Raw genomic sequence first — 57,671 nt, 5'->3', positions numbered from 1 at the left:
GGGGGAAGGGCGGGTCAATGCCACGTCTTGAGAACTCTGTCTTCGTTGATGCACCGGTGGGCAGGGTCTTCAGCATCACGAACGACATATCGCGCTGGCCGACATACTTTGATGAGTACAAGCACGCAACTGTACTCAGGATCACCTGCTCGGGGTCATTCACTGAATTGGTTTTCGAACTCAACAATGGCGTGACTACGTGGCGGTCGTGGAGGCTGCTGAACAACAGCTCCCATGTCGTCATTGCAGAACGTCTAGACCCTTTGTTCCCCTTTGTCTTCATGCACCTGCGCTGGAACTACGTCGAGGAGGCCGGTGGGACGCGGATGACCTGGATTCAGGATTTTGAGCTTGACAAGGCCTTCGGCATGCCTCTGGAGAAGGTGTTGGAGAACATGCAGAACCATACTCGACGGAACCAGATTAATATCAAAAAATTCATCGAGCAGCTTCCCGGTTAGATGAAGCTTATTCACGGCTCGGCAGAAAGAAGATCCGACAAGGGGAAACGTTCCTGTTGACGACTTCTGTGAATAAGCCCCGATGTATGGTTTCGTTTCCTCGTTGTGATGACAGCGACTCGGTCCGGACCCGGCTCGTGGAGGACTTTGCGGCGCACATGTTCACGGTGGGCCTGCCCGGGAGGGTTGTCCGTCATGTTCGCAGGAAGCTGAGGAGGATGCTGCGAAAGAGGGTGGATGATAGCGATGGGATTGAGTGATGTTGGTTGATTTGAGTCTCCCCGTTGGGCCTGGCACTGCTGGGGTGTCATACCGTCGATGGACGCATGAACGTGGACACAGGATTATTTCACGCCGTGCTAGGAGACTCCCGGGCGATGGTTTTTTCAAAATTCTTCGCAACTATGTCCTGTGGTTGGGCGGGATGCGGGTCGTCAGGCCGGAGGATCTTCCGGACCGTTGTTTTCTGTCGAATGAGTTCTTCTCGTTGTCTGTGCACACTGGGACGCACATCGACGCCCCGTTCCATTATGGTCCGATGAGTGAAGGCACGAAGGCGAAGAAAGTTCTCGAAGTGCCGCTTGAACTGCTTCATGCCCCGGGGGTCATCATCGACGGGACCCGGGCCGGAAGGATCGTTACGCGTGGATACGTCAGAAAACGCCTCGATGAGTTGCGCATCGATTCGCTTGAGGGAGTCATACCCCTGCTCCGAACAGATCTTGATCTGGTAGCCGGGACCTCCTCTTACCATCTGGATTCGGTGGCTCTTGCGCCATCGGCGATAGATGAACTCCTCGATAGGGGAGCGAAAGTCGTTGGAACAGATTCATGGAGCCTGGATGCGCCTGCCAGAGACATGCTCGAGCGATACTTCAAGACCGGTGACGGCAGTTGTCTTTGGCCGACGCACATGCATGGCAGACAACGCGAGTTCATCGCGATCGAGTGTCTCGCGAATCTTCGTTCCCTGCCTTCCTCCGGGTTCGTTTTCTCTGCCTTCCCGGTCGCGCTGCGCGAGGCAGGAGGGTCGTGGACCCGGGCGGTCGCCGAACTTCCCGACCAGTAGGAACGACAGCGCTCGACTGCTCATCCGGTCTCTGTCCTCGAAGCTCTGTTCCTGCAGTCCCGACTTTTCCGGAGAAGCGGGTCGACAGGGCTGGTGAGGAAGGGCGCGATCCGGTCTCAGGACCGTCTTGGGTACGTCTCGCGACTCAGGGAGGAGCGCTGGGCATGTTGGCGTTATTCTGCATAATCTATGCGGAATTTCATCTCTGTGGCTCCTGGCCATGTTCTCCAGCCAGTGTCATCTGGGCTTGCTCAAGCATCTTTTTCTTCACTGGGTGCAGACTCAGACCGAGAGTGTCGTGATCCCTCGGGCTGGCAGACTACGGCCTTGGTGACTAGGGGAACGAGGCTCGATGTGAAGACCTCACAGGTGCACTCTGCGCAGCAGCCATCGAGCCACGGGACATGGAAGAGGTTCAACCGAAGACTGCTCGGGTCCTTCGCAGGGACTCCTGGCGATTCGCGCTGAACGACCTGAAGGTTCCGCTGCTGCGTGCTGATCATCGGGAGCATGGCTGTCATGAAACGAATTCGTTTTCGGTTTCGCGGGGTGGGAGGTGGTCGAGGGCACGGCCGGTGGCGTGGGAGGCGAACGCGCCGAAGGTTTCTTCGGGGATCTCGCGCTGAATGTTCGCGATGTTGTTCTTGGCCGCGTTCCAGACGTGCTCGACTGGGTTTTGGTCGGGCGCGTACGACGGCAGGAAAACAGGGGTGATGCGCTCTAGCAGTTGACCCGGCTCGTAGAGGGTGGTCAACTCTTTCGCGTGGTGGAAGCGGGTGTTGTCCAAGACGACCGCTATCTTCTCTGCCTCGGTTTCTCGTTGGAGTCGTTCCAGCGCGAGGATCGTCTGCTCGGTGTTCTGGTTCACCTCGATCGGGTACAATTTGACTTTTTTGCTGGTCGGCGAGAGGGCGCCGAAGAAGGACTGGGACGTCTTCTGCCGGTCCACGGACAGTTTGGTGCGTTGTCCTTTCGGGGGCTGCATGCGGCGGGTCTCGGCCTCGTGCTCCAAGCGGACCTCGTCTGCCGTGTAGACCTCCCAGCCTTGGTCCAACAAGCTTTTGACTTGGGTCTTCACCTCGATCATGCGTCTGGTGATGGCTTTCTCGTTGCGGTGCTCGTCGAACGGGTCGGGCAGTTTGAAGCTCAGCCCGCAGAAGCGCAGGAGCAGCTGGTACGAAGAATCCGCCTGGTATTCCACGTCGAACATGATCTTCACGACCTCACGCATCGCCGGGACGTCCCAGAACTCGGCGCGAACACCGGACCGGGAGGGCGGCTGGGCCAGGATGGCCTTGAGTTCTTCCTTCTGGGTGCGGGTGAGTTTCGCCGCGTTCTGGTTCCCCGCATGGCCGGTCAGGACCGAGCACATCCTGGTGGCCCGCCACTCGGCCAGCCATTCCTGCACGGTCCTCTCCGTCCGCTCGACCATTTCAGCGATGATGCCCACGTCGACGCCACGGGAGGCGTACAGAATCGCTTCTGCCTTCATCCGCACCAGCACATGATTGTCGGAACGCTTCTTCCACCTGATCAGGACGGCGGTTTCTTCCAAGGTGACCTCAACCTGCATGTCCCAATCATATCCGAAACAGCACAGGAAATCCACGAAAAATACGGTTTCGTTTCATGTCAGCCATAGTGTGTTTCTTGACAGTCGTAATGTCATGGGGACGGCGCTATGAGCCGGGCTGGCGACGCATGAATTCTTCCAGCGCCTGATGTTCAAGTCAGATGCGTTGTACGGTCAACGACATCTGGATCAAAACTCTCTGGGACATGCCTCGGCTCCTCCATGACCTCGAACTGAACCTGTGACAATCCGAACGAGGGCAGTAGTTGCAATCAGTGCCCTGACCATGCGATCTGGTTCAAATCTTGACGGCATCTTCGTCGGGTCCTCGGAGCCCCGGTTCTCGCGCTACCTGCCGACAGGTGCTGTCCATGGACACCGCTCAGTCTGACTTGTTGGCGAGCAGTCAGGGTTTGAGGGTCGAGGCGATGTGACACTGCTCCTGGCGGACGACAGTATCAGTTGTGTTCCTGGTGACTGGTTGCCAGGATAGGGTTCGAGGAGTATGATGAATGATCATTCATTCAAGGAGGAGAGATGACTGATCACACGATGGCTGGTCAAGAACGGACGGCAGCGCATGTCGTGAGTAGCTGGGGAAGGGTGACATGGGTCGTGGTGCTCGTGTCGGTCGCACTGTCCCTGCTGATCCTCACCTTCGCGTGGCCGAGTTCACGGGCCGAGATGTCGGGCCAGACGATAGCGGTGACCGGGGACGGCGACCTGGTCGACCAGTTCATGTCCGGTGCCGGTGGGAACCTGGGCGGGGTCGCCGACCTGGAGAGGGTCGATGACCGCGACGCTGCCGTCAGAGGCGTGCGGGAGCGTAACTTCATCGGAGCCGTGGTGCTCGTCAACGGGGCGCCCGAGGTGCTGACGGCCTCGGCCAATGGTCAGGTGCCTGCCGCCGTCATGACCGAGGTGGCCTCGCGGGTGCAGACCATGCTCGACACGCAGATCTACGCGGGGATCCGCGACGGGATCGGTTCTGCCGCCGGTCACGGAGTCGATCCGGCGGTTGTGGCGGGACAGCTGCCAGAGGCGCTTCCTCAGGTGACGGTGACCGATCTGGTGCCCTACTCCGAGGATGATGCGAGCGGGGCCGGCGCCACCGCTGCCGGTATTCCGCTCACTGTCGGCGCTCTGCTCGCCGGACTCACGATCGCTTATCTGGTCAAGGGCGTGTGGCGCAAGGCCGCCGCAGTGCTCGGGCTCGGGGTCGGCGGGGGTCTGCTGCTCACCCTGATCCTGGACACCTGGCTCACGGTGTACCCGGGATCGTTCGGCATCCTCTGGCTGGCCCTGGGCCTGTCCCTTATGGCGACGAGTGGTCTGTTCGCTGGCCTGCACTCCGCCTTCGGAGGAGTGGGCATAGGAATCGCGGCCGGGATCACATTGTTCGCCGCGATGCCCTGGGCCGCGTTCGCCATCCCTTACAAGTTCCTGCCCGCAGGTCTGGGATACATCGGACAGTGCCTCATCCCCGGCTCGACGACGACATTGGTCCGCGTCCTCAGCTACTTCCCCGATGCCAGCACGGCGGGCCAGTGGTGCGTGCTGTGCGCATGGGTCCTCGTGGACGCCACGCTGCTGATCTTCGGGCGCCGCTCAAGCGTGCGGGCGCGCGAGGACGTCTGAGTCCGAAGGCGGGGCCGACGGTTCGGCCGGGTCGGGGCGAGCGGTGCTCCTCGCCCCGACCCGGGGCCGGTGGAGTCGGCAGTTCTCTCGATGGGTGATGCCGGGGAGTCGAGAGTCACGACGGGAGCGCGTCAAAGGGGCCCGGCTGGTCGAGAGCCATCCCGTCTTTGCCGGTACGTCATCGGGGGAGCTGTTCGGTGGATCGTCCCGAGGCACAGGGTACGGCATGCGCCGCCGCCCCGCTCTGGTACTTTGAAACAAGGCTTGTTCACAGGAGGCCCAACAAGAGACGAAACCCCTAGCCATAGCCTTGTTCATTGAGGTTGTGAACAAGCCTCAATGGTTCGTCTCCTTGGAGTGAGGATTGTCGTGGTGAGGGTCAGCAGTGAGTACATGCAGGCGCGGCGCGACCGGATCGCCCGGGCCGCCATCGACCAATTCTCCTTCCGCGGAATTCACCTGACCTCCATGTCCAACATCATCGAGGCCTCGGGGCTCTCCGCCGGCACGATCTACAACCACTTCAAGGGCAAGAACGAGATCATCGCGTACGTCGCCCGGACGACCTTCAGCGAGCTGTTCGCCGAGGTCGAGGCGGCGGCCTCGACGGAGCCGCCGCCCCGGCCGAGCGAGCTCATCGGTCTCATCGCGGCGCGCATCGCATCAGCCGACATCCCCACCGGGCTCCTCGTCCAGGTGTGGGGCGAGGCGGTGTCGAACCGGGAGGTGAGGGATGCAGCGAACGACGTGTACGAGCAGGCGCGTGACGCCCTGGGTGAGTACTGCGCGGCCTGGCTGGCCGCGCAGGGCGCGGACCGGCGCGCCGCCGAGCGGAGGGCGCCCGCACGGGCCCACGTGATGGTCAGCCTCATCTACGCGCAGATCCTCCAGATGTCGCTCATCGACGACCACGACCCCGCCGCCCTCGCCGCGGAACTCGGGGAGCTGCTCGACCGGGCATGACGACCGGCGACCGGCGCCCAGCCGTCCGTGCGGGCTCACAGCCAGTCGCGCCGCTTGAAGACGATGTAGAGCACCACGGCCGAGACGACCATGAGGCCGAGGGCCATCGGATAGCCGTAGCGCCAGTGCAGCTCGGGCATCGCCTCGAAGTTCATCCCGTAGATCGACCCGATGAGCGTCGGGAACAGGAGAATGGCGCCCCACGAGGAGACGGTCTTCATGTTGTCGTTGCGCCGCTGGTCCGTGAGCGTGGCGTTGACCGTGAGGATCTGCGTGAGCAGCTCGCGGACCTGGTCGATCTGGAGCCCCACCCGCCGGGTGTGGTCGGCGACGTCGCCGAGGTGGGCGCGCAGCTCGTGGGCCACCTCGTGCCTGTCGAAACCGGCGCGCAGGGCCTCGACGATGTCGGACATCGGGGCGACGGCCTGCTGCAGGTCCATCGTCTCGCGGCCCAGCCGGTAGATGCGCTCGGGCGCCGCGGTGTCGCCGCTGAACACCTGGCGCTCGATCTGGCCCAGATCTGTCTGGACGCCGCGCACGACGGGGAAGGCCGTGTCGACGACGCTGTCGAGGATGCCGTAGAGCAGCGCCTCGGTGCCGAGCGACAGGAACTGGGGACGGTAGTCCAGGGTGGGGCCGGCCCAGACCATGCCGTGCGGGGTGGGGCGGACGAGCATGACGATCATGTTCTCGCGCTTGAGCACGTGCACCTCGGCGACGTCGACGTCCTCGATGTCGTCCAGGTAGAAGGTCGGCTCGACGACCATGAACAGGGTGTCCTCGTAGCGCTCCAGCTTGGGGCGCTGATGGCCCTTGAGGAGGTCCTCGACGAGCAGCGGGTGCAGTCCGAGCGCCGCGCCGAGCTCGCGGATCTGACGCTGGCCGGGGTCCGTGTACGCGACGAGCGCCATGTGCTCGGGGTGCTGATCGAGATAGGGCAGGACGCCGTTCAGTCCGCTGACGCCCTCGGGGTGCACCTGCTCGCCCGCGTCGTACAGCCGCACCGAGACCGCTCCGTCGGTCGTGGGGAGCCCGACCGGTTCCGGCTGTCCCCGGCGGCGCTGGCCGTCCCTGGCGCGCTGGTCATTCATCACGGGCTGCTCCCTCATCGGGAGCCGGCGTCGGCGCACCGGCTCGGACGGTCTGCGGATCCGCACCACACTACTGCCGGTCCGCCCCCCGGGCCCCGTCGCGCCGGGCTGGGCGCCGGCCGGCCCGTTCACTCCTCGACGTCGCCCTCGATGACGACCTCGGTCGGGTCCTGCGCCGCCGGGGGGCCGGTGCGCCAGCGGCGCAGCCGCAGCGCCAGCGCGATGAGTCCGGCGCCGAACAGAACCATGACGACGCCGATGAGGACGCCCATGGCGGCGGCGCCGAAGTGCGGGTGCACGAGGAAGACGAGACCGATGACGGCGCCGACGAGGCCGCCGATCTGGAGCCAGCGGGTGCTGCCCAGCCAGCCGCGCAGGACGGTGCCGAGCCAGGCCGCCGTGAGGCCGGCCACGAGGATCGCGCCGCCCACGGCGACGATGATGAGCTCGCCGGTCAGGCCCGGGTGCCAGGCCATGAATGCGGCGACCAGCCCCAGGAGGACCCCGGACAGGATCATCGTGCCCGAGCCGGCGAGGCCGCGCGAGCGGTGGCCGGTGACGATCGAGCCGATGGCCTGGACGAGCAGGGCGAGAGCGATGAGACGCACGAGCGCATCGATCGAGTGGCCGGGCCAGATCATGCAGGCGAGACCGGCCGCCGCAGCGGTGACGCCGGTGCCCAGGCAGATGCGCCAGCCACGCTCGGCGGGCCGGGGGTACGGAGGACGGCCCTCGCTCCGTCCCGGGACGCGCATTCCGGTGGTGCTCATGGGAACTCCTGAGTGAGAAGCGATGACTCAATATTGAGCCCATCTGACTCAACTATCAAGTGTCGAGGTGTCGAGCCGGGCTCCGGGCCGCCGTCCGGCGGGCGGACCGGTGCATCGCGGCAGCGCGGAACCAGGGGCGTGACGGAGACGGCCCGGCGCCGGAGCGTTCGAGGCTGGATCACGGGCTCGCGGGCGCCGTCGCTCGTGCCCGTGCGCCGGACCCGAGTAGCCTGAAGCGGACCGCCGTGACCGGCCGCGCTGAGGGGAGCGACATGAGCAGGAGCAACTTCGTCCATCTGCACGTGCACACCGAGTACTCGATGCTCGACGGCGCCGCGAGCAATGCGAAGCTGTTCGCCGAGGTCGCCCGTCAGGGCATGCCCGCCGTGGCCATGACTGACCACGGCAACATGTTCGGCGCCTACGAGTTCTTCCAGACCGCCAAGAAGTACGACGGGACCCAGAACCCGGCCGTCAAGCCCATCATCGGCATCGAGGCCTATGTGGCCCCGAGCACCCGCTTCTCGCGCAAGCAGGAGTTCTGGGGCGCCGGACGGGACTCGGGCGACCCGGTGGTCGAGGGTGGCAAGGACGTCTCGGGCGGCGGGCGCTACACGCACATGACCCTGTGGGCGCGCGATCCCACCGGCCTGCACAATCTGTTCAAGCTCAGCTCCCTGGCCAGCTACGAGGGCTACTACATGAAGCCCCGCATGGACCGCGAGCTCATCGCCGAGCACGCCGAGGGCGTCATCGGCGCCACCGGCTGCCCCTCCGGCGAGGTGCAGACGAGGCTGCGGCTGGGCCAGTTCGAGCAGGCCTGCGAGGCCGCGGCCGCCTACCGGGAGATCTTCGGCAAGGGGAACTACTACTGCGAGCTCATGGACCACGGCGTCCCCATCGAGCACGAGGTGCGCGACGACCTGCTGCGCCTGGCCAAGCGGCTCGGCCTGCCACTGCTGGCCACCAACGACTCCCACTACGTCACCGAGGACCAGGCCGACGCGCACGACAACCTGCTGTGCGTCGGAGTGGGCCGCAACAAGGACGACCCCAACCGCTTCCGCTTCAACGGCTCGGGCTACTTCATCAAGACGAACGAGCAGATGCGGGCGCTGTTCCCGGCCGAGGCCGCCGACAACACCCTGGGCCTCACCGAGATGATCGAGTCCTACGACGAGGTCTTCGCCCACGTCGACCGCATGCCCCAGTTCGACGTGCCCGACGGCGAGACGCAGGAGAGCTGGCTGCGCAAGAAGATCCGGGCCGGTCTCAAGAAGCACTACGGCGACCACCCCCGCCAGGAGGTCCTCGACCGCGTGCGGACCGAGCTCGCCACCATCGAGCCGCTCGGCTTCAGCTCGTACTTCCTCGTCGTCTCCGACATCTGCGACGCCGCCCGCAGGATGGGCGTGCCCGTGGGCCCGGGCCGGGGCTCGGCGGCCGGCTCGATGATCGCCTACCTCACCGACATCATCGCCATCGACCCCCTCGAGCACGACCTGCTGTTCGAGCGCTTCCTCAACCCCGAGCGCGTCAACCCGCCCGACATCGACCTCGACTTCGACGACCGCCAGCGCGACAAGGTCATCGAGTACGTCACCGAGAAGTACGGCGCCGAGTACACCAGCCAGGTGAACACCTTCAGCACGATCAAGGCCAAGGCCGCCGTCAAGGACGCCAACCGAATCCTCGGCTACCCCTTCAGCCTCGGCGACAGGATCACCAAGGCCATGCCGCCGGACATCATGGGCAAGGGCGTCCCGCTCAACGAACTGTTCGACCCCGACCACCCGCGCTACGCCGAGGGCGCCGAGTTCCGCGAGCTCTACGAGGCCGACCCCGACGTCCACCGCGTCGTCGACACCGGCAAGGGCCTCGAGGGCCTCATCCGCGGTACCGGCGTGCACGCCTGCGCCTTCATCCTGTCCAGCGAGAAGCTGCTCGACCTCGTTCCCATGCACAAGCGGGACAAGGACGGCATGATCATCGCCGGCTTCGCCTACCCTCAGCTCGAGGAGATGGGCCTCATGAAGATGGACTTCCTGGGGCTGCGCAACCTCGGCATCATGGACCACTGCCTGAAGATCATCAGGCAGAACCGGGGCGAGGACGTCGACCTGACGACCCTGCCCCTCGACGACAAGGCGACCTACGAGCTGCTGGCCCGTGGCGACACCCTCGGGGTCTTCCAGCTCGACGGTACGGCCATGAGGGCCCTGCTGCGCCAGATGGGCCCCACAGTCTTCGACGACATCATCGCCGTCCTGGCCCTCTACCGGCCCGGGCCGATGGGCGCCAACGCCCACATCGAGTACGCCGACCGCAAGAACGGCCGCCGGCCGATCATCCCGATCCACCCCGAGCTCAAGGAGGACCTCGACGAGATCCTCGCTCCCACCTACCACCTCATCGTCTACCAGGAGCAGATCATGGCGATCGCCCGCAAGCTCGCGGGCTACACCCTCGGGAGCGCCGACCTGCTGCGCAGGGCGATGGGCAAGAAGAAGAAGTACATCCTCGACCAGAACTTCACGCCCTTCCAGGAGGGCATGCGCGCCAACGGCTACTCGGACGAGTCGATCAAGGCGCTGTGGGACGTCATGGTGCCGTTCGCCGGCTACGCCTTCAACAAGTCGCACGCCACAGGCTACGCGCTCGTGAGCTACTGGACGGCCTACCTCAAGGCGAACTATCCGGCCGAGTACGGCGCCGCGCTGCTGACCAGCGTCGGCGACGACAAGGACAAGATGGCCCTCTACCTGGCCGACATGCGCGCTCAGCACATCAGGGTGCTGCCGCCGGACGTCAACGCCTCGCAGAACGAGTTCACGGCCGTCGGCGAGGACGTCCGCTTCGGGCTGGGCGCCATTCGCAACGTCGGCGAGTCCGTCGTCGCCGGCATCGTCGGGGCCCGCACCGAGCACGGCCCCGCCGAGGACTTCTACGAGTTCCTCGACCAGGTGCCGCTGAGCGTCTGCAACAAGCGCTGCATCGAGTCGCTCATCAAGGCGGGTGCCTTCGACTCGATGTGCCGCTCCCGGCGCGCCCTCATGGAGGTCTTCGAGGGCGCCGTCGACGGCGTCATCGACCTCAAGCGCAACCAGGCCAACGGCCAGGACGACCTCTTCGGCGACCTGCTGGGCGGCGACGAGGACGCCGACACCGCGCTGTCGCGCACGGTCCCCGAGGTCCCCGACTGGGACAAGCGTACGAAACTGGCCTTCGAGCGCGAGATGCTCGGCTTGTACGTCTCGGACCATCCGCTGCACGGCCTCGAGCACGTGCTCGGCGCCGAGAGCTCCGTCGGCATCGGCGCCCTCGTCGAGTCCGGCGCCGACCTTGACGGACACGTCGAGACGATCTGCGGCATGATCACCCAGGTCCAGCGCCGACAGTCGAAGTCGGGCGCCTTCTGGGCGACCGTCACCATCGAGGACCTCGACGCCAGCGTCCAGGTGCTCATCTTCCCGAAGGTCTACCAGACCTGCCTCACCCAGCTCGTGCCGGACACCGTCGTGCGCATCCGCGGCCGCATCACGAACAAGGACGAGTCCATCGAGATGCAGGCCAACGAGCTCACCGTGCCCGAGGTGCGCATGAGCGCCGACGGCCCGGTGACGATCCAGATGCCCGTCGTGCGATGCATCCCGCCGGTGATCCAGGATCTGCGCCAGGTGCTCACCGCCCACCCGGGCGGCACCGAGGTGCGCGTCAAACTGCTCGGCCCCGACAAGAGCATGCTCATGCGGCTCTCCGACTCGCTGCGGGTGAGCAACGAGCAGCCGCTCATCGCAGACCTCAAGGCGCTGCTCGGCCCGCGCTGCATCGCGGTCTGACCGGCCGGGGCCGATACCCTGGGGACCGTCCACCGAGCAGTGAGGAGGGGGCGCGTCGTGACCGAGCAGCAGCCCGCGCAGGGCGGCGTCATGCCCGCCGTCGTCGCGTCCATCGAGACGACCGGGCCGCAGCAGGCCGTCGACGATCCGACGCCAGGGCTCCACCGCGTGAGCCTGTGGCGCCCGCACATCAGTCGCCGCGACTGGCTCCGCACCGCGCTCTACGCGGGGCTCATCGTCGTCGTCGGCCTGTTGGCCGGCCTCGTGTGGTACCTGGTGGCGCCGCTGCAGTCGGTCACCGTCACCTCCGACGGCACCGTCACGACGACGAACACGGCGGCTGTGCAGAACTTCGGCCCCGACGCCGCCTTCATCATGATCGGACTCGTCGCCGGCCTCGTCCTGGGCATCTGCGCCTGGCAGTGGTTCAAGGGGGCGGGCTGGCCGGTCGTCCTCTTCGCCGTCCTCGGCGCCGGCCTGTGCGCGCTCGTCGCCGTGAGCTTCGCGTCCGTCATCGGTCCGCACGACTTCGACGAGCGCCTGGCCGGCGCGGCGGCGGGCGAGACCGTCATGCGCGACTTGGCCCTCACGACCCCGACGGCCTGGGTCGTCTGGCCCTTCGCCGCCGTCGTCCCGGTGCTCGTCTACAGCTCTCTCACCCACGACACCGACGACCCGCGCGTGCGCGAGCGCCTCGCCGCCGACGAGGAGCCGGCCGACGGGACGGAGCAGGAACAGCTGCCGCGCTGGTCCGAGGAGGGCCGCACCGGCAGCGGGCAGCGGCTGCTGCGCTTCTCGCGCTGGACGAGGATCGGCGGTGACCGGGGCGGCACGGGGGCCGGCAGCGGCTGATGCGCGCCGGCGCGGACGGGCCCGCGGCGCGCGCCCGCGGTGGAGGGCTCACAGCAGCGAGACGAGCCACACGGCGGCAGGTGCCAGGACGAGCGCGGGCAGTACGTCGACGACCGGCAGCTTCCTGATCCCGGTCATCGTGAGGCCCAAGGACAGGAGGATGATCCCTCCGGCCGAGTCGAGGGCGGCGAGCTCGGCGCCGGGCAGCATGCCGCCGACCAGGTGGCCGATGAGCGTGACCGTGCCCAGGTATACGAGCTGCACGGCGGCCGAGCCCATGACGGAGATTCCGTACGACGAGGCGAGGGCGATCGAGGTGAAGCCGTCGAGGACGGCGTTGATGCACAGCTGGCTCGGCCCGTTGCCCAGGCCGTCCTGGAGCGCGCCGAGCAGGCCCAGCGGGCCGACGCAGAAGATGAGGACCGCGGTGACGAAGCCCTCCAGCTCGTCCCCGGCACCCGAGGAGGCATCCTTCCGGCGCATCCGCGCGATCGCGCGCCGGCCCCACCGGCCGAGCGACTCCAGCCGCTCCTCGAGACGCAGCGCCCGTCCGATGAGCGTGCCGATGACGAGGGAGAGCATGACGACGACCATGCCGAAGTCGCCGACGACCTCGGCGAGGGCGGCGTCGGAGAAGGCCGTGCCGGACTCGGCGCCGATGACGATGACGACGAGGCTCAGCACGGTGGTGATGGCCCGGCGGGAGTCCTGCGGGAGGTGCTGGCCGACGAGCAGACCGATCGTCGAGCCGACGATGATCGACGAGACGTTGATGACCGTGCCGGCGCCGATGAAGATCTGGGGGACCACCGCCCCATTCCACCATCCCGGTGCGGAGGGTCTCACCCGCGGCGCGCGGGGCCACCGTACCGGGGCTCCGCGGCTAGGCTTGACGGCATGCTGCGGATCATTGATGTGCGCGGGCGGCGGTTGGACGACTACACTGCCGTGCTGCCGCGCGGTTCGTTCGACGTGGAGCGCGCGCTGACCGCCGTCGAACCCCTCTGCCGGGCGGTCCGGGACGAGGGACGGGAGGCCCTGCTGCGCTTCGCCGAGCAGTTCGACCACGTCGTCCCCGAGCACCTGAGGGTTCCCGACGAGGCCCTCCGCGCCGCGCTCGACGGCCTCGACCCCCGGCTGCGCGCCGCCATCGGGGAGTCGATCCGCAGGCGCCGTCTCGTCGCCGAGACCATCGAGACCGAGGAGGCCTACCGCAGCGTCGAGGTCGCCCCGGGCGCCGTCGTCGGCAACCGCATGGTCCCCGTCGGCCGCGTCGGGCTGTACGTGCCCGGCGGTCTGGCCCCGCTCGCCTCCACCGTCCTCATGAACGTCGTGCCCGCCCAGGTCGCCGGCGTCGGGAAGGTGGCGGTCGCCACCCCGCCGCAGGCCGAGTACGGCGGTCTGCCGCACCCGACCATCCTCGCCGTGTGCGCCCTTCTCGGCGTCGACGAGGTCTACGCCGTGGGCGGTGCCCAGGCCATCGCCATGTTCGCCTACGGCGTCCCCGAGCTGTGCCGCCGCGTCGACATGGTCACCGGGCCCGGCAACATCTACGTCGTGGCCGCCAAGCGGCACCTGCGGGGCCTCATCGGCATCGACGCGGAGGCCGGCCCCACGGAGATCCTCGTCCTCGCCGACGGCACCGCCGATCCGCGGTGCGTCGCAGCCGACCTCATCAGCCAGGCCGAGCACGACCCGATGGCCGGCGCCGTGCTCGTCACCGACTCGCCGGACCTGCTCGGGGGGGTCGAGACGGAGCTCGCGGCCCAGGTCGAGCGGCTCGACACCGCCGAGCGGCTGCGCGTCTCGCTGACCGGCGAGCAGTCCGGCGTCGTCCTCGTCGACGACATGGAGCAGGGCCTGGCCGTCACCGACGACTACGCGCCGGAGCACCTCGAGGTCCAGACCGCCGACGCGGCCGGGCTCGCCGCGCGCGTGCGCAACGCCGGCGCCGTCTTCGTCGGCGGCTCCGTGCCGGTGCCGCTGGGCGACTACTCGGCGGGATCCACGCACGTCCTGCCGACCGGGGGCGCGGCCCGTTACTCGTCCGGGCTGACCGCGCGCAGCTTCATGAGATCGGTGCACGTCGTCGACTACACGTCGCAGGCCCTGGCCGATCTCGGCGAGACCGTCCAGCGCTTCGCGCACGCCGAGAACCTTCCAGGCCACGCCAACGCCATCGCGGTGCGCACCGGGGAGCAGGTGCCCTCATGAGCAGGACCGCGCGGACCCCAGGCCCGGGGATCAGCCTCGCCGAGCTGCCGCTGCGGCCCGAGCTCGTCGGTGCGGAGCCCTACGGCGCCCCCCAGCTCGACGTGCCGGTGCGCCTCAACACCAACGAGAACCCCTACCCGCCCAGCGCGCGGGCGAGGGCCCACATGGCCCGGGAGGTCGAGCGGGCAGCCGGCTCGATCAACCGCTACCCCGACCGCGAGGCCCTGGCGCTGCGGGCCGACCTGGCCGCCTACCTCGGTTTCGGGCTCGACAGCTCGAACATCTGGGTCGCCAACGGATCCAACGAGGTCATGACGCACATCCTCCAGGCCTTCGGCGGGCCCGGCCGCACGGTGCTGAGCTTCACTCCCACCTACTCGATGTACCCCGAGTACGCGCGCAACACGCACACCCGCTACGTCACCGCCCCGCGCCGCGAGGACCACACCCTCGACGCCGAGCTCGTCACGGCGGCCGTCGCCGAGCACCGGCCCGACGTCCTGCTCATCACCACGCCCAACAACCCGACGGGCACGCTCACCCCGGTCAAGGTGATCGAGGAGGTCTGCGAGCGGGTCGACTGCCTCGTCGTCGTCGACGAGGCCTACCAGGAGTTCACCGAGGTGCCCGAGGACTCCTCCCTCGCCCTGCTGGCCCGCTTCGGACGGCTCATCGTCACGCGCACGATGTCCAAGGCCTTCGCCCTGGCCGGCGGGCGCGTCGGCTACCTCGCCGCCGCGCCCGCGGTCGTCGACGCCTGCCGCATCGTGCGCTTGCCCTACCACATGAGCGCGCAGACCCAGGCCATTGCGCGCGTCGCCCTGGCGCACAGGGGCGAGATGCTCGCCCAGGTGCAGGCCCTGCGCGAGGAGTGCCAGGGCATGCAGGAGTGGATGCGCCGGGCCGGCCTCGAGGTCGTGCCCAGCCAGTCGAACTTCATCCTGTTCGGCCGGTTCGCCGACCGCCATGGCGTGTGGCAGGAGATCCTCGACGCCGGCGTCCTCGTCCGGGAGGTCGGCCCAGAGGGCTTCCTGCGCCTCAACGCCGGCACCCCCGACGAGATGAGGGCCTTCCGCGAGGCCATCGGGCCGATCCTCGCCCGCCCGGGCGTCCTGGTCCGCTGAGCACCGCCCACAGCATCCGGAAAGGACGACCATGAGCCGCACCGCGAGCGTCCACCGCGTCACGAGCGAGTCCGACGTCCAGGTCAGCCTCGACCTGGACGGCACCGGCGTCTCGCGCATCAGCACCGGGGTGGGCTTCTACGACCACATGCTCACCGCCCTGAGCAGGCACTCGCTCATCGACCTCGACGTCACGACGTCCGGCGACACATGGGTCGACGGCCACCACGGCGTCGAGGACACCGCCATCGCCATCGGGCGGGGACTGCGCGAGGCGCTCGGCGACAAGGCCGGCATCCGCCGCTTCGGCGACGCCCTCGTCCCCCTCGACGAGGCGCTCGCCCAGGCCGTCGTCGACGTCGCGGGCCGTCCTTACGCGGTGTGCAGCGGCGAACCCGAGTCGCAGGTCACCGCCCGCATCGGCGGGGACGGGGTCCTGTACCCGGGGTCGATGACCTATCACGTCATGGAGGCGCTGGCCCTCAACGCCGGCGTCTGCCTGCACCTGCGCCTTCTGGCCGGCCGCGAGCCGCACCACATCGTCGAGGCCCAGTTCAAGGCCCTCGCCCGGGCCCTGCGCGCCGCCGTCGAGCCCGATCCCCGCGTCGAGGGCGTCCCGAGCACCAAGGGCCTGCTGTGAGCGGGGACCGGCCGCTGGTCGGCGTCCTCGACCACGGCTCTGGCAACCTCCACTCGGCCTGCCGGGCCCTCGACGCCGCCGGCGCCCGGGTGAGACTGTCATCGCGCCCCGACGGGTTCGCCGACTGCCGGGGCCTCGTCGTGCCCGGCGTCGGGGCCTTCGAGGCCTGCATGGACGAACTCGAGGCCGGCGGGGGAGCGGACCTCGTCCGCGCGTGGGCGGCCGTGTCGCGGCCGCTGCTGGGCATCTGCGTCGGGCACCAGGTGCTGTTCGACTCGGGCGACGAGCACGGCCGGACGAGGGCCGGCCTCGGCGTCTTCGACGGCGTCGTCACCGCGCTCACGAGTCGCCGCCTGCCGCACATGGGCTGGAACCTCGTCGAGGCCGCCCCCGGCAGCCGCCTGTTCGCGGGCCTGGCGTCCGAGCGCTTCTACTTCGTCCACTCCTACGCCGCCCACACCGCACCGGACGGCGCGCTCACGAGCTGGGTCGAGCACGACGGCGACCGCTGCGTGGCCGCCGTCGAACGCGGGCCCGTCTGCTCCACCCAGTTCCACCCCGAGAAGTCGGGCCGGGCCGGGGCCCGCCTGCTGCGCAACTGGCTGGACATCGTCGAAGGGCCGTGAGCGGGCCGCGATGCCATGGGCGCGGCCCGGCCGGTGGGCTAGGGTTTCATCCGTGAGCACTGAACACAGCGAGGCCCTGCAGCTCCTTCCCGCCGTCGACGTCAAGGACGGACAGGCGGTCCAGCTGGTCCAGGGGGTGGCCGGCTCCGGAAAGGTCTTCGGCGACCCGCACCAGGCCGCCAAGCGCTGGGTGGAGGCCGGCACGAGCTGGCTGCACCTGGTGGACCTCGATGCGGCCTTCGGCCGCGGCTCGAACGCCGAGCTGCTCGCCGACGTCATCGGTGAGCTCGACGTCGACGTCGAGCTGTCGGGCGGCATCCGTGATGACGCGAGTCTCGAGCGCGCCCTGGCCACCGGCTGCCGCCGCGTCAACATCGGCACCGCTGCGCTCGAGGACCCGGGCTGGTGCGCCGAGGTCATCAGGGTCCACGGCGACCGCATCGCCATCGGGCTCGACGTGCGCGGCACCAGACTCGCAGCGCGGGGCTGGGTGTCCGAGGGCGGCGAGCTGCTCGACACCCTCGACACGATGAATGCCGCCGGTTGCGCGCGCTACGCCGTCACCGACGTCTCCTCCGACGGCATGCTGTCGGGGCCCAACCTAGAGCTGCTGGCCACCGTCTGCGCCCACACCGACGCCCCGGTCGTCGCCTCCGGCGGCATCTCCTCGCTCGACGACGTGCGGGCCCTGCGCGCCATGGTCGGCCAGGGCGTCGAGGGAGCCATCATCGGCACCGCCCTGTACATCGGAAAGTTCACCCTTCCCGATGCCTTGGCGGTGGCCCGATGACCCCGGAGTGGACGGAGACCTTCGTCGACGACCTGCTCGACTGGAGCTTCCTGAGCTTCGACGACCTGCCCGAGCTCGCCGAGCTGCGCGCGGCCATGGAGTACTACGACGACCCGGTGCAGACCATGGGCTACGAGGACCTCGTCGCCGACTGGGAGCGCCCGGGCGCCCACGCCAGTCACCACGCGGTCGTCGGGCGCGAGAAGAGCGGCCGGATCGTCGCCTACGGGTGGAACCACCCCGACCTGTCCGATCCGGCGGCGCCGAAGGTCTGGTTCGACGTCGGCGTCCATCCCGCATGGCGTCACCAGGGGATCCGCCACAACCTCTCGTTGTGGCTCATCGCCCGCGCCGAGCAGTGGTACCTCTACGTCCACGACGAGGGGACCGGGCCGCTGTGGATCGGCTCGCTCGTCGACGAGAAGCGCATCGGCCTCACCGGCTCGATGGTCGGCGCCGGCCTCGTGCCCGAGCGCTGGCAGTTCGACATGCACCGCGACCTGACCGGCACCGAGCTGCCGGAGCTCGTCGTCCCGCCCGAGGTGACGATCGTGCCCTTCGACGAGCGCTACTCCGAGCAGGCCCGCGCCGCCCACAACGAGGCCTTCTCCGCGCGTCCCGGCGCCGGGGAGACGAGCCGCGAGGACTGGGAGCGCTCCCTGAACTCCGAGGGCGCCCGCGCCCGCCTGTCCTGGTTGGCCATCGTGAACAAGCCCGAGCCGAGCCACGCGGACGCCCCGCACGGGCGCGTCGTCGGCTACGTCATCAACCGTGCCTACGAGGACGAGGTCTCCGAGGGCTGGACGGAGCGCATCGGCGTGTGCCCCTGGTGCCACGGCAAGGGCATCGGCCGCGCTCTCATGATCGCCTCGATGCACGGCTTCGTCGCCGCCGGGCTCGACAGCGCCGGCATCGGCGTCGACACGGTCGTGCCGCAGGCCGCCGAGGACTACTTCAACTCGATGGGCTTCGTGGCCACCGAGCGCCTCATCGTCTACGGGCGCACGAGCAGCTACGAGGAGCTCCTGGTCAGGCGCGGCCGGTAGGGCCGTCCCGGTCCGCGCCGCCGGGCCGGGCCGTGGACGGCAGTGGGTAGAATCGGCAGGGTTTGCGACGCCGCCGGCGGTGCGCGCCGCCGATGGGCACGAGCAGTGCACGAGCAGCCGAACGAGTCAGGACAAGAGGGGATCTGCGTATGAGCGGTCACTCCAAGTGGGCCACCACGAAGCACAAGAAGGCGGCGATCGACGCCAAGCGGGGCAAGCTCTTCGCCAAGCTGATCAAGAACGTCGAGGTCTCGGCCCGCGTGGGCGGCGGCGATCCCGCCGGCAACCCGACCCTGTACGACGCGATCCAGAAGGCCAAGAAGAACTCGGTCCCCAACGACAACATCGACCGGGCCGTCAGGCGCGGCTCCGGCGAGGGCGCCGACGCGGTCAGCTACGAGGAGATCATGTACGAGGCCTACGGGCCCGCCGGCGTGGCCATCCTCATCGAGTGCCTCACCGACAACCGCAACCGCGCCGTCGCCGACGTCCGCACGGCCGTCACCCGCAACGGCGCCACCATGGCCGACGGCGGCTCGGTGCAGCGCCTGTTCGATCGCAAGGGCATCGTCACCGTCCCCAGGACCTTCGAGGTCGAGGAGGGGCGCAGGAGCGTCGAGCGCACCGTCGACGAGGACCAGCTCCTCGAGGCGACCATCGACGCGGCCGTCGAGGACCTCCGGGACCAGGGCGACGTCTTCGAGCTCGTCTGCGACCCGAACGACCTGGTCGAGGTGCGCAAGGCCGTCCAGGCCGCCGGCCTCGACTACGACTCGGCCGAGGTCAGCTTCGTCGCCAGTTTCAACCAGACGGTCGACGACGTCGACGAGGCGACGAAGCTCGAGAGGATCATCGACGCCGTGGAGGACCTCGACGACGTGCAGAACGTCTACAGCAACGCCGAGTACTCACCGCAGGTTGAGGAGGCCCTCGCGGAGCAGGAGTGAGCCGCTGGAGTGTTCCGGGCCGGTGCGGCGCCCCGCACGGGTAGACTCGCACATCGAACTGATGTTCGGATCATCCCGGCGGGGCGCCGTCCGCCCCGGCGGGGGTCCGGGGCCCAGCGGCCCGGATGCGGAGGAGCGCCAGTGCGTGTCATGGGAGTCGACCCGGGCCTGACCCGGTGCGGGGTCGCCGTCGTCGAGGGACGCCCCGGCGTGCGGCCGACGCTCGTCGCCGTCGGCGTCGTGCGCACCAGCCCGGGGCTGCCCCACGAGTTCCGCCTGCTGCGCCTCGAGGAGGGCCTCACCGCCTGGTACGACCGCTACCGGCCCGGGACGATCTCGATCGAGCGGGTCTTCGCCCAGCACAATCTGCACTCGGTCGCCGGGGTCGCGCAGGCGGTCGGCATCGCCATGCTCATCGGCGCCCGGCACGACACGCCCGTCGAACTGCACAGCCCCAGTGAGGCGAAGGCCGCCATCACGGGCTCGGGTCAGGCCGACAAGAAGCAGGTGGGCGCCATGGTCGCCCGCATCCTCGGCCTCGACGGGCCGCCGCGGCCCGTCGACGCGGCGGACGCCGTGGCGCTGGCCGTCACCCAGCTGTGGCGCGGGGGAGTCGAGAACAGGTATGCGCAGGCCGTCGCGGCCAGGAGGAGGGCCTCATGATCGCCCAGGTGCACGGGACTGTCGCCGCCATCGGCGCCACCTGGGTCGTCGTCGACGTCAACGGGCTCGGGCTGCGCATCGGCACGACCCCGAGGACCACCGCGATGCTGCGCGTCGGCGGCGAGGCCCTGCTCCACACCGCCATGATCGTCCGCGAGGACGACATGAGCCTGTACGGCTTCGCCGAGCGCGACGAGCGCGAGTGCTTCGCCCTGTGCCTGTCGGCCTCCGGGGTCGGCCCGAAGCTGGCGCTGGCCATCGTGAGCGTGCTGAGCCCGGGCCAGCTCGTCGCAGCGGTGCACTCGGAGGACCTGGGCCAGCTCACGCAGGTGCCGGGCATCGGCCGCAAGGGCGCCCAGAAGATCATCCTCGAGCTGCGCGACCGGGTCGCGGCGCTCGGCGTCGAGGACCCGCCCACCGTCCCGACGGCCGGCGCCCAGCCCTGGCGCGAGCAGGTCTGCGAGGGGCTGGAGTCCCTCGGCTGGTCGAGCAGGGACGCCGAGGCCGCCGCCGACGCGGTCGCCGGGCTCGCCGAGTCCGAGCCGATGCCCTCGGTCTCGACGCTCATGAAGGCCGCCCTCGCATCGCTGGCCCGCGCATGAGCGCGGCACCGTTCGGCTCCGGTGCGGGCGCGGGTCCGTCGGGCCCGTGCGCCGTTCCTGCCTCTAGGCTGGCCTGATCATGGAGTACTCACCGGTCAGTCCGCAGGCCGAGCCGGCCGAGCGCGCCGCCGAGGCGGCGCTGCGCCCGTCCAGCCTGGTCGAGTTCGAGGGCCAGCCGCGGGTGCGCGAGCAGCTCGGCCTCGTCCTGGCCGCCGCCCGGCACCGCGGCGCGGTGCCCGACCACGTCCTCCTCTCGGGGCCCCCGGGGCTGGGCAAGACGACGCTCGCCATGATCATCGCCGCGGAGATGGGCGTGCCGCTGCACATCACCTCAGGCCCGGCGATCCAGCACGCCGGCGACCTGGCGGCCATCCTGTCCGGGCTCGTCGCCGGCGAGGTGCTCTTCCTCGACGAGATCCACCGCATGTCCCGGCCGGCCGAGGAGATGCTCTACCTCGCAATGGAGGACTTCCGCGTCGACGTCGTCGTCGGCAAGGGCCCGGGCGCCACGGCCATCCCGATCGACATCCCGCCTTTCACGCTCGTCGGCGCGACGACCCGCGCCGGGTTGCTGCCGGGACCGCTGCGCGACCGCTTCGGCTTCACCGCCCAGCTCGACTACTACGAGGTCGAGGACCTCGCCGAGATCGCGAAGCGCTCGGCCGTCAAACTCGGCTTCGACCTCGACGACGAGTCGGCGCGGGTCGTCGCCTCGCGCTCGCGCGGCACGCCGCGCATCGTCAACCGGCTGCTGCGCCGGGTGCGCGACTACGCCCAGGTCAACAACGGGGGACGGGTGACGGAGGAGCTGTCCGTGGCGGCGCTGGAGCTCTACGAGGTCGACGAGCTCGGCCTGGACCGTCTCGACCGGGGCGTGCTCGAGGCGATCTGCCTCAAGTTCGGCGGCGGCCCGGTCGGCCTGTCGACGCTGGCGATCAGCGTCGGCGAGGAGACCGAGACCGTCGAGGAGGTCGCGGAGCCCTTCCTCGTGCGCCAGGGCTTCCTCATGCGCACCCCGCGCGGACGGGTCGCGACGGCCGCCGGCTGGGCCCACCTGGGCCTGAACCCGCCGCAGGGCGCCGGGGAGGGCCTGTTCCCCTGAACCCCGCACGCCCGCACGGGCCCGTCCGGGCCCTGGGAAAGCGTTCGCAGGCCGTGCCCTGATGGGATCGACCGGACTGAACCGGTAAACTCGCCACGGCGTGCCATCGGGGCACGGCTCGACGACGTAAGGAATGCAATGGGTAGTGGCACTCTCCTCATCCTGATCGTGGTGATGTTCGCCCTCATGTACTTCATGGTGATGCGTCCCCAGAAGAAGCAGATGGACAAGCAGCGCGAGATGCTCAACCGCATGGACGAGGGCACGCGCGTCATGCTCACGAGCGGCGTGTTCGGCACCGTCCGGGCCACCGGCGAGACCCAGGCCGTCATCGAGCTGGCCCCCGGCGTCGACATCACCGTCCTCAAGCAGGCCATCAGCAAGATCGTGCGGCCCGAGGACGAGGAGTTCGAGTTCACCGACGGCGGGCCCGTCGACGACGCGACCGAGTCCACCGAGCCCGACGAGGCGACCGGGGCGCAGCCCGACGAGTCCGCGGAGCCGGACGGGGCCGGTTCCGAGGAGCAGGCCGCCCCGGCCGAGGGCGGATGATGCCGAGCACGAAGACGGCGCCGCGGACGAGGCCGCGACCGCCCGGGCCGCGACCGAGGACGCCGAGAACGATCAGAACTGACACCTGAACCGACACCGTTGGAGAGCCCGATCAATGGCCGCTCGAACCACCACTTCCTACTCACCCTGGAAACGACTGGGGGCCTTCGGGCTCATCCTCGTCCTCCTGTACGCCATGATGGCGCTCACCAGGACGTGGACGCCCCGGCTCGGCCTGGACCTGCGCGGCGGCACGACCATCACGCTGACGGCCGAGAACAACGCCGACGGCTCGGCGCCGACGAAGGACAACCTGGAGACCGCCCGCACGATCATCCAGAACCGCGTCGATTCGCTCGGCGTCGGTGAGAGCTCGGTCACCCTCCAGGGCGATCGCCAGATCGAGGTCTCCGTCCCGAACGTGAGCGGCGACGAGCTCGTCGACCTCGTCGGCACGACGGCCAAACTGGCCTTCCGCAACGTCTACTACATGGACTACAGCGCCTCCGCCGCCCAGCAGCAGCCCCAGTCCCAGTCCGGGGACGCCTCGGGCACCACGGGCGGCGACCAGAGCGCTCCGGCCGACCAGTCGGGCCAGCCGGCCGGCGAGGCCACCGACGGGCAGACCCCGGCCGGGCGCGTCCTGCCCGAGCTGCCCGTCTCGCCGTCCCCCACGCCGACGCCGCGCTCGAGCGCCGCGGGCCAGGGCCCCGCCGACTTCGCCGGCCGGCTCGCCTGGACGCCGAGCTCGCAGGACTACAGCGACTTCATGGCCTGGGACTGCGGCACGGCGACGCCCGACGTCGAGGACCAGCCCCTCTTCGCCTGCAGCGAGGACGGCCAGTACAAGTACCTCCTCGGCCCCGTGCTCATCTCCGGCGAGAACGTCACCGACGCCACCGCCGGCATCCCCCAGAACGAGGTCTCCTGGGTCGTCAACCTCGACTTCGACTCGACGGGGGCGGACCAGTTCGGCCAGGCCACCAGCCGTCTGGCCACCCAGCAGAGCCCGCTCAACGAGTTCGCCATCGTCCTCGACGGCAAGGTCATCTCGGCCCCGCAGGCCTCCGAGGCCATCACCTCGGGCTCCGCGCAGATCAGCGGCGGTGGCATCAACCAGGACACCGCCACGACGCTGGCCAACCAGCTCAAGTACGGCGCCCTGCCGATCTCCTTCGACGTCTCCAGCGTCGACACGGTCTCGCCGACCCTCGGCGGCGACCAGCTGACCGCCGGCCTCATCGCCGGCGCCATCGGCCTGGCGCTCGTGCTCCTCTACAGCTTCGTCTATTACCGCGGCCTCGGCATCGTCGTGACCGGCTCGCTCGTCGCGGCGGCCGTCATCACGTGGGCCACGCTGGTCCTGCTCGGCACGACCGTCGGCTTCGCCATGAACCTTCCCGGCATCGCCGGCGCGATCGTGGCCATCGGCGTCACCGCCGACTCGTTCATCGTCTACTTCGAGCGCATCAGGGACGAGATCCGCGACGGCCACTCGCTGGCGCACTCGATCCAGAGCGGCTGGACGAAGGCCCGCGGCACCGTCGTCATGGCCGACGCCGTCCAGCTGCTGAGCGCCGTCGTGCTGTTCTTCCTCGCGATGGGCACGGTCAAGGGCTTCGCCTTCACCCTCGGCGTGACGACGGCCATCGACCTGTTCATCGTCTTCTTCTTCACCCATCCGCTCGTCACGCTGCTCGGCCGCACCCGCTTCTTCGGCCAGGGCAGCCGATTCAGCGGCTTCGAGCCCGAGCACCTGGGCGTCACCCGGGCCTCGCTCATCGGTCGCCGCCGCACGCACTCCGGTCGGCGCACCGGCGGGCGACGGCCCTCCGGCGGGTCGAAGCCGTCCACCGATCCGAAGGAGGCGTGATGAGCACCGCCGCAGCGACGAAGGATGCGCCGAGGACCTCCGAGAAGGCCTCCGGAAACGGCTTCTTCCACAAGCTCTACACCAGTCGGTTCTCCATCGACTTCGTGGGCCGCCGCAGGCTCTGGTACACCATCGCCATCGCGATGATCGTCGTCTCGTTCCTGGCCATCGCGGTCCGCGGTCTGAACCTCGGCATCGAGTTCAAGGGCGGCTCGGTCTTCACCGTGCCGGTCTCCCAGGTCGACGACGGCACCGTCGGGCGGATCCGCTCGGCCGCCGAGGGCTCGGGCGTGTCCGATGTCTCCGACGCGCAGGTGACCACGGTCGGCGGCGGCTCGGTCCGCGTCCAGACCCGCAGCCTGTCGACCGACGAGGTCGTCCAGATGCGCCAGGCGCTCGCCGAGCAGGTCGGCGTCTCCTCCGAGAGCATCAACTACCAGCTCATCGGGCCCTCGTGGGGCTCCCAGATCACGGTGAAGGCCATCCAGGCGCTCGTCGTCTTCCTCGTCCTCGTCGGCGTGATGATCTGGATCTTCTTCCGGAACTGGCGGATGTCGGTGTCGGCGCTCATCGCGCTGGCCCACGACCTCGTCATCACCGTCGGCCTCTACGCCCTCATCGGCTTCACCTTCACGCCGGCCACGCTCATCGGCCTGCTCACGATCCTCGGCTACTCGCTCTACGACACGGTGGTCGTCTTCGACAAGGTGCGCGAGAACACGACGGACATCACCAAGCAGGGGCGCACCTTCTCGCAGGCGGCGAACAGCGCCATCAACGACGTGCTCGTCCGGTCGATCAACACGACCCTGCTCGGCGTCCTGCCGGTCCTGGCCCTGCTCGTCGCCGGCGTCGTCTTCATGGGCGGTGACGGTCCCCTCGCCGATCTCGGCCTGGCGCTGCTGCTCGGCATGGTGACCGGCGCCTACTCGTCGATCTTCATCGCCACGCCGCTGTTCAGCCAGCTGCGCGAGCACCAGCCCGACATGGTCAAGCACCGCGCCGCCCTCGCCAATCGCGCCAAGCGGAGCAGGACCCGCGTCACCATCGCCACGACCGAGGTGGACGGGACCGTCAGCGCGGCCACCGTGAGCGAGGACTCCGCGCCCTTCACGACCGACGAGGAGCGGCCCCGTACCGATGATGGGGAGCGGACCCGCGCCGACGAGAGGAAGTCCCGCGCAGACGAGAGGAAGGCCCGGGGGACCGGCGGCGGGCGGAGCGGATCGTCCGGGAAGCAGGGCCGGACCCGCCGGTCCGGCGGCTCGGGGCTCGATCGGCGGAACTCGGCGGGCCGCGCCCAGCCGACCCGCACCACCCGCTCCCAGCGGAAGAAATGACCGATGGCAGCGAACCAGACCAGGGTCGACCGTATTGAGGCGCTCGTCCGCACGGTCCCAGACTTCCCCAGGCCGGGCATCGTCTTCCGCGACATCACCCCGCTCATGGCCGATCCGGTGGGCCTCGGCGAGACGATCGACGAGCTCGTCGACCGGATCCCCCGCCCGGTCGACGTCGTGGCCGGCGTCGACTCGCGCGGCTTCCTGTTCGGCGCCCCGATCGCCGTCCGGCTGGGCATCGGCTTCGTGCCGATCCGCAAGCCTGGCAAGCTGCCCGCGCCCGTCTACGAGGAGAGCTTCGACCTCGAGTACGGCTCCAGCTCGCTGAGCATCCACCAGGACGCCCTCGAGCCGGGCCAGCGGGTGCTGCTCATCGACGACCTGCTCGCCACCGGCGGCACCCTCGGCGCGGCCGCCCGGCTCGTGCTGCGCGAGGGGGCGGTCCTGGCCCACACCGAGACCGTCCTCGAACTCAAGGACCTGGGGGGACGGGAGCACCTCGCCGCCCAGGGCGTTGATTCGTTCTCTTCGCTGCTGGCCTTCTGAACCCGCTGTCCGGACCCGGGGCGCCCCGGCGGCGGCGTACGCGGGGCCGTCCCGTCGTCGCACTAAGATTGGCGCACCGAGACAGCGAAGGGGCTTCACCATGACGAGCGGGAGCGAGGGAGTCTACGGGCCCTACGGCCGGGGCGAGAACGGAGCACCCTCGTCCCCGGTCTCCGTCGGCGCGCTGGAACGGGTGAACTCGGGCCCCGAGCAGCCGAGGCGCCGCATGCGCCAGCGCATCGCCCGGCTCGGCGCGAGCTCCAAGAACCCGCAGCTGGCGGTGCTCGACCCGCTCTTCTCGGTCGTACGGGTCAACCACCCGAAGGCCGACCTGGGCATGATCGAGCGCGCCTACCGCACCGCCGAGCACTACCACCGAGGCCAGACGCGCAAGAGCGGCGATCCCTACATCACCCATCCGCTCGCCGTCGCGACGATCCTCGCCGAGCTGGGCATGACCGAACCGACGCTGTGCGCGGCCCTGCTCCACGACACCGTCGAGGACACCAGCTACACGCTCGAGCAGCTCACGGCCGACTTCGGCGAGACGATCGCCGCACTCGTCGACGGGGTCACCAAGCTCGACAAGGTGCAGTACGGCGCCTCCGCGAAGGCCGAGACCGTCCGGAAGATGGTCATCGCGATGAGCCGCGACATCCGCGTCCTCGTCATCAAGCTGGCCGACCGCCTGCACAACATGCGCACCCTCGGCTTCCTGCGCCCCGACAAGCAGAACCGCATCGCCCGCGAGACCCTCGAGATCTATGCGCCCCTGGCCCACCGGCTCGGCATGAACGCCATCAAGTGGGAGCTCGAGGACCTGTGCTTCTCGACCCTCCAGCCCAAGGTCTACGACGAGATCGTGCGCCTGGTGGCCCAGGCCGCCCCCAAGCGCGAACAGCAGCTGCGCGAGGTCATCGACCTCGTCAAGGACTACCTGGGGGAGGCCGGGCTGGGCGGGGCCGTCGTCTACGGCCGCCCGAAGCACTACTACTCGATCTACCAGAAGATGGTCGTGCGGGGCCGCGACTTCAACGACATCTACGACCTGGTCGGTCTGCGCATCCTCGTCGACACGGTCCGCGACTGCTACGCGGTGCTCGGCGTCATCCACACGCACTGGAACCCGCTGCCCGGCCGCTTCAAGGACTACATCGCCATGCCGAAGTTCAACATGTACCAGTCGTTGCACACGACGGTCATGGGCCCCGACATGCACCCGGTCGAGTTCCAGATCCGCACCCACGACATGCACCGCCGCGCCGAGTACGGCGTTGCGGCCCACTGGAAGTACAAGGAGCACCCCAACAAGGCCAGCGGCAATGTCGACCCCGAGGGCACCGACCTGGCCTGGGTGCACCAGCTCAACCAGTGGACGCGGGAGGAGAAGGACCCCGAGGAGTTCCTCGACACCCTCCGCTTCGAGTTGGCCACCTCCGAGGTCTACGTCTTCACCCCGAAGGGCGACGTACTGGCCCTGCCGCAGGGCTCCACGCCGGTCGACCTGGCCTACTCGATCCACACCGAGGTCGGTCACCACTGCATCGGCGCCCGCGTCAACGGCAAGCTGGTCCCGCTCGAGTCCAAGCTGTCGAACGGGGACCTCGTCGAGATCCTCACCTCGAAGGCCGAGAACGCCGGCCCCAGCCGCGACTGGCTGAACTTCGTCGTGAGCCCGCGGGCCAAGAGCAAGATCCGCTCCTACTTCACCCGCGAGCGCCGCGAGGAGGCCATCGACCGGGGCAAGGACGCGCTCGCCAAGCAGCTGCGCCGCGCCGGCGTGCCGGTGCAGCGCCTGCTCACCATCGAGCACCTCACCGAGGTGGCCGACAGCTTCCGGCTGCCCGACGTCGACTCGCTCTACGCGGCGATCGGCGAGGGCAACGTGGGCGCCCCCGGCGCCGTCGCGCGCCTCATCGCCGCCGAGGGCGGGATGGAGGAGGCCGTCGGGGAGGGCCTCGAGGAGGCGGCGATCCTTCCCAAGGTCGAGGGGGAACGGCGCCGGCATCGGGCCGGCAGGGGCACCACCGGCGTCGTCGTCAAGGGCGACGCCGACATGTGGGTCAAGCTCGCCAAGTGCTGCACCCCGATGCCCGGCGACGAGATCCTCGGCTTCGTCACGCGCGAGCAGGGCGTCTCGGTGCACCGCCGCGACTGCACCAACGCCGCGAACCTGCTGACGCACCCCGAGCGCATCGTCGAGGTCAGCTGGGCGCCGGACGTCTCCAGCGGCTACCTGGTCAGCATCCAGGTCGAGGCGCTCGACCGCCCCGGCACGCTAGCCGACATCACCCGCACCCTGGCCGATCAGCAGGTCAACATCACCTCGGCGGCGGTCAACGTCACCAAGGACCACCTGGCGAAGATCAGGCTCACCTTCGAGTCGAGCGACCCCGTGCACCTGCACCACGTCATGGCGACGATCCGGAAGGTCTCGGGCGTCTACGACGCGTACCGCCTGAAGCAGTGACGCGCGCAGGCCGGGCCGTCCCGGGGCCCCTGCGCGCGGCCTCAGGCGCTGAACTCGTCGAGCGTCTTCTGGGCCTGGTCCAGCCAGCCCCGGTAGGTGCTGATCGAGTCGCGCAACTGGCCCGCTTCCCGCGTGTCGTCGCGCGCTTCGGCGGCCTCGGCCTGGGCGGTCAGCTTGTCGATCTGCGAGGTGAGCATGGCCACCGTGTCGGCGGCCCGTTCGCGGGCCTGCGGGTCGGTGCGCCTCCACTCGGCCTCCTCGGCCTGCTTGACGGCCTGCTCCAGGGCCCGGACCCGACCGTCGACGGTGCGGATGGCCTCGCGCGGCACCTTGCCGTGGGCGTTGAAGCGCTCGAGGAAGGCCCGCAGCTGGTGGCGGGCCCGCTCGACGTCGGTGACCGGCAGGATCGTCCGCTCCGCCTCGTCGAGCAGGGCCTGCTTGGCGGCGAGGTTCTCCTCGAACTCGGCGTCCTGCTTGCGGAAGACCTCGTTGCGGGCGTCGAAGAAGACGTCCTGGAGTCCCCGGAAGCGCTTCCACAGCTCGTCGTCGACCTCGCGCGGGGCGGGGCCGGCGGCCTTCCACTGGGTCATGAGCTCGCGGAAGGCATGGGCGGTGGGGCCCCAGTCGGTGCTCGTCGAGAGCCTCTCGGCCTCGGCGATGATCCGCTCCTTGGTCCGGCGGGCCGCCTCGCGGTGCTCGGCCTGCTGCGCGAACTGGGCCTTGCGGCGGCGGGTGTAGGTGGTGCGGGCCGAGCTGAAGCGGTGCCACAGCTCGTCGTCGGTGGTCCGGTCAATGCGGGGGAGCGCCTTCCACTGCTCGAGCAGGGCGCGGAAGCGGTTGACGCCGCCGCGCCAGTCATTGCCGGCGGCCAGACGCTCGGCCTCGGCCACCATCTCCTCCTTCGCCGCCCTCGTCTCCTCGTGCTGGCGGGCGCGGGCCTCGCGGCGCTCGGCGGCCTTCGTCTCGAGAACGGGGGCCACTCCGTCGAGGCTGGCGGCCAGGGCGTCGAGGTCGCCCACGGCGTTCGCCTCGAGGATGTTCGTGCGCAGAGTCCTGATCTGCCTGCGGGCCTCGTCGGGACTCACCGAGCCGGAGACGATGCGCTGCCTGAGCAGGTTCACCTCGGTGCTCAGCGCCTCGTAGCGGCGCACGAAGAAGGCCATGGCCTCGTCGGGGCTGACGTCGGGGACTTGACCGACGCGGCGCTCACCGGCGGAGGTGATCACGTAGACGGTCCCATCGGCGTCGACGCGACCGTGATTCGTCGGGCTCGGTGTTTCGCTCATGCTCTTTATCTTGCCCGATAGGCTGGCGCTTGTGTTCATCGCCTACTTCGTGGCCGGCCCGCTGCAGAACAACTGCTATCTCCTCGCGCCGGACGGGGGCGACCGGGGGATCGTCATCGACGCGCCGCTGGGCGCGAGCGAGACGGTCGAGCGCGCCCTGGCCGAGCACGGCCTCGGCCTGGCGGGCGTCCTGCTCACCCACGGTCACATCGACCACTGCGCCGAGGCGGCCCGTCTCGCCGACGCCCACGACGCCCCCGTCCTCGTCTCGGCGGCCGACCGGGTGCTGCTCACCAGGCCCGAGCTGGCGCTCTCGCCGGAGCTCGCCGCCCAGCTCGTGGCCCTGCTGCCCGGGCCGCCGGCCGAGCCCCGCCGCGTCGAGCTCTACGACCCGTCCCGGCCGTTGAGCATCGGCGGGCTCCGCCTCACGGTGCTGCCGGCGCCCGGCCACACGCCCGGTTCGGTGCTGCTGCGCACCAGCACGGGGGACGATGAGGTCGCGTTCACCGGCGACGTCCTCTTCGCCGGTAGCATCGGACGCACGGACCTCCCCGCCGGTGACGATCCCGCGATGCGCGCGAGCCTGCGCGACGTCGTCCGCGAGCTGCCGGCCCGGGTCCAGGTGCTGCCGGGCCACGGCCCGTTCAGCACGATGGCCGACGAACTGGCCACCAATCCGTATCTGACCGATGCCTACGTGGAGGCGCTGAGCTGATGGCACGTCCCAAGCCGCTGTCCGGATTCCCCGAGTTCCTGCCCGACGAGCGGATCGTCGAGCAGACCGTTCTCGACACCCTGCGCGAGACCTTCGAGCTCCACGGGTTCGGCAACATCGAGACCCGGGCCGTCGAGCCGCTCGCGCAGCTGTCCCGCAAGGGGGAGATCACCAAGGAGGTCTACGTCGTGCGCCGGCTCCACGCCGACGAGGCCGACCAGGACGAGCTGGGCCTGCACTTCGACCTCACCGTGCCGCTGGCCCGCTGGGTGCTCGAGCACTCCGGCGCGCTCCAGTTCCCCTTCCGCCGCTACCAGATCCAGAAGGTCTGGCGCGGCGAGCGCCCCCAGGAGGGCCGCTACCGGGAGTTCACCCAGGCCGACATCGACATCATCGGTCGCGGCGAGCTGGCCGCCCACCACGATGTCGAGGTCCCCCTCGTCATGCTCGAGGCCCTCGAACGGCTCCACGAGCGCATCGGCCTGCCGCCGGTGCTCATGCACGTCAACAACCGCAAGCTGTCCGAGGGCTTCTACCGCGGCCTGGGCGTGACGGACACGCCGGGCGTCCTGCAGATCGTCGACAAGTACGACAGGATCGGCGCGCAGGCCACCGCGCAGCTGCTCGTCGACGAGCTCGGCCTCGACGCCGGGGTCGCCGAGCGGTGCGTGGAGCTGGCCACGATCCGCAGCGACGACACGGGCTTCGTCGACCGGGTCCGCGCCCTGGGCGTCGCCGACGAGCTGCTCGACGAGGGCCTGGCCGAGCTCGTCACCCTCCTCGAGGAGGCCAACCGGCGCGTCCCCGGGCGCCTCTGCGCCGATCTGTCGATCGCCCGCGGCATGGACTACTACACCGGCTGCGTCTACGAGACCGAGCTCGTCGGCTTCGAGTCGATGGGCTCCATCAGCTCCGGGGGCCGCTACGACTCCCTCGCCTCCGACGGGCGCAACAGCCACCCGGGCGTCGGCATCTCGCTGGGCGTCACCCGTCTGCTCGGGCCCCTGCTGGCCCGCGGGCAGTTCGTCGTCTCGCGCCCCGTGCCCACCTGCGTGCTCGTGGCCGTCGACAGCGAGGAGACCCGCGACCGGGCCCTCGACGTGGCGGCCGTCCTACGCGTGCGCGGCATCCCCACCGAGGTCGCCCCGAGGGCCGACAAGTACGGCAAGCAGATCCGTTACGCGGACCGGCGCGGCATCCCGTTCGTCTGGTTCGGGCCGCGCGTCGGCGAGATCAAGGACATCCGCTCCGGCGACCAGCAGCCGGCCGATGCGGCCGACTGGACGCCGGAGGAGGTCGACCTGCATCCGCGCGTGCTGCCCGCGGAGTGAGCGACGATGAGCGGCGAACGAAGCGCCCAGCGCCGTCTGGTGCGCCACGAGGTCTTCCAGACGAGCCTCATGAGCGCCCTGCTCGACGGCGTCTACGAGGGCGAGATGACCCTGGCCGAGCTGCTCGGCCACGGCAACTTCGGCATCGGCACCTTCGAGGCGCTCGACGGCGAGATGATCATCACCGACTCCGTGCCGTGGCGCATGCGGGTCGACGGTGCCGTCGAGCGGGCCGGGCTCCAGGACCGCACCCCCTTCGCGACGGTCACGAACTTCGTGCCCGACGTGAGTCACGAGATCACCGGGCCGACCACCCGCGCCGAGCTCCACGGGATCATCGACCGCCTCATGATCTCGACGAACTACCTGTACGCGCTGCGCATCAGCGGCGACTTCGAATGGGTGAGCACCCGCACCGTCGAGCGCCAGGAGCGCCCCTGGCGCCCCATGGCGGAGACCACCGCCACCGAGCGGGTCGTGCGTCACGAGCGGACGAGCGGGGTCATGGCGGGCTTCCGCACCCCGCTGTTCGAGCAGGGCATCAACGTGGCGGGCTGCCACGTGCACTTCATCGACGACGCCCGCAGCCGCGGCGGGCACGTCATGGACTTCGTCATCGCCGGGGGACTGGTCGAGGTCTGCCTCGGCACCGATCTGCGGGTGGCGCTGCCGCTCACCGACTCGTTCGCCGGGGCCGACCTGACGCCCGCCGACCTGGACGCCCAGGTGCGGGCGGCCGAGACCCACGAGCGCCCCCGGGGGGCCGCTGGCAGCCGCTCGTGATCGGCCCTACAGTGGGTCTGTCCCCGCACCGCCGACAACGGGTGCCGCGGTGCGCCGGAGCAGTCGGCGGCCGCCCTGCCGGGCGCGCCGCCATCCACGAGGCCCGCAGGGCCCATCGCAGCAACGGAGTGCAGAACAATGACGATCGCCATCAAGTACGGCTCACTGGTCGACGAGCCGCTGGTCGACGATGACGGGAACTTCGCCATCAAGGGCAGCGGCGGCGCCCTCGTCGAGCGGCTGCTCAAGATCTTCCCGGGGTCCTGCCTGGTCGGTTACCAGGACCAGCGGGCCAACGGCTTCGAGATCAAGCGCGTCACCAGCCTCGACCCGGTCTCCGACCTCGTCATCAACCTCGACGTCATGGACAGCGTCGGCACCTTCCAGGTGCTGCACCGCAACGGCGCCGAGCCGAAGATCATGAACCTCCAGTGGCTGCCGCCGCGCCATTACCACCACCGGGTCAACTTCGCCGCCCTCGGCCTGAGCTACGCGCTCTTCCCGACGCTGTGCGCCGGCGAGCGCACCGCCAGCGAGGTCACCGAGCTGTGCCACCGCTGGGGGAGCCCCGCCATCCGCGAGCGGGCCCCGATCTCGTGGTTCTACCCCGGCGTCCACGACGACCTCGTCCAGGCGCACCGGGTCGCCGAGGTGCCCACCGTGCTCTACCCGACGATCCACGTCTCGGACGACAAGCAGCCCAAGGTCTTCATGTCGATCGTCTCGCAGGTCGCCGGCCGCATGAAGCTGCGCATGGAGGCCTGCCTGTCCGAGCGGGAGCTCGTCTCGATGGCCGCCATGCGCATGAGCTCGCACTCGTGGACCCATGTCGGCCCCGTCTTCGGCCGCCGCGAGAACTACTGGGAGTCCCTGGCCGGCATGACCGCCTTCCTGTCGACCGCCCGCGAGGAGGCCTACTCGCTGGAGTACCTGGAGGCGCTGCTGGCCGGCGTCATCGGCGTCCTGCCGCGCCGCGAGTGGGTCAAGGGCGTCGTGCCGGACGCCTACCCGTACCTGTACGGCTCCGAGGAGGAGGCCGCCGACATGCTCGAGGAGGTGCTGCGCGACCCGCAGGGCGCCCAGGCGAGGATCGACGAGGCCTCCGGCGGCTCCATCCACGACTGGATCCTCACCCACCACGCCCGCGCCGCCGGCAACAAGGCCATCTACGAGAAGGCCCGGGACTGGTTCCCCGAGGTCTTCTGAGGCAACCGCCCGCCGCGTCGACGGCCCAGGGGGCATCCGTGGAAGAATGTCCCCTGGCCGCCGTACCGTCCATGCGGCGGCGCAGAAGGGAAGACATCGTGATCCGAACCCGTGGGGCGGGCAGTCTGCGCGCATCCGACGAAGGCAAGACCGTCACCCTGACCGGCTGGGTCGCCCACCGTCGCGATCACGGCGGCGTGGCGTTCATCGACCTGCGCGACGCCAGCGGCACCGCCCAGGTCGTCGTCCGTGACGAGGTGCTGGCGAACTCGGGGGCGCACGACCTGCGCAACGAGTTCTGCATCGCCGTGACCGGGGTCGTCGAGCACCGGCCCGAGGGCAACGAGAACCCCGAGATGCCCACCGGCGAGATCGAGGTCAACATCAGCGAGCTCGACGTCCTCAACCCCTCGGCGCCGCTGCCGTTCCCGCTCGACGGGCACTCCACCGTCGGCGAGGACGCCCGGCTGCGCTACCGCTACCTCGACCTGCGCCGCCCCCGCATGCACGACGCCCTCGTGCTGCGCTCGCGGGTGAGCCGGGCCGCGCGCGAGGTGCTCGCCGAGCACGACTTCGTCGAGATCGAGACCCCGACCCTCACCCGCTCGACGCCGGAGGGCGCCCGCGACTTCCTCGTGCCGGCGCGCCTGGCGCCGGGCTCCTGGTACGCCCTGCCGCAGAGCCCCCAGCTGTTCAAGCAGCTGCTCATGGTGGCCGGCATGGAGCGCTACTACCAGATCGCCCGCTGCTACCGCGACGAGGACTTCCGGGCCGACCGCCAGCCCGAGTTCACCCAGCTCGACATCGAGATGAGCTTCGTCGACCAGGACGACGTCATCGCCCTCGGCGAGGAGGTCATGGCGGCCTGCTGGCGGCTCATCGGCCACGAGATGACCCGCCCGCTGCCGCGCATCACCTGGCACGAGGCCATGGACCGCTACGGCTCCGACAAGCCCGATCTGCGCTTCGACCAGCAGCTCACCGAGGTCACCGGGTTCTTCGCCGACACGCCGTTCCGGGTCTTCCAGGCCCCCTACGTCGGCGCCGTCGTCATGCCCGGGGGGGCCTCGCTGCCGCGCCGCCAGTTCGACGCCTGGCAGGACTGGGCCCGCCAGCGCGGCGCCAAGGGCCTCGCCTACATCACGATCGCCGACGACGGCACCCCCGGCGGGCCGGTCGCCAAGAACATCTCCGAGCACGAGAAGGCCGGCGTCGCCGGGCTCGTCGGCGCGAAACCCGGCGACGCGATCTTCTTCGCCGCCGGCGAGCGCACCGCCTCCCAGGAGCTGCTCGGGGCCGCCCGCCTGGAGATCGGGCGGCGCTGCGGGCTGTACGACCCGTCCGACTGGGCATTCTGCTGGGTCGTCGACGCGCCGCTGTTCAAGCCCGCCGCCGAGGCCCGCGCCGAGGGCGACGTGGCCGTCGGCGCCGGCGCCTGGACGGCCGTCCACCACGCCTTCACGAGTCCGAGGCCCGAGTGCCTGGACACCTTCGACACCGACCCCGGCCGGGCGCTGGCCTACGCCTACGACTTCGTGTGCAACGGCAATGAGGTGGGCGGCGGCTCGATCCGTATCCACCGCCGCGACGTCCAGGAGCGCGTCTTCAAGGTCATGGGCCTGTCGCCGGAGGAGGCGCAGCGCAAGTTCGGCTTCCTGCTCGACGCCTTCCGGTTCGGCGCCCCGCCGCACGGCGGCATCGCCTTCGGCTGGGACCGCCTCGTCATGCTGCTCGGCGGCTTCGAGTCGATCCGCGACGTCATCGCCTTCCCGAAGACCGGCAACGGCTACGACCCGCTCACCGGCGCCCCGGCGCCGATCACCGCGGCCCAGCGCCGGGAGGCCGGCGTCGACCACAGGCCCGAGCAGGAGAAGGGCGCGAAGGCGGCCGACGGGGGCTGAGGCCGTCGGCGCTGATCGGCGACGCGAGGAGAAGACGCCTCGGGCATGCGTCCGGGGCACTGGTCCTCGCCCGGTACGCGCGCCACCAGGCGCTGCACCAGCAGTTCAAGGAGGCCGACGCGCTCTGGGAGGAGGCGGCCGGTGACGCCTGCCTCGCCCAGCGGTGGACGGATGCGCAGACCCGGGTCCTCAGCCGCCGTTCCTTCCGACTGAAGTGGAATCTCCTCGCAGCCGACGAACTGCTCCAGGTCGAGATCGCGCTGGGGGAGATGGGGCCGTCCGAGCCGCTCCTGCCCGAGGCCGGTGGGGCGTACGAAACGGGCGTGTCGCGCTCTCACCGCGATCACGGTGCGGCGGCCCGGAAACGGTCGTTCCTGACCAGCCCACAGCGTCGGCATGCCGGCGCCGGCCGACTACGAGGTTCGGCCGACCAAGACTCTGGCCAGAACCGAACCGGTCAAAACCAGTGGTCCCAGACGTTTTCGCACTAGACTGGCGCACGAGAGGGAGGCGATGATGACCGCGACCGTCAAGACCACGGCCGAGCTGATCCGTGAGGAGAGGGCTTGGAACGTCGCCCAGGCGCGGCACAGCGTGGAGATGGAAGGCCTGTCGGTGACGCCCGCCGGACTCCAGGACGCCCAGGAGTACATCGACGGTCACATCGACTCCGACGAGCTGGTCGCTCGCGCGCGCGCCCGCTATGGCCTCGACAAGCAGTCGTGACCCGTACGTGGACCCCGGGACCGGTGTCCTGCGGAACCTGGCCGGGGCGAGGACTCGCGCCGAGCTCCATGAAGTCGAGGGTGACCTTTCGTTCGCCCGCCTGATGCAGCTCTTGGACCACCCGCCGAAGCCGACCGGCGACCTCGACGAGCTGCGCGCGATCCATCGTGTCCTGTTCCAGGACGTCTACGAGTGGGCCGGCCAGCTGCGGACGATCGACATGCGCAAGATCGCCGCGGCAGGCGAGAGGCCGACCGAGCCGTTCATGCCGGTGAGCATGATCCAGCGTGCCGCCGACCACGCAGCGGCCGAGCTGCGCGCCGACAACAATCTCCGCGCGATGGGCCGGGACCAGTTCATCGAGCGCCTGGCCCACCACTACGACCAGGTCAACTACCTGCACCCGTTCCGCGAGGGCAACGGCAGGACCCAGCGAGTGTTCTGGAGCCGGGTCGCTCGCGACGCGGGCTGGCAGCTCGACTGGCGCACCGTTCAGGGCGCGGTGAACGATCACGCCTCCAGGGCCGCGATCGAGGAACGCGATCTCGGGCCGCTCCGCGACATGTTCGACCAGGTCGTCACCGGTGAAGCGCCCACGCAGGCCCGCAGGGACACCGCGTAGAAGAAGATCGAACGCGCACACCTGGCCTTCCACGAGCCGGCACGACAAGAGCCGCCGGCGCCGGAGAAGTCCCACCCCCACCGCCCGTCCCTGAGACAGAGACCGGGCATGGGCCCGGAGATGTGAGGGGCTGCCGTGGAGATCTTCGATGTTGAGCAGCGGTGGCCGGATCTGTTCGCCGGCCTCGACCAGGAGCAGCGCCGCGTCGTGGTCCGAGTGCTCGCCGCCGGCTGGCACGAGGGCTTCTACCCGACCCGCCGCGAGACGAGGAACGTCGTCGACTTGGCCGCCGGCCGGATCGGCATCGACGAGTACGTGGCCCGCTCTCTCGACCCGGAAGGGGCCTGGCATGGTGTTCAGTGAGGCGTGGCGCGGGTACTTCTACCAGGCACCTGACCTAGACCTCGGTTTCCTCGCCGGGCAGGGCCGGGCCTCCCGTTCGCTCGCCGGCATCATCTGGGCAAGACATCCCTGCCCTTCCCACCCCGGTGCTCGCTTGGCCGCCGATCCCGATCCGCGGGTACGCCGCGCCCTCGCTGAGAAGTTGGCGAGGACCGACCCCACTTCCGAGCAGAGAGATGCCCGGAAGATACTCGCGAACGATCCGGCCCACAGTGTCCGCACGGCCCTGCTGGCGTCCGACGCACCGTGAGTGCCTGCTCCCGGCCGGGCGCACAGGCTCTTCGATGGCCCCGACGCGCTTCGCCCCATGGTCCGCCGTCTGTCCGCGCCCGGCGCTATCGTTCACCTCGTGAGCGAGGACCTGTTCGGGACGGTGATGCCCGCCGCAGAGCCGCACGGCCGCGGCGGCTCGCTCGGCGACGCCGCCAGCCCCGACGCGCCGCTGGCCGTGCGCATGCGCCCCCGCACCCTCGACGAGATCGTCGGGCAGAGGCAGCTGCTGGCCCCCGGCTCCCCACTGCGCCGCCTCGCCGAGGGCACCGCCTCGATGAGCGTCTTCCTGTGGGGCCCGCCCGGCGTCGGCAAGACGACGATCGCCTCGGTCGTCTCGCACGCCACGAACCGCCGCTTCGTCGAGATCTCCGCAGTCACCGCCGGCGTCAAGGACGTGCGCCGCGAACTCGACACCGCCCGCGCCGAGCTGGCCCACGGCCGGCCCACCGTGCTCTTCGTCGACGAGGTGCACCGCTTCAGCAGGGCCCAGCAGGACGTCCTGCTGCCGGCCGTCGAGAACCGCATCGTCACGCTCATCGCCGCGACCACCGAGAACCCCTCCTTCTCGGTGATCCCGCCGCTGCTCTCGCGCTCGCTGCTCCTCACCCTCGAGCCGCTGTCGCCCGAGGACATCAACGAGCTCGTCGACCGGGCCCTGGCCGACGAGCGGGGCCTGCGCACCCCCGACGGCGGGCCCTACACGATCACCGACACCGCCCGCGCCGACCTGCTGCGCCTGAGCGGCGGGGACGCCCGCCGCGTCCTCACCTATCTCGAGGAGGCCGCCGCCGGCGCCACCGCGGGGGAGAGCGCCGAGATCTCCTCGGCCGTCCTGGCCGCCTCCGTCGACCGCGCCGCCGTGCGCTACGACCGGGACGGCGACCAGCACTACGACGTCATCAGCGCCTTCATCAAGTCGGTGCGCGGCTCCGACCCGGACGCCGCCCTGCACTGGCTGGCCCGCATGATCGAGGCCGGTGAGGACCCCCGCTTCATCGCGCGCCGCCTCATCGTCCTGGCGAGCGAGGACATCGGCATGGCCGCCCCGAGCGTGCTCCAGACCGCCGTCGCGGCGGCGCAGGCGGTGCAGCTCATCGGCATGCCCGAGGCCCGCATCAACCTCGCCCAGGCAACCATCGCCGCCGCCACCGCTCCGAAGTCGAACGCCGTCATCGTCGCGATCGACAGGGCCCTCGCCGATGTGCGGGCCGGCCGGGTCGGGCCGGTCCCGGCGCACCTGCGCGACGCCCACTACGCGGCGGCCGCCGACCACGGCCACGGCGTCGGCTACCGCTACGCCCACGACTGGCCGCACGCCGTGGCGCCTCAGCAGTACCTTCCCGACGAGCTCGTCGGCACCCACTACTACGAGCCCACCGACCACGGCAACGAGGAGGCGATCGCCGCGCGCCTGGAGACGATCCGGCGCCTCCTCGCCCCCGGCGCCGACGGCCCGGACGAGCCGCGCTGAGGGCCGGCCTGCGCGACACGCCTCGCGGCAAGGCCCGTTCAGCGCCCCGCGGTAGTCTTGGCCGCGGCCTCGTGCACCACGGGGCGTCACCCCCGAGGGACAAAGAGGGAAAGGCACCATGAAAGCTGCTGAGATCGGCCGTCGCTTCCAGGACTTCTTCGTCTCGAAGGGGCACACCGCGGTGCCGAGCGCCTCGCTGCTCTACAATGACCCCACGCTGCTGTTCGTCAACGCGGGCATGGTGCCCTTCAAGCCGTACCTCATGGGCGAACAGCCCTCGCCCTGGAAGCGCGCGACGAGCATCCAGAAGTGCGTGCGCACGCTCGACATCGACGAGGTCGGCAAGACGACCCGGCACGGCACCTTCTTCCAGATGCTCGGCAACTTCAGCTTCGGCGACTACTTCAAGAAGGAGGCCATCGAGTACGCCTGGGAGCTGGTCACCGGCTCCCTCGACGACGGCTGCTTCGGCTTCGGGCCCGACAAGGTCTGGGTCACCGTCCTCGGCCCCGGCCACCACCCCGACTACCCCGACGGCGACGTCGAGGCCCGCGAGGCCTGGCTGGGGGTCGGCGTCCCCGCCGAGCACATCCAGGGGCGCACTCTCAAGGACAACTACTGGCACATGGGCGTTCCCGGGCCCGGCGGCCCCTGCTCCGAGATCTACATCGACCGCGGCCCCCAGTACGGCCCCGACGGCGGCCCCGAGGCCGACGAGGACCGCTTCCTCGAGATCTGGAACCTCGTCTTCGAGACCGAGGTGCTCAGCGCCGTCCGCGCCAAGGACGACTTCGACATCGCCGGCCCGATGGCCATGCGCAACATCGACACCGGCGCCGGCCTGGAGCGCATCGCCTACCTCATGCAGGACGTCGACAACATGTACGAGACCGACGATGTCTTCCCGGTCATCGCCCGCGCCTCCGAGCTGTCCGGCCGCGCCTACGGGCAGGACGGCACCGACGACGTGCGCCTGCGCGTCGTCGGCGACCACGTCCGCAGCTCGCTCATGCTCATGACCGACGGCGTGCGGCCCGGCAACGAGGCCCGCGGCTACGTTCTGCGCCGCCTGCTGCGCCGCTCCATCCGCTCGATGCGCCTGCTCGGCGTCGAGAAGCCGTCGATCGTCGAGCTGCTCGACGTCTCGCGCCAGTGCATGCACGTCACCTACCCCGAGATCGACGAGGCCTGGGCCCGCATCCAGGACATCGCCGCGGCCGAGGAGGCCGCGTTCGCCCGCACCCTGAGCTCGGGCACCCAGCTGTTCGACACGGCCGTCGCCGAGACGAGGGCCTCCGGATCCCTCGTCCTGCCCGGCGACCGGGCCTTCCAGCTGCACGACACCTACGGCTTCCCGATCGACCTCACCCTCGAGATGGCCGCCGAGCAGGGCCTGACGGTGGACGAGGAGTCCTTCCGCTCCCTCATGGACGCCCAGCGCGCCCGCTCCAAGGCCGACTCCCTGTCGAAGAAGGCCACGACGGGCGGCGCCGAGGCCTACACCCAGCTGCGCGCCGCCGGCGAGACGAACTTCGTCGGCTACTCCGAGCTCGACGTGCCCACGAAGGTCCGCGGCCTCATCGCCGACGGCCAGGTGGTCGACCGCGTCGCCGCGGGCCAGACGGTCGAGATCGTCCTCGAGGAGACCCCCTTCTACGCCGAGATGGGCGGTCAGGACTCCGACGCCGGCGTCATCCGGGCCCCCGGCGGCGACTTCGAGGTCGTCGACGTCCAGCGTCCGGTGCCGGGCCTCGTCGTCCACACCGTGCGGGCCGAGGGCGAGCTGGCCGTCGGCGACGAGGTCCAGGCCGTCGTCGACGCCTTCCACCGCCAGGGCTCCTGCCAGGCGCACTCGGCCACCCACATCCTGCACGCCGCCCTGCGCCAGCTCGTCGGCCCCACGGCGACGCAGGCCGGCTCCTACAACAAGCCCGGCTACCTGCGCTTCGACTTCGGCGCTACGCACGGCCTGTCCGAGCAACTGGTCTGCGAGATCGAGGCCCGCTGCAACGAGGCCATCCGCGACGACCTCGAGGTGCGCGCCACCCAGATGCCGCTCGAGAAGGCCCGGGCCATGGGCGCCATGGCGATGTTCGGCGAGAAGTACCCCGACATCGTGCGCGTCGTCGAGATGGACGGCGCCTGGAGCCGCGAGCTGTGCGCCGGCACCCATGTCGCCCACTCCAGCCAGATCGGCCTGCTCAACCTCGTCTCCGAGCAGTCCGTCGGCGCCGGCACCCGGCGCATCGAGGCCCTCGTCAGCACGGACGCCTTCACGCACATGGCGGGCGAGCGCGCCCTCGTGAGCCGACTCACCGGCATGCTGCACGTTCAGCCCGACCAGCTCGCCGAGCGCGTCGGCTCCCTCGTCACCGACCTGAAGGCCGCGCAGAAGCAGATCGAGGACATGCGGCGGGCCCAGCTGCTCGCCGGGGCCGGCGCGCTCGTCGAGGACGCCAAGGACATGTGGGGCGTCGCCTATGCCGCCCAGCGCCTGCCCGGCGTCGACGGCGGCCGGTTGAGGACCCTCGCCGTCGACGTGCGCGACCGGTTCGGCGACCGCCCGGCCGTCGTGGCGCTCGTCGGCGGTGCCGACGCCAAGCCCACCATCGTCGTGGCGACCACCCCGGCCGCCCGCGAGCGCGGGCTGCGGGCCGGCGTCCTCGTCCGCGAGGGCGCGACGAGGCTCGGCGGCGCCGGCGGCGGCAAGGACGACCTGGCCCAGGGCGGCGGCTCCGACGCCGCCAGGGCCGACGAGGCGCTCCAGGCCGTCGAGTACGCGATCGGCCATGTCCTCCTCGGCTGAGGAGCGGCCGGCCTGGCGCCCCGGTGCGCGCCTGTGCCTCGACTGGGGCCGGGCCCGCATCGGCGTGGCCGCCTGCGACCGGGATGGCGTCCTGGCCTACCCGGTCGCGACGGTGCCCAACGACGACGAGGTGATGGTTGCCATCCGGGCGCTCATCACCGAGTACGGGCCCATCGAGATCGTCATGGGCCTGCCCACCGACCTGCGCGGTGACAGGGCCGGCGTGGCGGCCCGCGCCATGCGGAAGAACGCGCGACGGGTCAACGCCGAGACGAACCTGCCGGTGCGGCTCGTCGACGAGCGCCTCACGACCGTCACGGCGGCCCGCCGGCTGGCCTCCACCGGCCTAGACTCCCGGGCCCGCAAACCGGTCATCGACCAGGCAGCCGCCGTGACGATCCTTGAACAGGCGATTGACATGGAGAAACGAGACGGCTCAGCGCCGGGCGAGGTCATCGACAGGGCCTGAAGTCCGATACAGTTCTGGCCAGACCTGATGGGCGCCCGCACGCGGCGGGCGGCCCGGACTCGGCGGGCAGGCCTGAATGATGGGGAGGTGGCGTCATGAAACCGAAACGAGCCGCTGATGACGGCGACCTCGACGACTTCTTCGCAGCGCCCGGCCCCGCGCGCGCCACGAGCCGCGCCGACGACGATGACGAGCCGCACCGCAGACCCGGCCGCGCCCAGGACCCTGACGAGGAGGAAGAGGAACCCGACGAGGCGCGCGAGGACGAACCGGCCGACGAGGACGACGAGGACCTCGGCGACGACCTGCTCGGCGCCGACGGCGCGACCCCGGGCGGGCGCAGGGGCCGCCGCGGCTCCCGCCTCAAGTCGGTCATCGCGGTGCTCCTGTCGATCGTCATCATCGGCGGCGGCGGGTACCTCGGCTTCCAGAAGGCCTCCCAGGCCTGGACGAGCTACCGCGGCGTCGACTACGAGGGCGCCGGCGACGAGTCCACCTCGGTGCCGGTGACCATCCGGGAGGGCATGACGATCACCGAGATGGGCGACACCCTCGCCGCCGACCAGGTCGTCGCCTCGTCCCGGGCCTTCGTGCGCATCGCAAACCAGGACGAGCGCTCCAGCAGCATCCACGCGGGCACCTACATGATGCGCCAGCACATGTCGGCCAGGGCCGCTCTCGACCTGCTCCTCGACCCCGCCAACCTCGCGACGAACCTCATCACGCTGCGCGAGGGCCTGCGCGACTCCGAGGTCTTCGCCCAGCTGAGCCAGACGACCGGCATCCCCGTGTCCGACTTCGAGGCCGCTGCCGCCGACCCCGCCGCGCTCGGACTGCCCGACTACGCCCAGGGCGACGTCGAGGGCTACCTGTTCCCCGAGACCTACACCTACGACCCGGCGGACACGGCCGCCGACGTCCTCACGAAGATGATCGACCAGTTCAAGCGGATCGCCACCGAGGAGGACCTCGTCGGCAGGGCGGCGGCGCTGGGCCGCTCGCCCCACGACGTGGTCGTCGTCGCCTCGATCATCGAGAAGGAGACGACGAACTTCGACTACGGCCCCCAGATCGCCGAGGTCTTCTACAACCGCCTGGAGCGGAACGTGAAACTCCAGTCGGACGCGACGGTCATCTACGCCAACAACATGACCGGGCGGATCACGACCACCGACGAGGAGCGCTCCGTCGACTCGCCGTACAACACCTACACGAGGGAGGGCCTGCCCCCCGGCGCCATCTCGAACCCGGGCCAGGAGGCGCTGCACTCGGCGCTCAACCCGGCCAGCGGCGACTACATGTACTTCGTCGCGGTCAATCCCGACACCGGCGAGACGAAGTTTGCCGTCACCGAGGAGGAGCACGCCGCCAACGTCGCCGAGTTCCAGGCCTGGTGCCAGGACAACGCCGACCGCTGCGGGGAGTGACCGCACCGGCGGGGACCCTCGCGGCCGGGCCGGCCCGACGTCCGCACCGCGGGTCCGCCGCTCGGCCCCGCGGGCTGCTGGGATACTGGAGAGCATGCTGCGTTATCTCACCGCCGGCGAGTCCCACGGTCAGGCGCTCGTCGCCACCCTCGACGGCATCCCCGCCCACGTCCGCGTCTCCTCGGACGACATCCGTCGGGCGCTGGCCCGTCGTCGGCTGGGCGCCGGCCGGGGGGCGCGCATGTCCTTCGAGGCCGACGAGGTGACGATGCTCGCCGGCCTGCGCCACGGCGAGACCCTCGGCTCGCCCGTCGCGATCGTCATCGGCAACACCGAGTGGCCCAAGTGGCGCACGGTGATGAGCCCCGACGAGGTTGATCCCGACGAGCTGGCCGGTCTCGCCCGCAACGAGGCGCTCACCCGCCCCCGCCCGGGCCACGCCGACCTGGCGGGCATGCAGAAGTACGACTGGGACGAGGCCCGCCCGCTGCTGGAGCGGGCCAGCGCCCGGGAGACGGCCGCCCGCGTCGCCATCGGCCAGGTCGCCAGGAACTTCCTCGCCCAGGCCTTCGGCATCACGATCCTCAGCCACGTCGTCGAGCTCGGCGGCGCCGCCGCCCGGGCCGGCGAGCCGCCGCGCATGGCCGACCTCGAGCTCATCGACGCCGACCCGGTGCGCTGCTTCGACCCGGAGGCCTCACGGGTCATGCAGGCCGAGATCGCGGCCTGCCAGAAGGACGGCGACACGCTCGGCGGCGTCGTCGAGGTGCTCGCCTGGGGCTGCCCGCCCGGGCTCGGCGCGATGCGCGAGGGCGACACCCGCCTGGACGCCAAGATCGCCTACGCCCTCATGGGCATCCAGGCCATCAAGGGCGTCGAGTTCGGCGACGGCTTCGGCCTGGCCCGGGTGCGCGGCTCGCAGGCGCACGACGAGATCGTCAACGGCCCCCACGGCATCCGGCGCGCCACCGGCCGGGCCGGCGGGACCGAGGCGGGCATGAGCACCGGCGAGGTGCTGCGCGTGCGCGCGGCCATGAAGCCGATCGCCACGGTTCCGAGGGCCCTGCGCACCGTCGACGTGCGCACCGGCGAACCGGCCGTGGCCCACCACCAGCGCTCCGACGTCTGCGCCGTCCCGGCCGCCGGCGTCGTCGCCGAGGCCATGGTCGCCCTCACCCTCGCCGAGGTCTGTCTGGAGAAGTTCGGCGGCGACTCGCTCGAGGAGTGCCGCCGCAACCACCGGGCCTATCTCGCCCACCTGGCCGACCGCGGCCTGTCGGTGCTGCCGTGAGCGCGGCCGGGGCCGGGCCCGCCGGGCGCCGTCAGGTCGTCCTCGTCGGTCTGCCGGGCGTCGGCAAGGCCACCGTCGGCACCCTCCTGGCCCGCACCTGCGGCCTGGACTTCGTCGACGCCGACGACCGCCTCGAGGCCCGGCGGGGCCGCACGATCGCTGAGACCTTCGCCGCCGACGGCGAACCGGCCTTCCGGGTCTCGAGGCGAACGCCGTCGTCGAGCTGTTGTCCCGGCCCGGTGTCATCGCGCTGGGCGGGGGAGCCGTGACGAACGAAACGGGCCGGCGGGCGCTCGCCGGGCACGAGGTCGCCTGGCTGCCGCAGTCGGTGCGGCAGGGGGTCCAGCGCATCGGCGACTCGACCCACCGCCCGCTCATGACCGGCGACGTCGCCGCCGTCCTGCGCCGCCTCAAGGCCGAGCGCGACCCGCTCTACCGCGAGGTCGCCACCATCCGCATCGACACCGACCGCAGGCACTCCGGGTGCGTCGCCGCCGAACTGGCCGCCGCCCTCGGATGGGACGAGGAGAACCGGGCATGACCGTCGTCGACTTCATCACCGAACGGCCCTACCGGGCCCTCATCGGCCCCGGGGCCCTCGACCGGCTGGGCGAGCACGTCCGCGACGCGGCACTGGTCGGCATCCTCCACGCGCCCCCGCTGGCTTCGGCGGCCCGGCGTGCGGGCGACCTCGTGCGCATCGCGGGGGCCGAGCCCGTCCTCATCGAGCTGCCCGACGGGGAGGCGGCCAAGACCCCGCAGGTGCTCGCCCGGTGCTGGAGCGCCCTGGCCGTCGCCGGCTTCACGCGCAGCGACCTCGTCGTGGGCATCGGCGGGGGAGCGACCACCGACCTGGCCGGCTTCATCGCCGCCACGTGGATGCGCGGCGTCCGCTGGGTGAGCGTCCCCACCACCGTCCTCGCGATGGTCGACGCGGGCATCGGCGGCAAGACGGGCGCCGACCTGCCCGAGGGCAAGAACCTCATCGGCGCCTTCTGGGAGCCCTCGGCGGTCCTGGCCGACACCGGACTGCTCGCCGGCCTGCCGGTCGATGACGTGCGCGCCGGCCTCGGCGAGGTCATCAAGCACGGCCTCATCGCCGACGAGCGTACGCTCGAACTCATCGAGGCGTCCCCCCTCGAGGCCCTCGACCCGACGAGCGCCCTCATGCCCGAGCTCATCGCGCGGTCCGTGCGGGTCAAGGCCGACGTCGTCGGTGCCGACCTGCGCGAGTCCACCTCGGTGGGCGACCGGGTCGGTCGCGAACAGCTCAACTACGGCCACACGATGGGCCACGCCATCGAGGCCGGCGAGCACTACACCCGGCGCCACGGCGAGTGCGTGGGCCTGGGCATGGTCTTCGCCGCCGAGCTGGCCCACCGCGTCATCGGGCTCGCGCCCGAGCACGTGGAGCGTCACCGCCGGATGCTCGGGCTGGTCGGCCTGCCCACCCGCTACCGGGGCATCGGCTGGCAGCGGGCCCGCACGCTCATGGCCCGCGACAAGAAGACCCGCGGCGCCACGCTGCGCTTCGTCGGACTGCGCGAACCGGGCCGCGTCACGATGATCGTCGACCCACCCGAGCGGGCGCTGATCGGCGCCTGGGAGGCCCTCACCGGCTGAGCCGTGCGGCACCGAACCGCCCGACCGGAGACCGAGGAACAGGAGACTGGCATGTACGTCCCCGAGCACTTCGCGCTCGCCGCCGACCGGCTCGGCGCGCTGCTGCGCCGCGTCGGCGCCGGCGACCTCGTGACGAACGGACCCGACGGCCTCGACGCGACCTTCCTGCCCTGGAGCCTCGACCCGCACGCCGGCCGGCTCGGCTGCCTGCGCACCCACATGGCCAGGGTCAACCCCCAGTGGCGGGCGCAGGGCCCGGCGATGGTGATCCTGCACGGCCCCGATGACTACATCGACCCGTCCGACCACGAGGCCCCCGGTCAGGTGCCCACCTGGGACCACCTCACGATGCACGTGCACGGCACGCTCGTCGCCCACGAGGAGCCGGAGTGGATCATCGCCTCGCTCGGCGAGCTGGTCGACGCCCAGCCGACCGACTGGCGGGTGGAGGAGCTCGACCCCGAGCGGCTCCGGGGAATGGTCGCCGCGATCGTCGGCCTCGAGCTGCGCATCACCTCGATCGTCGGCAAGGCGAAGATGAGCCAGAACCGGCCCAGCTCGGACATCGGGGCCATCGCCGACGCGCTCGAGGCGCGCCGCACCCAGGAGGCCGAGCCGCGGTACCGGCGCCCGTCCGCCGGCGCCATCGCCTTCCTGCGCGGGCCCGCCCGGGAGCACGCCCTGGCCCGCGAACGGGCCGTCGAGCGCGCCCGCGCCGCGAAGGGCCCGGGCCGGACCGTCGGCTAGGATGGATCCTCGCGGCCGTGTGCCGCCCGGTTCCGCGACCGCAGGCCGCCCGGCCGGTCGCGCCGACTCCGGCCGCGCACCGCCCCGACGCCAGGAGGGCCCCGCGCCCGGACCGGCCGTTGACAACTGCGCGAAAGGCTTCCATCAGTGGCTACGACCAACGACATCAAGAACGGCACCGTGCTGAACCTCGACGGTCAGCTCTGGCGGGTCCTGTGGTTCCAGCACCACAAGCCGGGCAAGGGCAACACCGTCGTCCGCACCAAGATCAAGAACGTGCTCAACGGCAAGGTCGTCGACCGCACCTTCCCCGCCGACACGAAGATCGAGATGGCCCAGGTCGATCGCCGCGACATGCAGTACCTGTACGCTGACGCCAGCGGCTACGTCGTCATGGACACCGACACCTACGAGCAGCTCACGATCCCCGAGGACGTCATCGGGGACGACAAGGACTACCTGCTCGAGGGCATGATCGTCACCGTCGCCACCAACGAGGGCAACCCGCTGTACGTCGACCTGCCGGCCTCCATCGAGGTCGAGGTCACCTATACCGAGCCCGGCCTGCAGGGCGACCGCTCCACCGGCGGCAACAAGCCCGCCACCGTCGAGACCGGCAAGCAGGTCCAGGTGCCCCTGTTCATCACCACCGGCGAACGCATCAGGATCAGCACCGCCGACGGCTCCTACCTCGGACGAGTCCAGAGCTGATGGACGCAGACGACGAACGGGTCATCGCGCTGGCACCGGGGGAGCACCCCCCGGTGCCCGGCGCGGTGAAGGTGGCCAGCACCGACTTCGCGGGCGCCCACCACTCCACCCGGACCAAGGCCCGCAAGCAGGCGCTCGACGTCCTCTTCCAGGCCGAGCTGCGCGACGAGTCCCTCGACGCGGTGCTCGCGCGCCGTGCCGCCCAGGGCGAGCCCGACGTGCGCGAGTACGCCGCCACGGTTCTGCACGGCTACTGGGAGCACGCCGGCGAGGTCGACCGCCGCATCGCCGAATGCCTGAGCGGCGACTGGACGCTCGAACGCATGCCCCGCGTCGACCGCAACCTGGCCCGCATCGCCGTGTGGGAGCTGGACCGCACCGGCATCGCCCCGCGGATCGCCATCAGCGAGGCCCTCGAACTCGCCAACGAGCTGAGCAGCGACGAGTCCGTCGCCTTCCTCAGCGGCCTGCTGAACAGGGCCGCCGACACGCGCCCCGGGAACGACTCCGAGTGAGCCGTCCGGCCGCGCCGTGGCTGTCGGGGCGGGGCCGGCGCACTGGTATCGTTCCCCCGAGAACTCAGCCCAGGTCTCGTACTCGCGGCCCGCTCAGGGCGGGGAAGGATGGTCATGAGCGCGCACGGAAAAGACGCGATCCTGGTTCTCGAGGACGGCCGGGTCTTCCACGGCCGGGCCTTCGGGGCCCTCGGCGAGACCTTCGGCGAGGCGGTGTTCTCCACCGGCATGACCGGCTACCAGGAGACCCTCACCGATCCCAGCTACGAGGGCCAGGTGGTCGTGGCCACCGCACCCCACATCGGCAATACCGGCTGGAATGACGAGGACGACGAGTCCGGTCGCATCTGGGTCGCCGGCTACGTCGTGCGCGATCCCTCCCGGGTTCCCTCGAACTGGCGCAGCAGGCGCAGCCTCGACGAGGAGCTCGTGCGGCAGGGCGTCGTCGGCATCTCCGCCATCGACACCCGCGCCCTGACCCGCCATCTGCGCGAGCGCGGTGCCATGCGGGTCGGCATCAGCTCCCTCGGTGCCGACGTCGACGCCCTCCTGGCCCGGGTCCGGCGCGTCCCGCCGATGGCCGGCGCCGACCTCGTCCGGCGCGTCACGACGGCGAGGCCCTATGTCGTGCCGGCCCGGGGCGAGAAGCGGTTCACCGTCGTCGCCATCGACCTCGGCATCAAGTCCATGACCCCGCACCGCCTGTCCGAGCGCGGCATCGAGGTCCACGTGCTGCCCGCCACCGCCGACTGGGAGCAGGTGCGGGCCATCGGCCCCGACGGCCTCTTCCTGTCCAACGGGCCGGGCGACCCGTCGACCGCCGCCGCCGCCGCCGAGCTGTGCCGCAGGGCGCTCGCCGCGGGCCTGCCGCTGTTCGGCATCTGCATGGGCAACCAGGTGCTCGGCCGGGCCCTGGGCTTCGACACCTACAAGCTCAAGTACGGCCACCGCGGCATCAACCAGCCGGTCCTCGACCGCGCCACCGGCAGGATCGGGATCACGGCCCACAACCACGGCTTCGCCGTCGACGCGCCGACCGACCACCCGGTCGACACGGCGTACGGGCGCGTCGAGGTCTCGCACGTCTGCCTCAACGACGGCGTCGTCGAGGGTCTGCGACTGACCCGCGACGGCCGGCTCGTCGCCTTCTCGGTGCAGTACCACCCCGAGGCGGCCGCCGGCCCGCACGACGCCTCGTACCTCTTCGACGAGTTCGTCGCGATGATGGCCGACAATGCACGCACGACCACGGCGGGGGAGCAGGCCTGATGCCCAAGCGCACCGACATCTCATCCATTCTCGTCATCGGCTCCGGCCCGATCGTCATCGGCCAGGCCGCCGAGTTCGACTACTCCGGCACCCAGGCCTGCCGCGTCCTGCGCGACGAGGGCTACCGCGTCATCCTCGTGAACTCCAACCCGGCCACCATCATGACCGACCCCGAGTTCGCCGACGCCACCTACATCGAGCCGATCACCCCCGGGTTCGTCGAGAAGGTCATCGCCGCCGAGCGACCGGACGCCCTGCTGGCCACCCTCGGCGGGCAGACCGCCCTCAACACCGCCATCTCGCTGTACGAGTCCGGCGCCCTCGAGCGGTACGGCGTCGAGCTCATCGGCGCGAACGTCGAGGCGATCCAGCGCGGCGAGAACCGCGAGCGGTTCAAGGAGATCGTCGAGGGCCTGCCGGTGGGCGACCCCGAGGTCGCCCGCTCCCACATCTGCCACAGCATCGCCGACGTCGAGCGGGCCGCCGACGACCTCGGCTACCCGCTCGTGCTGCGCCCCAGCTACACGATGGGCGGCGTCGGCTCCGGCCTCGCGCACGATCACGACGAGCTCGTCGCGATGGCCGCCATCGGTCTGGACGCCAGCCCGGTCACCGAGGTCCTCGTCGAGGAGTCGGTGCTGGGCTGGAAGGAGTTCGAGCTGGAGGTCATGCGCGACAAGGCGGACAACGTCGTCATCGTGTGTTCCATCGAGAACTTCGACCCGATGGGCATCCACACCGGCGATTCGATCACCGTGGCCCCGGCGATGACGCTGACCGACCGCGAGTACCAGCGGATGCGCGACGTCGGCATCGCGATCATCCGCGCCGTCGGCGTCGACACCGGCGGCTGCAACATCCAGTTCGCGATCAACCCCGACGACGGTCGGCTCATCGTCATCGAGATGAACCCGCGCGTCTCCCGCTCCTCGGCGCTGGCCTCCAAGGCCACCGGCTTCCCGATCGCCAAGATCGCCGCGAAGGTCGCCGTCGGCTACACCCTCGACGAGATCCCCAACGACATCACCCGGCAGACGCCTGCCAGCTTCGAGCCCACCCTCGACTACGTCATCGTCAAGGTGCCGCGCTTCGCCTTCGAGAAGTTCCCCTACGCCGACGCCACGCTGACCACCCACATGAAGTCGGTGGGCGAGGCGATGGGCATCGGCCGGAACTTCACCGAGGCCTTCGGCAAGGCGCTGCGCTCCACCGAGCAGGGCTCCGGCTTCTGGCTGTCGGACGAGTTCGACGGCGACGCCGATGCGATCCTCGCGTCCCTGGCCCGCCCGCACGACGGCCGCATCCTGGAGATCGGCGAGGCGCTGCGCGCCGGAGTGCCCGTCGAACGGATCCAGGAGATCACCGCCATCGACCCGTGGTTCCTCGACCAGGTCGCCCTCGTCCACGAGGTCGGCGAGCAGGTCCGCACCGCCGATGCGCTCGACGAGCCGCTGCTGCGCCTGGCCAAGCGTCACGGCCTGTCCGACCGGCAGATCGCGGTCCTGCGGGGCATCGACGAGGCGCAGGTGCGCGCGCGGCGCTGGGAGCTCGGCGTGCGGCCCGTCTACAAGACCGTCGACACCTGCGCCGCCGAGTTCGCCGCCCGTACCCCGTACCACTACTCGAGCTACGACGAGGAGACCGAGGTCGCCCCGCGCGAGCGGCCCGCCGTCCTCATCCTCGGGTCGGGCCCCAACCGCATCGGTCAGGGCATCGAGTTCGACTACTCGTGCGTCCACGCCGCCGAGGTGCTCAGCGCCAACGGCTACGAGTCGGTCATGGTCAACTGCAACCCCGAGACCGTCTCCACCGACTACGACACCTCGGACCGCCTCTACTTCGAGCCGCTCACGCTCGAGGACGTGCTGGAGGTCCATCACGCCGAGTGCCAGGCCGGCCCCGTCGCCGGCGTCATCGTCCAGCTCGGCGGCCAGACCCCGCTGCGCCTGAGCCAGCGGCTCGAGGACGCGGGCGTGCGGATCGTCGGCACGAGCCCCGAGGCGATCTTCCTCGCGGAGGACCGGGAGGCCTTCGAGAAGGTGCTCGACGCAGCCGGCCTGCCCGCGCCGAAGTACGGCATGGCCACGAGCTTCGACCAGGCCCGGGCCGTCGCCGAGGGCATCGGCTACCCGGTGCTCGTGCGGCCCAGCTACGTGCTCGGCGGGCGCGGCATGGAGATCGTCTACGACGAGCCCTCGCTGGCCGCCTACATCGAGAACTCCACGCTCATCGGACCCGAGTCCCCGGTGCTCGTCGACCGCTTCCTCGACGACGCCATCGAGATCGACGTCGACGCCCTCCACGACGGCTCCGAACTGTACGTCGGCGGCATCATGGAGCACATCGAGGAGGCGGGCATCCACTCCGGCGACTCGGCCTGCTCGCTGCCCCCGGCCACGCTCGGCGACGCGGTCCTCGAGCAGATCCGCACGAGCACCGAGGCCATCGCGCGCGGCGTCGGCGTGCAGGGCCTCATCAACATCCAGTACGCCCTGTCCGCCGACACGCTCTACGTCATCGAGGCGAACCCGCGCGCCTCGCGCACGGTCCCGTTCGTCTCGAAGGCGACGAACACCCAGCTGGCCAAGGCGGCGACGCTCATCATGCTCGGCTCCTCGATCGCCGAACTGCGCGCGACGGGCATGCTGCGCCCCACCGGCGACGGCGCCGCCCGCTGGCGCGGCATGCCGATCGCCGTCAAGGAGGCCGTCATGCCGTTCAGCCGCTTTCTCACGAAGCAGGGCCGCAGCGTCGACACCCTGCTCGGACCCGAGATGCGCTCGACGGGCGAGGTCATGGGCATCGACCGCACCTTCGGCGTGGCCTTCGCCAAGGCCCAGGAGGCCGTCTACGGCTCGCTGCCCACGAGCGGCGCCGTGTTCGTCTCGGCGGCCAACCGCGACAAGCGCCACATCATTCTGCCGCTCAAGGAGCTCTTGGAGATGGGCTTCCGGGTCCTCGCCACCGAGGGCACCGCGAGTGTGCTCATGATGCACGACATCGACGTGACGCCGGTGCGCAAGTACACCCAGGGCCGCGGGCCCCACGGCGAACCCACCATCGTCGACCTCATCGAGGCCGACGAGGTCTCGCTCATCTTCAACACGCCGACCGGTGAGACCCGCGGAGGCAGGCCTCGAGGCGACGGCTATGAGATCCGCACGGCGGCGATCCTGCACGGCGTGCCCTCGATCACCACCGTCCAGGCGCTCGAGTCGGCCGTCCAGGCGATCCAGGCGGTGCGCGGCGGGGGCATCTCGGTGCGCCCGCTCCAGAAGTGGGGCGCCGACATGGACGAGCACTTCGCCCGACGCGGCTGAAGCAGGCACACGAGAACGAGGAGACCGGTCATGCCCAGTGCCGACGAATTGTACGTGCGGGCCATCCGCTGCGGCTACAGGGAGGTCGTCCGACCCGTGCTGTTCCGCATGCACGGCGGCGACCCGGAGAGGATCCACGGCCAGCTCATCTCGACGCTGGGCCACCTGCCCGAGCCGCTGCTCGGGCTCGTCGAGCGCCTCCTCGGCACCGACCGCGACCCGGTCGACGTGGCCGGCATCCACTTCCCGGGCCGGGTCGGCGTCGCCGCCGGCCTCGACAAGGACGCCGTGGCCGCCGCTGCGTGGGCCTCGCTCGGCTTCGGCTTCGCCGAGCTCGGCACCGTCACCCGCCACGCCCAGCCCGGCAACCCGCGCCCCCGCCTGTTCCGGCTCGTCCGTTCCGAGGCGATCATCAACCGGATGGGCTTCAACAACAACGGCGCCGAGGCGATGGCGGCCAAGCTCGACGCAGCCGGCGTCCGACGCGGCAACAACCGGCTGGGCGCGCCGATGGGCGTCTCCATCGGCAAGACGAAGAAGACCCCGCTCGCCGAGGCCGTGCCGGACTACCTGTTCAGCCTCGAGGCCCTCGCGCCGTACGCCGACTACATCGCCATCAACGTCTCGAGCCCCAACACGCCGGGGCTGCGCAGCCTCCAGAGCCAGCGCGAGATCGAGGAGCTGACCGGCGCGCTCGTCGGCCGCGCCCGCGAGCTCGACCCCGAGCATCCCGTCCCGGTCTTCGTCAAGCTCGCCCCCGACCTGTCCGCCGGCCAGCTCGACGACCTCCTCACGGCCTGCGAGGGCGCCGGCATCGCCGGCATCATCGCGACGAACACCACCATGGGGCGCGAGGGCCTCGCCCCGGCCGACCGACACCTGGCGGGCCAGGCGGGTGGCCTGTCCGGCCGGCCCCTCACGGCGATGGCCCTCGAGCGCGTGGGCTGGATCACCCACCGCACCGGGCTCCCGGTCATGGGCGTCGGCGGCATCATGACGCCCGCGGACGCCCAGGCCATGTTTGACGCCGGGGCCCGGCTCGTGCAGGTCTACACCGGCTTCATCTTCGAGGGCCCCGCCCTCGTCATGGGCATCAACAAGCTGTGCCGCCCGGAATGAGAGCGGGGACGACGATGACGGAGTCCTTCGGTGCGCGGCTCGCCGCCGCCACAGCCCAGCGCGGCCGGCTGTGCGTCGGCCTCGACCCCCACGAGCGGATCGTCCGCGACTGGGGTCTGGACCACGACGCCGCGGGCATCGAGACGATGGCCCGCCGCGCCGTCGAGGCCCTCGGCGAGCAGGTCGCGGTCTTCAAGCCCCAGAGCGCCTTCTTCGAGGTCTTCGGCCCCGCCGGCCTCGCCGCGCTCCAGCGCGTCCTGGGCGACATCGCCCAGGCCGGCGCCCTGTCGATCCTCGACGTCAAGCGCGGCGACATCGGTTCGACGATGGACGCCTACGCCAGGGCCACCCTGGCCGACGGCGCCCCGCTGGCGGCCGACTCGATCACCGTGAGCCCCTACCTGGGCTTCGAGTCGCTGCGCCCGGCCGTCGACCTGGCCCACGGGACGGGCCGCGGCCTGTTCGTCCTGTGCCGCACGAGCAATCCCGAGGGCGGGGATGTCCAGCTCGCCGACGCCGGGGGCCGCAGCGTCGCCCAGCGGGTGCTCGACGCCGCCCGCGCCGAGAACGACCGGACCGGCCTCGACGACATCGGCCTCGTCATCGGCGCCACGCGCGAGAGCGCTGGCATCGACCTGGCGGGCTTCACGGGTTGGGTGCTGGCGCCTGGCATCGGCGCCCAGGGCGGCACCGTCGAGTCCCTCGCCGGCATCTTCGGCGACGCCGTCGACCGGGTGCTGCCGAGCGCCTCGCGCGGGGTGCTGCGGGCCGGACCCGACCCGGCCGCGCTGCGCGACGCGGCGTCCGCGCTCGTCCTGCGCTGAGCCGTCCCTGTCCGGGCCGGAACGCCGGTCAGGACGCCTTGACGAAGGTGGCCAGCGCGGCCAGCGACTCGTCAGGGATGCACTCGGGCAGCTCCTCGCGCGCGATGAGCTCCGACTCGTCGTCGGGCAGGCCGAGCATGCGCAGGACGCCCGCCGCGAGGGCATCGACGACGTCCTCGGTGCTCTCGCCGGGCTCGGACAGGAGCCAGGAGACCACCCCCAGGAGGGATCCGCCGATCGCCGCGTAGGCGACCTCCGCGCTCGGCAGGGAGAACCGCCCGGACCGGATGCCCCGGCCGATGAGGTGTACGGAGGTCTGGCGCAGGGCGCCGTCGAACAGCAGCGAGGCCGGCCCGGAGCGGGTCACGAGCGAGGCGAAGCCGGGGGCCACCTCGGCGACCCGCCCGATGACGCGGAAACCGATCGCCACGGCCCTGGCCGGGTCGTCGACGCCCTTGATGAGCCGTCCCAGGGTGAGGCTGAAGCCTTCCATCGCCTCGGCGAAGGCCACCGAGAACAGCTGCTCCTTCGTCTTGAAGTGGTTGTAGAACGAGCCGAAGCCCACGTCGGCGAGCTCGGTGATCGTCGAGATCGGGACATCGGTGCGCCCCTCGGCGATGAGCTGCTGCGCCGCCTGGACGAGGGCGGCGCGGGTCGCCGCCCGGCGTCTGCCGTGGCGGCCCTTGCCGACCGTGCCGGCGGCCTTCCCCGCTGCTTCGACGATGTTCATCGCACTCATTGTCGCGCACCCCGTCCCGAGCCGCTCACCCGAGCGTCGGATCCGTGGTCGCGGGGAGTGTCGTCGTGCGCGAACGGCCGGTCAGGACGACGAGCGCGACGACCGCAACCAGCCACCACACCAGGAGCGCCGCGATCATGCCGGCCAGGCCGGCGCTCGTGGGCACCGCCATGGCGCGCAGGAGACCCACCGAGGGATCGGTCGGCAGGAAGCCGGCGACCGACTGCATCCAGGCGGGCTGGGCTGACCAGACGCCGCCGACGACGGCCAGGATGAGCACGGCCAGTGCCACGACGGGCCCCCCGATGCGGTGGACGGAGCCGAGGGCCTGGTTGATGGCGAGGAAGACGAGCTCGATGACGAATGCCGCCGCGGCGACGGCGAAGAAGGCCCCGAGCCCCGGGTGCAGGGCGAGGGCCGCGACGGCGCCGACGATGAGGCCGCAGGCCGCGGAGAACAGCAGGGTCGGGCCGAGCGAGCGCAGCGCCAGCTGCCAGGTCGGCAGGTTCGACTCGAAGGCCGTCCTCGTGATCGCGGGGCTCACCGCGCTGAAGGCGATGGCCGCCACCCACAGGGCCACGACCCCGAACAGGGCGACCGCCGAGCGGGTGTAGGAGCCCAGACCGCTCGTCGTGGAGACGAGAGGGGTCGTGACGACGTCGGAGATCTGGTCGCGCTGGTCGGAGGTGTAGCTGGGCACCTGGTTCGAGGCGTCGCGCAGGCTGCTCGCGAGCGTGCCGGCGCCGTCCTTGAGCCCGGTGGTGCCGTCGTGGAGGCTCCGGGCGCCGTCGGCGAGCGAGTGCGAGCCGTCCCGGGCCGTGTTCATGCCGGTGACGAGCTGGTCGGCCCCGCTCTTGGCCGAGGAGATGGCGTCGACGAGGGACTGCGAGGATGAGGCCAGGGTGCTCGTGGCGCCGGAGAGGCCGTCCGCGCCGGTGGCGACCTGCTGGGCGCCGGACTGGAGGTTCGTCGCGCCGGAGGCGAGATCGTTCGCGCCGGCGGCGGCCTGGGAGGCGCCGTCGGCGAGCGAGCCCGCCCCGTCCGCGAGCCGGCCGGCGCTGTCGGCCGCCTCGCCGATGCCGCCGGACAGCCCGGCGGCGCTCGTGCTGAGGGCCGAGGTGCCGGTGGCGACCTGGGAGGCCCCGGACTGCAGGGCGCCCATCTGCCCGCCCAGCTGGTCCAGCCCGTCGGCGACGCCCTGGCAGTACGCCGTGACGCCCTGGGCGCAGGCGTTCGCGGCCTGCTGGAGCTGGGTCACGGAGGTGGCGACGGTGTCGACCCCGGTGCTCACTCCGGCGGCGCCG

50 protein-coding genes and 1 pseudogene (2 of these 51 only partly in view) are annotated in these 57,671 nt (G+C 70.6%); 44 read left to right on the top strand and 7 right to left on the bottom strand.

The window, feature by feature from the left end; all coding sequences use genetic code 11:
- The 3 genes from K336_RS13585 to K336_RS17385 form a co-directional block, all read left to right on the top strand.
- On the top strand, positions 1-31 hold the 3' portion of the coding sequence (locus K336_RS13585) for a phosphopantetheine-binding protein (protein WP_162142544.1). It extends 194 nt beyond the left edge of the window; only the last 31 of its 225 coding nucleotides appear in the window; its start codon lies off the left edge, out of view; the stop codon is at positions 29-31.
- Entirely contained in the window at positions 18-461 is a 444-nt protein-coding gene (locus K336_RS0101450) for an SRPBCC family protein (RefSeq protein ID WP_021796837.1), read from the top strand. Before K336_RS13585 ends, K336_RS0101450 begins: the two co-directional genes overlap by 14 nt.
- Before the next feature lie 259 nt (positions 462-720).
- Positions 721-1,530 (top strand): cyclase family protein, encoded by an 810-nt coding sequence (locus tag K336_RS17385; protein ID WP_081660472.1) that lies wholly within the window; start codon positions 721-723, stop codon positions 1,528-1,530.
- Positions 1,531-2,047: 517 nt separating this feature from the next.
- Here K336_RS17385 and K336_RS17380 read toward each other — a convergent pair.
- Positions 2,048-3,103 carry an IS630 family transposase gene (locus K336_RS17380; protein WP_081660471.1) on the bottom strand — a complete coding sequence of 352 codons (1,056 nt, stop codon included), beginning with the start codon at positions 3,101-3,103 and terminating at the stop codon, positions 2,048-2,050.
- 615 nt (positions 3,104-3,718) lie between these two features.
- Between K336_RS17380 and K336_RS13575 the strand changes: the two genes are divergently transcribed.
- Positions 3,719-4,741: a hypothetical protein gene (locus tag K336_RS13575; protein ID WP_155944942.1), complete on the top strand. Its 1,023-nt coding sequence runs from the start codon at positions 3,719-3,721 to the stop codon at positions 4,739-4,741.
- Between the two features lie 372 nt (positions 4,742-5,113).
- Complete coding sequence (locus K336_RS16695; RefSeq protein ID WP_051383742.1) at positions 5,114-5,704, top strand: TetR/AcrR family transcriptional regulator; 591 nt, start codon at positions 5,114-5,116, stop codon at positions 5,702-5,704.
- 35 nt (positions 5,705-5,739) lie between these two features.
- On the opposite strand, the gene K336_RS13565 is transcribed toward K336_RS16695, so the two are convergent.
- Positions 5,740-6,795 carry a magnesium and cobalt transport protein CorA gene (locus tag K336_RS13565; RefSeq protein WP_081660470.1) on the bottom strand — a complete coding sequence of 352 codons (1,056 nt, stop codon included), beginning with the start codon at positions 6,793-6,795 and terminating at the stop codon, positions 5,740-5,742.
- Between the two features lie 128 nt (positions 6,796-6,923).
- Positions 6,924-7,565 carry an HdeD family acid-resistance protein gene (locus tag K336_RS0101420; RefSeq protein ID WP_028706095.1) on the bottom strand — a complete coding sequence of 214 codons (642 nt, stop codon included), beginning with the start codon at positions 7,563-7,565 and terminating at the stop codon, positions 6,924-6,926.
- Positions 7,566-7,837: 272 nt separating this feature from the next.
- On the opposite strand from K336_RS0101420, the gene dnaE reads away from it, so the two are divergent.
- The gene (gene dnaE / locus K336_RS0101415; RefSeq protein ID WP_028706094.1) at positions 7,838-11,404 is read left to right on the top strand and encodes a DNA polymerase III subunit alpha; all 3,567 of its coding nucleotides are present in this window, start codon (positions 7,838-7,840) and stop codon (positions 11,402-11,404) included.
- Between the two features lie 57 nt (positions 11,405-11,461).
- Entirely contained in the window at positions 11,462-12,256 is a 795-nt protein-coding gene (locus tag K336_RS16690) for a hypothetical protein (protein ID WP_051245290.1), read from the top strand.
- Positions 12,257-12,304: 48 nt separating this feature from the next.
- Here K336_RS16690 and K336_RS0101405 read toward each other — a convergent pair whose 3' ends face one another.
- Complete coding sequence (locus tag K336_RS0101405) at positions 12,305-13,066, bottom strand: DUF554 domain-containing protein (protein WP_051245289.1); 762 nt, start codon at positions 13,064-13,066, stop codon at positions 12,305-12,307.
- An 87-nt stretch (positions 13,067-13,153) separates the two neighbouring features.
- Between K336_RS0101405 and hisD the strand changes: the two genes are divergently transcribed.
- From hisD to K336_RS0101330, 15 genes are all read left to right on the top strand, one after another.
- Positions 13,154-14,470 (top strand): histidinol dehydrogenase, encoded by a 1,317-nt coding sequence (gene hisD / locus K336_RS0101400; protein WP_028706092.1) that lies wholly within the window; start codon positions 13,154-13,156, stop codon positions 14,468-14,470.
- Complete coding sequence (locus tag K336_RS0101395) at positions 14,467-15,594, top strand: histidinol-phosphate transaminase (RefSeq protein ID WP_021796841.1); 1,128 nt, start codon at positions 14,467-14,469, stop codon at positions 15,592-15,594. The genes hisD and K336_RS0101395 overlap by 4 nt, the downstream gene beginning before the upstream one ends.
- 31 nt (positions 15,595-15,625) lie before the next feature.
- On the top strand, positions 15,626-16,234 hold the full coding sequence (hisB, locus tag K336_RS0101390) for an imidazoleglycerol-phosphate dehydratase HisB (RefSeq protein WP_021796848.1): 609 nt from the start codon (positions 15,626-15,628) through the stop codon (positions 16,232-16,234).
- Positions 16,231-16,860, top strand: coding sequence for an imidazole glycerol phosphate synthase subunit HisH (hisH, locus tag K336_RS0101385; RefSeq protein WP_028706091.1), 630 nt, complete (start codon positions 16,231-16,233; stop codon positions 16,858-16,860). The genes hisB and hisH overlap by 4 nt, the downstream gene beginning before the upstream one ends.
- Positions 16,861-16,870: 10 nt before the next feature.
- Entirely contained in the window at positions 16,871-17,650 is a 780-nt protein-coding gene (gene priA / locus K336_RS0101380) for a bifunctional 1-(5-phosphoribosyl)-5-((5-phosphoribosylamino)methylideneamino)imidazole-4-carboxamide isomerase/phosphoribosylanthranilate isomerase PriA (protein WP_081660469.1), read from the top strand.
- Entirely contained in the window at positions 17,647-18,696 is a 1,050-nt protein-coding gene (locus K336_RS0101375) for a GNAT family N-acetyltransferase (RefSeq protein ID WP_021796851.1), read from the top strand. Before priA ends, K336_RS0101375 begins: the two co-directional genes overlap by 4 nt.
- 149 nt (positions 18,697-18,845) lie before the next feature.
- Positions 18,846-19,643, top strand: coding sequence for a YebC/PmpR family DNA-binding transcriptional regulator (locus tag K336_RS0101370; RefSeq protein ID WP_028706089.1), 798 nt, complete (start codon positions 18,846-18,848; stop codon positions 19,641-19,643).
- Between the two features lie 150 nt (positions 19,644-19,793).
- Positions 19,794-20,306 carry a crossover junction endodeoxyribonuclease RuvC gene (locus K336_RS0101365; protein WP_028706088.1) on the top strand — a complete coding sequence of 171 codons (513 nt, stop codon included), beginning with the start codon at positions 19,794-19,796 and terminating at the stop codon, positions 20,304-20,306.
- A complete protein-coding gene (gene ruvA / locus K336_RS0101360; protein WP_028706087.1) occupies positions 20,303-20,908 on the top strand; it encodes a Holliday junction branch migration protein RuvA in 606 nt (201 codons plus the stop codon). The genes K336_RS0101365 and ruvA overlap by 4 nt, the downstream gene beginning before the upstream one ends.
- A gap of 73 nt (positions 20,909-20,981) precedes the next feature.
- Complete coding sequence (gene ruvB / locus K336_RS0101355; RefSeq protein WP_028706086.1) at positions 20,982-22,010, top strand: Holliday junction branch migration DNA helicase RuvB; 1,029 nt, start codon at positions 20,982-20,984, stop codon at positions 22,008-22,010.
- A gap of 138 nt (positions 22,011-22,148) precedes the next feature.
- Positions 22,149-22,562 carry a preprotein translocase subunit YajC gene (gene yajC, locus K336_RS13555; RefSeq protein ID WP_051245288.1) on the top strand — a complete coding sequence of 138 codons (414 nt, stop codon included), beginning with the start codon at positions 22,149-22,151 and terminating at the stop codon, positions 22,560-22,562.
- Positions 22,563-22,677: 115 nt separating this feature from the next.
- Positions 22,678-24,435 carry a protein translocase subunit SecD gene (gene secD / locus K336_RS13550; protein ID WP_051245287.1) on the top strand — a complete coding sequence of 586 codons (1,758 nt, stop codon included), beginning with the start codon at positions 22,678-22,680 and terminating at the stop codon, positions 24,433-24,435.
- On the top strand, positions 24,435-25,775 hold the full coding sequence (secF, locus tag K336_RS13545) for a protein translocase subunit SecF (protein WP_021797907.1): 1,341 nt from the start codon (positions 24,435-24,437) through the stop codon (positions 25,773-25,775). The genes secD and secF overlap by 1 nt, the downstream gene beginning before the upstream one ends.
- A gap of 3 nt (positions 25,776-25,778) precedes the next feature.
- Positions 25,779-26,321 carry an adenine phosphoribosyltransferase gene (locus K336_RS0101335; RefSeq protein ID WP_021797918.1) on the top strand — a complete coding sequence of 181 codons (543 nt, stop codon included), beginning with the start codon at positions 25,779-25,781 and terminating at the stop codon, positions 26,319-26,321.
- A 100-nt stretch (positions 26,322-26,421) separates the two neighbouring features.
- The gene (locus K336_RS0101330) at positions 26,422-28,791 is read left to right on the top strand and encodes a RelA/SpoT family protein (protein ID WP_028706085.1); all 2,370 of its coding nucleotides are present in this window, start codon (positions 26,422-26,424) and stop codon (positions 28,789-28,791) included.
- Positions 28,792-28,832: 41 nt separating this feature from the next.
- On the opposite strand, the gene K336_RS0101325 is transcribed toward K336_RS0101330, so the two are convergent.
- Complete coding sequence (locus K336_RS0101325; RefSeq protein ID WP_028706084.1) at positions 28,833-30,116, bottom strand: DUF349 domain-containing protein; 1,284 nt, start codon at positions 30,114-30,116, stop codon at positions 28,833-28,835.
- Here K336_RS0101325 and K336_RS0101315 point away from each other — a divergent pair.
- From K336_RS0101315 to pyrF, 22 genes and pseudogenes are all read left to right on the top strand, one after another.
- Complete coding sequence (locus K336_RS0101315; RefSeq protein ID WP_233418685.1) at positions 30,088-30,792, top strand: MBL fold metallo-hydrolase; 705 nt, start codon at positions 30,088-30,090, stop codon at positions 30,790-30,792. The two genes, K336_RS0101325 and K336_RS0101315, sit on opposite strands and share 29 nt — an antisense overlap.
- Positions 30,792-32,123, top strand: coding sequence for a histidine--tRNA ligase (gene hisS, locus K336_RS0101310; protein ID WP_021797917.1), 1,332 nt, complete (start codon positions 30,792-30,794; stop codon positions 32,121-32,123). Before K336_RS0101315 ends, hisS begins: the two co-directional genes overlap by 1 nt.
- Before the next feature lie 6 nt (positions 32,124-32,129).
- Positions 32,130-32,906 (top strand): acetolactate decarboxylase, encoded by a 777-nt coding sequence (budA, locus tag K336_RS13540; protein ID WP_021797922.1) that lies wholly within the window; start codon positions 32,130-32,132, stop codon positions 32,904-32,906.
- A gap of 138 nt (positions 32,907-33,044) precedes the next feature.
- Positions 33,045-34,112: a glycosyltransferase gene (locus K336_RS0101300; RefSeq protein WP_021797915.1), complete on the top strand. Its 1,068-nt coding sequence runs from the start codon at positions 33,045-33,047 to the stop codon at positions 34,110-34,112.
- 98 nt (positions 34,113-34,210) lie between these two features.
- Entirely contained in the window at positions 34,211-36,013 is a 1,803-nt protein-coding gene (gene aspS / locus K336_RS0101295) for an aspartate--tRNA ligase (protein WP_021797921.1), read from the top strand.
- A 516-nt stretch (positions 36,014-36,529) separates the two neighbouring features.
- The gene (locus K336_RS0101285) at positions 36,530-36,739 is read left to right on the top strand and encodes an antitoxin VbhA family protein (protein ID WP_043122087.1); all 210 of its coding nucleotides are present in this window, start codon (positions 36,530-36,532) and stop codon (positions 36,737-36,739) included.
- Between the two features lie 103 nt (positions 36,740-36,842).
- Positions 36,843-37,361: a Fic/DOC family protein gene (locus K336_RS13535; RefSeq protein WP_233418684.1), complete on the top strand. Its 519-nt coding sequence runs from the start codon at positions 36,843-36,845 to the stop codon at positions 37,359-37,361.
- 135 nt (positions 37,362-37,496) lie between these two features.
- Positions 37,497-37,724 (top strand): hypothetical protein, encoded by a 228-nt coding sequence (locus K336_RS0101275; RefSeq protein ID WP_021797912.1) that lies wholly within the window; start codon positions 37,497-37,499, stop codon positions 37,722-37,724.
- A 346-nt stretch (positions 37,725-38,070) separates the two neighbouring features.
- Positions 38,071-39,507 (top strand): replication-associated recombination protein A, encoded by a 1,437-nt coding sequence (locus tag K336_RS0101270; RefSeq protein ID WP_051245286.1) that lies wholly within the window; start codon positions 38,071-38,073, stop codon positions 39,505-39,507.
- Between the two features lie 118 nt (positions 39,508-39,625).
- Positions 39,626-42,313: an alanine--tRNA ligase gene (gene alaS / locus K336_RS0101265; protein WP_028706078.1), complete on the top strand. Its 2,688-nt coding sequence runs from the start codon at positions 39,626-39,628 to the stop codon at positions 42,311-42,313.
- Positions 42,297-42,782, top strand: a complete 486-nt coding sequence (gene ruvX, locus K336_RS0101260) for a Holliday junction resolvase RuvX (protein WP_021797546.1) — start codon at positions 42,297-42,299, stop codon at positions 42,780-42,782. Before alaS ends, ruvX begins: the two co-directional genes overlap by 17 nt.
- Positions 42,783-42,877: 95 nt before the next feature.
- A complete protein-coding gene (gene mltG, locus K336_RS13530; RefSeq protein WP_081660468.1) occupies positions 42,878-44,209 on the top strand; it encodes an endolytic transglycosylase MltG in 1,332 nt (443 codons plus the stop codon).
- A gap of 94 nt (positions 44,210-44,303) precedes the next feature.
- Entirely contained in the window at positions 44,304-45,500 is a 1,197-nt protein-coding gene (aroC, locus tag K336_RS0101250; RefSeq protein WP_021797542.1) for a chorismate synthase, read from the top strand.
- Positions 45,434-46,041 (top strand): annotated as a pseudogene (locus K336_RS13525) (shikimate kinase). Before aroC ends, K336_RS13525 begins: the two are co-directional and overlap by 67 nt.
- Positions 46,038-47,123 (top strand): 3-dehydroquinate synthase, encoded by a 1,086-nt coding sequence (gene aroB / locus K336_RS0101240; RefSeq protein ID WP_021797543.1) that lies wholly within the window; start codon positions 46,038-46,040, stop codon positions 47,121-47,123. Before K336_RS13525 ends, aroB begins: the two are co-directional and overlap by 4 nt.
- A gap of 51 nt (positions 47,124-47,174) precedes the next feature.
- Positions 47,175-47,870 (top strand): FMN-binding negative transcriptional regulator, encoded by a 696-nt coding sequence (locus tag K336_RS13520; protein WP_051245285.1) that lies wholly within the window; start codon positions 47,175-47,177, stop codon positions 47,868-47,870.
- 147 nt (positions 47,871-48,017) lie between these two features.
- A complete protein-coding gene (efp, locus tag K336_RS0101230; RefSeq protein WP_028706077.1) occupies positions 48,018-48,581 on the top strand; it encodes an elongation factor P in 564 nt (187 codons plus the stop codon).
- Positions 48,581-49,096: a transcription antitermination factor NusB gene (gene nusB / locus K336_RS0101225; RefSeq protein WP_051245284.1), complete on the top strand. Its 516-nt coding sequence runs from the start codon at positions 48,581-48,583 to the stop codon at positions 49,094-49,096. The genes efp and nusB overlap by 1 nt, the downstream gene beginning before the upstream one ends.
- A 114-nt stretch (positions 49,097-49,210) precedes the next feature.
- Positions 49,211-50,365, top strand: coding sequence for a glutamine-hydrolyzing carbamoyl-phosphate synthase small subunit (carA, locus tag K336_RS0101220; RefSeq protein ID WP_155944939.1), 1,155 nt, complete (start codon positions 49,211-49,213; stop codon positions 50,363-50,365).
- A complete protein-coding gene (gene carB, locus K336_RS0101215) occupies positions 50,365-53,685 on the top strand; it encodes a carbamoyl-phosphate synthase large subunit (protein WP_028706074.1) in 3,321 nt (1,106 codons plus the stop codon). Before carA ends, carB begins: the two co-directional genes overlap by 1 nt.
- Before the next feature lie 30 nt (positions 53,686-53,715).
- Entirely contained in the window at positions 53,716-54,804 is a 1,089-nt protein-coding gene (locus K336_RS0101210; RefSeq protein ID WP_051245283.1) for a quinone-dependent dihydroorotate dehydrogenase, read from the top strand.
- Positions 54,805-54,818: 14 nt separating this feature from the next.
- Positions 54,819-55,628 (top strand): orotidine-5'-phosphate decarboxylase, encoded by an 810-nt coding sequence (pyrF, locus tag K336_RS0101205; RefSeq protein ID WP_028706072.1) that lies wholly within the window; start codon positions 54,819-54,821, stop codon positions 55,626-55,628.
- A 28-nt stretch (positions 55,629-55,656) separates the two neighbouring features.
- Here the strand turns inward: pyrF and K336_RS13515 are convergent, their stop codons facing one another.
- Together K336_RS13515 and K336_RS0101195 are read right to left on the bottom strand one after the other, a co-directional pair.
- Entirely contained in the window at positions 55,657-56,358 is a 702-nt protein-coding gene (locus K336_RS13515) for a TetR/AcrR family transcriptional regulator (protein WP_021798933.1), read from the bottom strand.
- Positions 56,359-56,392: 34 nt separating this feature from the next.
- On the bottom strand, positions 56,393-57,671 hold the 3' portion of the coding sequence (locus K336_RS0101195) for a YhgE/Pip domain-containing protein (RefSeq protein ID WP_028706071.1). The gene runs 956 nt beyond the window's last position; the window shows 1,279 of its 2,235 coding nt (coding positions 957-2,235); the start codon falls outside the window, past its right edge; its stop codon occupies positions 56,393-56,395.

Origin of the sequence: Propionibacterium acidifaciens DSM 21887, assembly GCF_000426605.1 — a bacterium.
GTDB lineage: Bacteria > Actinomycetota > Actinomycetes > Propionibacteriales > Propionibacteriaceae > Propionibacterium > Propionibacterium acidifaciens.
The sequence above is the reverse complement of the archived record's forward strand: the minus strand, read 5'-3'. Positions and strand labels throughout refer to the sequence as shown.

What these genes read in the sequence shown, in the direction of transcription:
- K336_RS0101450 (WP_021796837.1), top strand. Translation starts at nt 18, where the DNA reads ATGCCACGTCTTGAGAACTCTGTCTTCGTTGATGCACCGGTGGGCAGG.
- K336_RS17385 (WP_081660472.1), top strand. Translation starts at nt 721, where the DNA reads ATGTTGGTTGATTTGAGTCTCCCCGTTGGGCCTGGCACTGCTGGGGTG.
- K336_RS17380 (WP_081660471.1), bottom strand. Translation starts at nt 3,103, where the DNA reads ATGCAGGTTGAGGTCACCTTGGAAGAAACCGCCGTCCTGATCAGGTGG.
- K336_RS13565 (WP_081660470.1), bottom strand. Translation starts at nt 6,795, where the DNA reads ATGAATGACCAGCGCGCCAGGGACGGCCAGCGCCGCCGGGGACAGCCG.
- K336_RS0101420 (WP_028706095.1), bottom strand. Translation starts at nt 7,565, where the DNA reads ATGAGCACCACCGGAATGCGCGTCCCGGGACGGAGCGAGGGCCGTCCT.
- dnaE (WP_028706094.1), top strand. Translation starts at nt 7,838, where the DNA reads ATGAGCAGGAGCAACTTCGTCCATCTGCACGTGCACACCGAGTACTCG.
- hisD (WP_028706092.1), top strand. Translation starts at nt 13,154, where the DNA reads ATGCTGCGGATCATTGATGTGCGCGGGCGGCGGTTGGACGACTACACT.
- K336_RS0101395 (WP_021796841.1), top strand. Translation starts at nt 14,467, where the DNA reads ATGAGCAGGACCGCGCGGACCCCAGGCCCGGGGATCAGCCTCGCCGAG.
- hisB (WP_021796848.1), top strand. Translation starts at nt 15,626, where the DNA reads ATGAGCCGCACCGCGAGCGTCCACCGCGTCACGAGCGAGTCCGACGTC.
- priA (WP_081660469.1), top strand. Translation starts at nt 16,871, where the DNA reads ATGCCATGGGCGCGGCCCGGCCGGTGGGCTAGGGTTTCATCCGTGAGC.
- K336_RS0101375 (WP_021796851.1), top strand. Translation starts at nt 17,647, where the DNA reads ATGACCCCGGAGTGGACGGAGACCTTCGTCGACGACCTGCTCGACTGG.
- K336_RS0101370 (WP_028706089.1), top strand. Translation starts at nt 18,846, where the DNA reads ATGAGCGGTCACTCCAAGTGGGCCACCACGAAGCACAAGAAGGCGGCG.
- K336_RS0101365 (WP_028706088.1), top strand. Translation starts at nt 19,794, where the DNA reads ATGGGAGTCGACCCGGGCCTGACCCGGTGCGGGGTCGCCGTCGTCGAG.
- ruvA (WP_028706087.1), top strand. Translation starts at nt 20,303, where the DNA reads ATGATCGCCCAGGTGCACGGGACTGTCGCCGCCATCGGCGCCACCTGG.
- yajC (WP_051245288.1), top strand. Translation starts at nt 22,149, where the DNA reads ATGGGTAGTGGCACTCTCCTCATCCTGATCGTGGTGATGTTCGCCCTC.
- secD (WP_051245287.1), top strand. Translation starts at nt 22,678, where the DNA reads ATGGCCGCTCGAACCACCACTTCCTACTCACCCTGGAAACGACTGGGG.
- secF (WP_021797907.1), top strand. Translation starts at nt 24,435, where the DNA reads ATGAGCACCGCCGCAGCGACGAAGGATGCGCCGAGGACCTCCGAGAAG.
- K336_RS0101335 (WP_021797918.1), top strand. Translation starts at nt 25,779, where the DNA reads ATGGCAGCGAACCAGACCAGGGTCGACCGTATTGAGGCGCTCGTCCGC.
- K336_RS0101330 (WP_028706085.1), top strand. Translation starts at nt 26,422, where the DNA reads ATGACGAGCGGGAGCGAGGGAGTCTACGGGCCCTACGGCCGGGGCGAG.
- K336_RS0101325 (WP_028706084.1), bottom strand. Translation starts at nt 30,116, where the DNA reads ATGAACACAAGCGCCAGCCTATCGGGCAAGATAAAGAGCATGAGCGAA.
- hisS (WP_021797917.1), top strand. Translation starts at nt 30,792, where the DNA reads ATGGCACGTCCCAAGCCGCTGTCCGGATTCCCCGAGTTCCTGCCCGAC.
- budA (WP_021797922.1), top strand. Translation starts at nt 32,130, where the DNA reads ATGAGCGGCGAACGAAGCGCCCAGCGCCGTCTGGTGCGCCACGAGGTC.
- K336_RS0101300 (WP_021797915.1), top strand. Translation starts at nt 33,045, where the DNA reads ATGACGATCGCCATCAAGTACGGCTCACTGGTCGACGAGCCGCTGGTC.
- K336_RS0101285 (WP_043122087.1), top strand. Translation starts at nt 36,530, where the DNA reads ATGACCGCGACCGTCAAGACCACGGCCGAGCTGATCCGTGAGGAGAGG.
- K336_RS13535 (WP_233418684.1), top strand. Translation starts at nt 36,843, where the DNA reads ATGCAGCTCTTGGACCACCCGCCGAAGCCGACCGGCGACCTCGACGAG.
- K336_RS0101270 (WP_051245286.1), top strand. Translation starts at nt 38,071, where the DNA reads ATGGTCCGCCGTCTGTCCGCGCCCGGCGCTATCGTTCACCTCGTGAGC.
- alaS (WP_028706078.1), top strand. Translation starts at nt 39,626, where the DNA reads ATGAAAGCTGCTGAGATCGGCCGTCGCTTCCAGGACTTCTTCGTCTCG.
- ruvX (WP_021797546.1), top strand. Translation starts at nt 42,297, where the DNA reads ATGTCCTCCTCGGCTGAGGAGCGGCCGGCCTGGCGCCCCGGTGCGCGC.
- mltG (WP_081660468.1), top strand. Translation starts at nt 42,878, where the DNA reads ATGAAACCGAAACGAGCCGCTGATGACGGCGACCTCGACGACTTCTTC.
- aroC (WP_021797542.1), top strand. Translation starts at nt 44,304, where the DNA reads ATGCTGCGTTATCTCACCGCCGGCGAGTCCCACGGTCAGGCGCTCGTC.
- aroB (WP_021797543.1), top strand. Translation starts at nt 46,038, where the DNA reads ATGACCGTCGTCGACTTCATCACCGAACGGCCCTACCGGGCCCTCATC.
- K336_RS13520 (WP_051245285.1), top strand. Translation starts at nt 47,175, where the DNA reads ATGTACGTCCCCGAGCACTTCGCGCTCGCCGCCGACCGGCTCGGCGCG.
- nusB (WP_051245284.1), top strand. Translation starts at nt 48,581, where the DNA reads ATGGACGCAGACGACGAACGGGTCATCGCGCTGGCACCGGGGGAGCAC.
- carA (WP_155944939.1), top strand. Translation starts at nt 49,211, where the DNA reads ATGAGCGCGCACGGAAAAGACGCGATCCTGGTTCTCGAGGACGGCCGG.
- carB (WP_028706074.1), top strand. Translation starts at nt 50,365, where the DNA reads ATGCCCAAGCGCACCGACATCTCATCCATTCTCGTCATCGGCTCCGGC.
- K336_RS0101210 (WP_051245283.1), top strand. Translation starts at nt 53,716, where the DNA reads ATGCCCAGTGCCGACGAATTGTACGTGCGGGCCATCCGCTGCGGCTAC.
- pyrF (WP_028706072.1), top strand. Translation starts at nt 54,819, where the DNA reads ATGACGGAGTCCTTCGGTGCGCGGCTCGCCGCCGCCACAGCCCAGCGC.
- K336_RS13515 (WP_021798933.1), bottom strand. Translation starts at nt 56,358, where the DNA reads ATGAACATCGTCGAAGCAGCGGGGAAGGCCGCCGGCACGGTCGGCAAG.